Annotated in this window: 50 protein-coding genes, 1 tRNA gene and 2 pseudogenes (2 of these 53 cut by a window edge); 25 read left to right on the top strand and 28 right to left on the bottom strand. The window is 64.1% G+C overall.

The window, feature by feature from the left end; genetic code table 11:
* On the bottom strand, positions 1–973 hold the 5' portion of the coding sequence (recQ, locus tag ABMA46_RS02455; RefSeq protein ID WP_348997687.1) for a DNA helicase RecQ. It extends 827 nt beyond the left edge of the window; 973 of the gene's 1800 nt are visible here — the first part of the coding sequence; its start codon is at positions 971–973; its stop codon lies off the left edge, out of view.
* Positions 974–1231: 258 nt separating this feature from the next.
* On the opposite strand from recQ, the gene ABMA46_RS02460 reads away from it, so the two are divergent.
* From ABMA46_RS02460 to ABMA46_RS02485, 6 genes are all read left to right on the top strand, one after another.
* A complete protein-coding gene (locus ABMA46_RS02460) occupies positions 1232–2116 on the top strand; it encodes a dihydrodipicolinate synthase family protein (protein ID WP_348997688.1) in 885 nt (294 codons plus the stop codon).
* 14 nt (positions 2117–2130) lie between these two features.
* A complete protein-coding gene (locus tag ABMA46_RS02465; protein WP_348997689.1) occupies positions 2131–2793 on the top strand; it encodes a GntR family transcriptional regulator in 663 nt (220 codons plus the stop codon).
* A gap of 78 nt (positions 2794–2871) precedes the next feature.
* A complete protein-coding gene (locus ABMA46_RS02470; protein ID WP_348997690.1) occupies positions 2872–4203 on the top strand; it encodes an ABC transporter substrate-binding protein in 1332 nt (443 codons plus the stop codon).
* Positions 4203–5129, top strand: coding sequence for a carbohydrate ABC transporter permease (locus ABMA46_RS02475; protein ID WP_348997691.1), 927 nt, complete (start codon positions 4203–4205; stop codon positions 5127–5129). Before ABMA46_RS02470 ends, ABMA46_RS02475 begins: the two co-directional genes overlap by 1 nt.
* Positions 5126–5947: a carbohydrate ABC transporter permease gene (locus tag ABMA46_RS02480; protein ID WP_348997692.1), complete on the top strand. Its 822-nt coding sequence runs from the start codon at positions 5126–5128 to the stop codon at positions 5945–5947. The genes ABMA46_RS02475 and ABMA46_RS02480 overlap by 4 nt, the downstream gene beginning before the upstream one ends.
* Before the next feature lie 2 nt (positions 5948–5949).
* Positions 5950–7011 carry an ABC transporter ATP-binding protein gene (locus ABMA46_RS02485; protein WP_348997693.1) on the top strand — a complete coding sequence of 354 codons (1062 nt, stop codon included), beginning with the start codon at positions 5950–5952 and terminating at the stop codon, positions 7009–7011.
* 39 nt (positions 7012–7050) lie between these two features.
* Here the strand turns inward: ABMA46_RS02485 and ABMA46_RS02490 are convergent, their stop codons facing one another.
* The 5 genes and pseudogenes from ABMA46_RS02490 to dctP form a co-directional block, all read right to left on the bottom strand.
* The gene (locus ABMA46_RS02490) at positions 7051–8574 is read right to left on the bottom strand and encodes a malonate--CoA ligase (RefSeq protein ID WP_348997694.1); all 1524 of its coding nucleotides are present in this window, start codon (positions 8572–8574) and stop codon (positions 7051–7053) included.
* Complete coding sequence (locus ABMA46_RS02495; protein ID WP_348997695.1) at positions 8571–9971, bottom strand: malonyl-CoA decarboxylase; 1401 nt, start codon at positions 9969–9971, stop codon at positions 8571–8573. The genes ABMA46_RS02490 and ABMA46_RS02495 overlap by 4 nt, the downstream gene beginning before the upstream one ends.
* A 58-nt stretch (positions 9972–10029) precedes the next feature.
* On the bottom strand, positions 10030–11322 hold the full coding sequence (locus tag ABMA46_RS02500) for a TRAP transporter large permease (RefSeq protein ID WP_348997927.1): 1293 nt from the start codon (positions 11320–11322) through the stop codon (positions 10030–10032).
* Positions 11323–11478: 156 nt separating this feature from the next.
* Positions 11479–11985 (bottom strand): annotated as a pseudogene (locus ABMA46_RS02505) (TRAP transporter small permease); the annotation flags it as partial.
* A gap of 4 nt (positions 11986–11989) precedes the next feature.
* The gene (gene dctP / locus ABMA46_RS02510) at positions 11990–13006 is read right to left on the bottom strand and encodes a TRAP transporter substrate-binding protein DctP (protein WP_348997696.1); all 1017 of its coding nucleotides are present in this window, start codon (positions 13004–13006) and stop codon (positions 11990–11992) included.
* Between the two features lie 146 nt (positions 13007–13152).
* Here dctP and ABMA46_RS02515 point away from each other — a divergent pair, with 146 nt between their 5' ends.
* Together ABMA46_RS02515 and ABMA46_RS02520 are read left to right on the top strand one after the other, a co-directional pair.
* Positions 13153–13812: a GntR family transcriptional regulator gene (locus ABMA46_RS02515; RefSeq protein ID WP_348997697.1), complete on the top strand. Its 660-nt coding sequence runs from the start codon at positions 13153–13155 to the stop codon at positions 13810–13812.
* A gap of 548 nt (positions 13813–14360) precedes the next feature.
* A tRNA-Arg gene (locus ABMA46_RS02520) sits at positions 14361–14437 on the top strand.
* A 486-nt stretch (positions 14438–14923) separates the two neighbouring features.
* Here ABMA46_RS02520 and ABMA46_RS02525 read toward each other — a convergent pair.
* The 3 genes from ABMA46_RS02525 to istA form a co-directional block, all read right to left on the bottom strand.
* A complete protein-coding gene (locus ABMA46_RS02525; RefSeq protein WP_348997698.1) occupies positions 14924–16105 on the bottom strand; it encodes a Fic family protein in 1182 nt (393 codons plus the stop codon).
* A gap of 301 nt (positions 16106–16406) precedes the next feature.
* Positions 16407–17201: an IS21-like element helper ATPase IstB gene (gene istB, locus ABMA46_RS02530; RefSeq protein ID WP_348997699.1), complete on the bottom strand. Its 795-nt coding sequence runs from the start codon at positions 17199–17201 to the stop codon at positions 16407–16409.
* Positions 17191–18714, bottom strand: a complete 1524-nt coding sequence (gene istA / locus ABMA46_RS02535; protein WP_348997700.1) for an IS21 family transposase — start codon at positions 18712–18714, stop codon at positions 17191–17193. The genes istB and istA overlap by 11 nt, the downstream gene beginning before the upstream one ends.
* Before the next feature lie 113 nt (positions 18715–18827).
* Here istA and ABMA46_RS02540 point away from each other — a divergent pair.
* Positions 18828–19097 (top strand): annotated as a pseudogene (locus ABMA46_RS02540) (transposase); the annotation flags it as partial.
* A gap of 379 nt (positions 19098–19476) precedes the next feature.
* Here ABMA46_RS02540 and ABMA46_RS02545 read toward each other — a convergent pair.
* From ABMA46_RS02545 to ABMA46_RS02570, 6 genes are all read right to left on the bottom strand, one after another.
* Positions 19477–20556 (bottom strand): ABC transporter ATP-binding protein, encoded by a 1080-nt coding sequence (locus tag ABMA46_RS02545; protein ID WP_348997701.1) that lies wholly within the window; start codon positions 20554–20556, stop codon positions 19477–19479.
* Positions 20556–22232: an ABC transporter permease gene (locus ABMA46_RS02550; protein ID WP_348997702.1), complete on the bottom strand. Its 1677-nt coding sequence runs from the start codon at positions 22230–22232 to the stop codon at positions 20556–20558. Before ABMA46_RS02550 ends, ABMA46_RS02545 begins: the two co-directional genes overlap by 1 nt.
* 10 nt (positions 22233–22242) lie before the next feature.
* Positions 22243–23238 (bottom strand): ABC transporter substrate-binding protein, encoded by a 996-nt coding sequence (locus ABMA46_RS02555; RefSeq protein ID WP_348997703.1) that lies wholly within the window; start codon positions 23236–23238, stop codon positions 22243–22245.
* Between the two features lie 108 nt (positions 23239–23346).
* Positions 23347–24111 (bottom strand): DeoR/GlpR family DNA-binding transcription regulator, encoded by a 765-nt coding sequence (locus ABMA46_RS02560; protein ID WP_348997704.1) that lies wholly within the window; start codon positions 24109–24111, stop codon positions 23347–23349.
* The gene (locus ABMA46_RS02565) at positions 24108–25130 is read right to left on the bottom strand and encodes a hypothetical protein (protein ID WP_348997705.1); all 1023 of its coding nucleotides are present in this window, start codon (positions 25128–25130) and stop codon (positions 24108–24110) included. The genes ABMA46_RS02560 and ABMA46_RS02565 overlap by 4 nt, the downstream gene beginning before the upstream one ends.
* Before the next feature lie 131 nt (positions 25131–25261).
* On the bottom strand, positions 25262–26251 hold the full coding sequence (locus tag ABMA46_RS02570) for an extracellular solute-binding protein (protein WP_348997706.1): 990 nt from the start codon (positions 26249–26251) through the stop codon (positions 25262–25264).
* A gap of 115 nt (positions 26252–26366) precedes the next feature.
* Here ABMA46_RS02570 and ABMA46_RS02575 point away from each other — a divergent pair, with 115 nt between their 5' ends.
* From ABMA46_RS02575 to ABMA46_RS02585, 3 genes are read left to right on the top strand one after another with little or no spacing between them, the layout of a single operon-like run.
* On the top strand, positions 26367–27428 hold the full coding sequence (locus tag ABMA46_RS02575; RefSeq protein ID WP_348997707.1) for an ABC transporter ATP-binding protein: 1062 nt from the start codon (positions 26367–26369) through the stop codon (positions 27426–27428).
* A gap of 4 nt (positions 27429–27432) precedes the next feature.
* Positions 27433–29073 carry an ABC transporter permease gene (locus ABMA46_RS02580; protein WP_348997708.1) on the top strand — a complete coding sequence of 547 codons (1641 nt, stop codon included), beginning with the start codon at positions 27433–27435 and terminating at the stop codon, positions 29071–29073.
* The gene (locus ABMA46_RS02585; RefSeq protein WP_348997709.1) at positions 29070–29843 is read left to right on the top strand and encodes an aldo/keto reductase; all 774 of its coding nucleotides are present in this window, start codon (positions 29070–29072) and stop codon (positions 29841–29843) included. Before ABMA46_RS02580 ends, ABMA46_RS02585 begins: the two co-directional genes overlap by 4 nt.
* A gap of 96 nt (positions 29844–29939) precedes the next feature.
* On the opposite strand, the gene ABMA46_RS02590 is transcribed toward ABMA46_RS02585, so the two are convergent.
* Positions 29940–30377 (bottom strand): tellurite resistance TerB family protein, encoded by a 438-nt coding sequence (locus ABMA46_RS02590; protein WP_348997710.1) that lies wholly within the window; start codon positions 30375–30377, stop codon positions 29940–29942.
* A gap of 106 nt (positions 30378–30483) precedes the next feature.
* Between ABMA46_RS02590 and ABMA46_RS02595 the strand changes: the two genes are divergently transcribed.
* Entirely contained in the window at positions 30484–31269 is a 786-nt protein-coding gene (locus tag ABMA46_RS02595; RefSeq protein WP_348997711.1) for a TSUP family transporter, read from the top strand.
* Positions 31270–31321: 52 nt separating this feature from the next.
* On the top strand, positions 31322–31492 hold the full coding sequence (locus ABMA46_RS02600) for a hypothetical protein (RefSeq protein ID WP_348997712.1): 171 nt from the start codon (positions 31322–31324) through the stop codon (positions 31490–31492).
* Between the two features lie 46 nt (positions 31493–31538).
* Here ABMA46_RS02600 and ABMA46_RS02605 read toward each other — a convergent pair whose 3' ends face one another.
* Positions 31539–33005 carry a cobyric acid synthase gene (locus tag ABMA46_RS02605; protein ID WP_348997713.1) on the bottom strand — a complete coding sequence of 489 codons (1467 nt, stop codon included), beginning with the start codon at positions 33003–33005 and terminating at the stop codon, positions 31539–31541.
* Between the two features lie 183 nt (positions 33006–33188).
* Between ABMA46_RS02605 and ABMA46_RS02610 the strand changes: the two genes are divergently transcribed.
* A complete protein-coding gene (locus tag ABMA46_RS02610) occupies positions 33189–34358 on the top strand; it encodes an isobutyryl-CoA dehydrogenase (RefSeq protein ID WP_348997714.1) in 1170 nt (389 codons plus the stop codon).
* Positions 34359–34432: 74 nt separating this feature from the next.
* Entirely contained in the window at positions 34433–35317 is an 885-nt protein-coding gene (mmsB, locus tag ABMA46_RS02615) for a 3-hydroxyisobutyrate dehydrogenase (RefSeq protein ID WP_348997715.1), read from the top strand.
* A 260-nt stretch (positions 35318–35577) separates the two neighbouring features.
* Here mmsB and ABMA46_RS02620 read toward each other — a convergent pair whose 3' ends face one another.
* From ABMA46_RS02620 to ABMA46_RS02645, 6 genes are all read right to left on the bottom strand, one after another.
* Positions 35578–36237 (bottom strand): class I SAM-dependent methyltransferase, encoded by a 660-nt coding sequence (locus ABMA46_RS02620; RefSeq protein WP_348997716.1) that lies wholly within the window; start codon positions 36235–36237, stop codon positions 35578–35580.
* On the bottom strand, positions 36234–37496 hold the full coding sequence (locus tag ABMA46_RS02625; RefSeq protein ID WP_425475676.1) for a BtaA family protein: 1263 nt from the start codon (positions 37494–37496) through the stop codon (positions 36234–36236). The genes ABMA46_RS02620 and ABMA46_RS02625 overlap by 4 nt, the downstream gene beginning before the upstream one ends.
* Positions 37497–37542: 46 nt before the next feature.
* Complete coding sequence (locus tag ABMA46_RS02630) at positions 37543–38607, bottom strand: glycosyltransferase family 4 protein (RefSeq protein WP_348997717.1); 1065 nt, start codon at positions 38605–38607, stop codon at positions 37543–37545.
* Positions 38604–39428, bottom strand: coding sequence for a UDP-2,3-diacylglucosamine diphosphatase (locus ABMA46_RS02635; protein WP_348997718.1), 825 nt, complete (start codon positions 39426–39428; stop codon positions 38604–38606). The genes ABMA46_RS02630 and ABMA46_RS02635 overlap by 4 nt, the downstream gene beginning before the upstream one ends.
* Before the next feature lie 105 nt (positions 39429–39533).
* Entirely contained in the window at positions 39534–40913 is a 1380-nt protein-coding gene (locus ABMA46_RS02640) for an aspartate aminotransferase family protein (protein ID WP_348997719.1), read from the bottom strand.
* A 48-nt stretch (positions 40914–40961) separates the two neighbouring features.
* The gene (locus tag ABMA46_RS02645; RefSeq protein WP_348997720.1) at positions 40962–41081 is read right to left on the bottom strand and encodes a capsid protein; all 120 of its coding nucleotides are present in this window, start codon (positions 41079–41081) and stop codon (positions 40962–40964) included.
* Positions 41082–41305: 224 nt separating this feature from the next.
* On the opposite strand from ABMA46_RS02645, the gene ABMA46_RS02650 reads away from it, so the two are divergent.
* The 6 genes from ABMA46_RS02650 to ABMA46_RS02675 all read left to right on the top strand — a co-directional run bounded on the left by ABMA46_RS02650 (position 41306) and on the right by ABMA46_RS02675 (position 49364).
* The gene (locus ABMA46_RS02650) at positions 41306–42877 is read left to right on the top strand and encodes a trimethylamine methyltransferase family protein (RefSeq protein WP_348997721.1); all 1572 of its coding nucleotides are present in this window, start codon (positions 41306–41308) and stop codon (positions 42875–42877) included.
* Between the two features lie 237 nt (positions 42878–43114).
* The gene (locus ABMA46_RS02655) at positions 43115–43504 is read left to right on the top strand and encodes an endonuclease domain-containing protein (protein WP_348997722.1); all 390 of its coding nucleotides are present in this window, start codon (positions 43115–43117) and stop codon (positions 43502–43504) included.
* Positions 43501–46086: a GcvT family protein gene (locus tag ABMA46_RS02660; protein WP_348997723.1), complete on the top strand. Its 2586-nt coding sequence runs from the start codon at positions 43501–43503 to the stop codon at positions 46084–46086. The genes ABMA46_RS02655 and ABMA46_RS02660 overlap by 4 nt, the downstream gene beginning before the upstream one ends.
* A gap of 62 nt (positions 46087–46148) precedes the next feature.
* The gene (locus tag ABMA46_RS02665) at positions 46149–47675 is read left to right on the top strand and encodes an ArnT family glycosyltransferase (RefSeq protein ID WP_348997724.1); all 1527 of its coding nucleotides are present in this window, start codon (positions 46149–46151) and stop codon (positions 47673–47675) included.
* A gap of 47 nt (positions 47676–47722) precedes the next feature.
* Positions 47723–47863: a hypothetical protein gene (locus ABMA46_RS02670; protein ID WP_348997725.1), complete on the top strand. Its 141-nt coding sequence runs from the start codon at positions 47723–47725 to the stop codon at positions 47861–47863.
* A 16-nt stretch (positions 47864–47879) separates the two neighbouring features.
* The gene (locus ABMA46_RS02675; RefSeq protein WP_348997726.1) at positions 47880–49364 is read left to right on the top strand and encodes an ArnT family glycosyltransferase; all 1485 of its coding nucleotides are present in this window, start codon (positions 47880–47882) and stop codon (positions 49362–49364) included.
* Here ABMA46_RS02675 and ABMA46_RS02680 read toward each other — a convergent pair.
* Together ABMA46_RS02680 and ABMA46_RS02685 are read right to left on the bottom strand one after the other, a co-directional pair.
* Positions 49346–50188: a phosphate/phosphite/phosphonate ABC transporter substrate-binding protein gene (locus ABMA46_RS02680; protein ID WP_348997727.1), complete on the bottom strand. Its 843-nt coding sequence runs from the start codon at positions 50186–50188 to the stop codon at positions 49346–49348. The two genes, ABMA46_RS02675 and ABMA46_RS02680, sit on opposite strands and share 19 nt — an antisense overlap.
* Before the next feature lie 114 nt (positions 50189–50302).
* Positions 50303–51310 carry a fatty acid desaturase gene (locus ABMA46_RS02685; protein ID WP_348997728.1) on the bottom strand — a complete coding sequence of 336 codons (1008 nt, stop codon included), beginning with the start codon at positions 51308–51310 and terminating at the stop codon, positions 50303–50305.
* A gap of 219 nt (positions 51311–51529) precedes the next feature.
* Between ABMA46_RS02685 and ABMA46_RS02690 the strand changes: the two genes are divergently transcribed.
* Genes ABMA46_RS02690 through bmt form a run of 3 tightly spaced genes read left to right on the top strand, consistent with a single transcriptional unit; the run spans position 51530 to position 54132 of the window.
* Positions 51530–52387, top strand: coding sequence for a helix-turn-helix domain-containing protein (locus ABMA46_RS02690; RefSeq protein WP_348997729.1), 858 nt, complete (start codon positions 51530–51532; stop codon positions 52385–52387).
* Positions 52388–52421: 34 nt separating this feature from the next.
* Positions 52422–53069, top strand: a complete 648-nt coding sequence (locus ABMA46_RS02695; RefSeq protein ID WP_348997730.1) for a DUF1989 domain-containing protein — start codon at positions 52422–52424, stop codon at positions 53067–53069.
* 46 nt (positions 53070–53115) lie between these two features.
* Positions 53116–54132, top strand: a complete 1017-nt coding sequence (bmt, locus tag ABMA46_RS02700; RefSeq protein ID WP_348997731.1) for a betaine--homocysteine S-methyltransferase — start codon at positions 53116–53118, stop codon at positions 54130–54132.
* A gap of 29 nt (positions 54133–54161) precedes the next feature.
* Here bmt and ABMA46_RS02705 read toward each other — a convergent pair whose 3' ends face one another.
* The 3 genes from ABMA46_RS02705 to ABMA46_RS02715 all read right to left on the bottom strand — a co-directional run.
* Positions 54162–54617, bottom strand: coding sequence for a hypothetical protein (locus ABMA46_RS02705; RefSeq protein WP_348997732.1), 456 nt, complete (start codon positions 54615–54617; stop codon positions 54162–54164).
* A 159-nt stretch (positions 54618–54776) separates the two neighbouring features.
* A complete protein-coding gene (locus ABMA46_RS02710) occupies positions 54777–55220 on the bottom strand; it encodes a hypothetical protein (protein ID WP_348997733.1) in 444 nt (147 codons plus the stop codon).
* A gap of 67 nt (positions 55221–55287) precedes the next feature.
* Positions 55288–56823 carry the 3' portion of a vWA domain-containing protein gene (locus ABMA46_RS02715; protein ID WP_425475677.1) on the bottom strand. Its footprint extends 552 nt past the window's final position, so 1536 of the gene's 2088 nt are visible here — the last part of the coding sequence; the start codon falls outside the window, past its right edge; its stop codon occupies positions 55288–55290.

Consider the following 56823-nt stretch of genomic DNA (forward strand, 5'->3'; position numbering starts at 1 on the left):
GCAGGCCGTCGCGCCCGGCGCGGCCGGTCTCCTGGTAGTACGCCTCGATGCTGCCTGGCAGATCGATATGGGCGACGAAGCGCACGTCCGGCTTGTCGATGCCCATGCCGAAGGCGATGGTGGCGACCATGACGACCGCCTCGCCGTGCTGGAAGCGCTTCTGGTTGGCCTCGCGCGCGGCCTTGTCCATGCCGGCATGGTAGGCGAGCGCATCGTAGCCCTGGTCGCGCAGCCAGGCGGCCGTCTCTTCGGTCTTTCTTTTCGACAGGCAGTAGACGATGCCGCTCTCGCCTTCGTGGCGCTTGAGGAAATCCTTCAGCTGCGCGCGCGGATTGTCCTTCTCCTCGATGGCGTAGCGGATGTTGGGACGGTCGAAGCCGGCGACGAAGGCGTCTGCCTCGTCGATGGCGAGATGCGACAGGATCTCTGCGCGCGTCGGCTCGTCGGCCGTTGCGGTCAGTGCGATGCGCGGCGTAGCGGGGAAACGCGCGGCCAGCGCATCGAGCTCCCGATAGGACGGGCGGAAGTCGTGCCCCCATTGCGACAGGCAATGCGCCTCGTCGATGGCGATCAGCGACAGCGTCACGCCATCCAGACGCTCCAGCACGCCCGGCCGCAGCAGGGTCTCGGGGGCGACATAGAGAAGATCGAGCCGGCCGGCGTGGACGTCGCCCCACAAGGCGCGCCGCTCGTCGCCCGCGAGATCGGAGTTGAGCGCGGCGGCGCGCACGCCGGCCTGCCTGAGCGCCGCCACCTGGTCCGCCATCAGCGCCAGCAGCGGCGAGACGACCAGGCCCATGCCCGGTCGGGCGATGGCCGGAATCTGGTAGCAGAGCGATTTGCCGCCGCCCGTCGGCATCAGCACGAAGGCGTTGTTGCCGGCGATCACATGCTCGACGATATCCCCTTGCGCCCCTCTGAACGCTGCATAGCCATAGACGGTCTTGAGGATTTCCAACGCACGGGCAGTCATGGGCAAAACATCGAGAATCAGGGGAAAGCCCTTCATAGCAGTTTGTCGGCCGTGGCGAGCGCTTCCATGCCGCATTTGCGACGGGCACTCCGAAGCGGGCATTCTCGCGCGGTCTGCTTCAGTCTGACGGTCGCGCGCGTCGTCTACCGGCACAACGGCGCGAGACCGCGTCGAAGTGCCCAAATAGTTTTGATTCCTTGGCTTGACACACGTTGACATCTGGCTAACATGTTAGTGATTGAATTGGTTCTCCTCCCTATGGCATCCGATCGGATATTCGGTCTTTCCGCGGCGTTGGTCACGCCTTTCGCAGAGGACGGCAGCGTCGATACGGCGCGCCTCGTCCTGCATGCGAAGACGGTCCTCGCCGGGGGCTGCGATTCCTTTACGCTGTTCGGCACCACCGGAGAGGGCTATGTGCTCAGCCTCGGCGACCGCGAGGCGATCCTGGCGGCAGTCGCCGGGTCCGGCATCGAGATGCGCGACAGCGTCTATGCGGGCGTTGCCGCCGTCTCCATCGACGACGCGGTGGCGCAGTCCCGGCTTGCGCTCGACGCGGGCGCCAGGGGCCTGCTCGTTGCCCCGCCTTTCTATCTCAAGGGCGTGGAGGATGAAGGGCTCTACGCCTGGTTCTCGCGTGTCATCGAGCGGACCGGCGAAACGGCGCGCGGCGTTATCCTCTACCATATCCCCGGCCAGACGGCGGTGCCGATCTCGGTCTCTCTGGTCTCGCGCCTGAAAAAGGCGTTTCCCGGCGTCATCGCGGGCGTGAAGGATTCTTCCGGCCGCTGGGAGGATGCCAGCGCCTTCCTTGCCGAGCACGGTGAACTGGCGATCCTGGTCGGCGACGAGCGGCTGCTGGCGCGTGCCATGCGGGCCGGCGCGCAAGGGTCGATCTGCGGCCTCGCCAACCTAGCACCCGGCTTGCTGCGTCCCGTCATCCACGAAGGCAGGGACAGCGACAAGGTGGTGCGGTTGGTGGACATGATCTGCAGTCTGCCGGTGCTGCCGGCGGTCAAGGCGCTGACGGCGCATGTCCACAACGACAACGGCTTCGTCAGGACGCGGCCGCCGCTGACCGATCTCGATCCGGCACTCGCCCGACGGGCAGCCGCACAGTTCGACGCGATCCTGGCAGCATGAGCGACGGAGGCGGAATGAACAAGTCCGTCAACGAAAGCCAGAACCTGCGCGACCAGGCCTATCTCGGCTATACGAAAAGCCTTCTGGACCAGCAGATCAGGCCTGGCCAGTTCATCACCCAGCGCGAACTGGTGGCGATCACCGGCTTTCCGCTCGGCTCGATCCGCGAGCTCGTGCCGAGGCTGGAGGCGGAAGGGCTGATCAAAACGGTGCCGCAGCGCGGCATGCAGGTGCCGCAGGTGGATCTCGCGCTGGTGCGCAACGCCTTTCAGTTCCGCGCCTTTCTGGAGGAGCCTGCGGCGCGCCTGTTTGCCCGGGACGCGCCCGACGACGCGATCGCGGCCTTGCGAGAGCGCCATGAACGCATCCTGTCGCGGCATCGGTCGGGTGACGATCCGACCCTGATGGAGGATGCCGAGACCGTCGATCTGAGCCTCCATTCGGCCGTCATCGACCTGCAGGAGAATGAGATTCTCGGCAATGCCTACCGCGTCAACTGGATCAAGATAAAGCTGATCCGTCTTGCGGAAACCCGATTATACGTGAACATGATCCCCTCGGTGATGGGAGAGCATCTGAAGATCATCGAGGCGTTCGAACGGCGCGACGAGGATGAGGCGGCGCGAGCCATGACGAGCCACATAGAGACCGCGCGGCGCAGGGCCGTACGACTGTAAGGCATCATCCCTTCCGGGCGCTCGCGGCCCGGCGGGACGGGAGGAACCAAAGCGAGCAATCCGAAGGAGGAGACGATCATGACGCATTTCTTGACGCCGACGAGGCGCCAGTTCCTGGCCGGTACGGCCGGTCTCGGCGCAGCCGCGATGCTGGGGGGCCGACCGGCCTTCTCCGCCGACGTGGACTGGAAGAAGTTTTCCGGCCAGACGCTCGAGGTCAACCTCATCAAGAGTCCGCGCAGCGACACGCTGCTCAAATACCTCTCCGAATTCGAGGACATGACCGGGATCAAGGTCAATGCGGAGGCGACGCCGGAACAGCAGCAACGCCAGAAGACCGTGATCGAGCTCAGCTCCGGCAAGCCCAGCTTCGACGTCATCCATCTTTCCTATCACGTCCAGAAGCGGCAGTTCGAAAAGGCCGGCTGGCTGGCCGACATCGGCGGCTATCTGAAGGACCCGACGCTTACCGATCCGGGCCTGACCGAGGCCGATTTCGCCGAAGCCGGGCTCGACTTCGCCAAGGATAGCGACGGCTCGCTGCATTCCCTGCCGTTTTCCGTCGATTATTGGATCATCTACTGGAACAAGGACCTGTTCGAGGCCAAGGGCATCGAATACCCGGCGACCTTCGACGACATGGTCAAGGCGGCCGAGACGCTCACCGACGCGGACAAGGGCACGTTCGGCTTCGTGGCGCGCGGCATCAAGAACGCCAACACGCCCGTGTGGACGTCGCTGATGCTCGGCTACGACAAATATTCGGTCGAGGACGGCAAGTTGCAGACCGATACACCCGAGGCGATCGAGGCCGCGAAGCTCTATCAGCGGCTGATGTCGAAGTCGGCGCCGCCTGGCGTATCCGGCTTCAACTGGGCCGAATCGCAGTCCGCCTTCCTGCAGGGCAAAATCGGCATGTGGTTCGACGGCGTTGGTTTCGCGCCGCCGCTCGAAGACCCGAACAAGTCGCGCGTGGTGGGCCGGGTCGGCTACGGCGTCATGCCAAAGGGGCCGAAGGTCCAGGCATCCGGTACGTTCGGCGACGGCATCGGCGTGACCGCCGCGAGCCAGAAGAAGGAAGCCGGCTATCTATTCTGCCAGTGGGCTGTCTCGCCGATCATGGGCGCGCGGCTTCTGCAGGCGGGCGCCGGCGTGCCTTTCCGCAAGTCGATCCTCACCGATCCGAAGGTCCGTGAAGGCGTGACCATGCCGGGCGAATGGGTGGATACGGTAGCCGCCTGCGGCGACATCAGCCGCCTGGCGCTCCCGGTCATCATTCCTGTGACCGAGTTCCGCGACGTCTTCGGCGTAGCTCTCACCAACATGATCTCCGGCGCCGATCCGGCCGACGAACTCAAGAAGGCGACCGAGGCCTTCAAGCCGGTGCTCGAGAAGAGCGAAAAGGCCTGATGGCCCAGCGGCCGAAAGAACCGACGGCCGAGGAATTGGCGGGCCAGCACATCAGGCTGGCCCCCAATTACTGGCCTTTCGTGATGCCGGCGCTGGCGGTGGTGCTGGCCGTCATCGTGTTTCCCTGGGTCTTCACCATCTGGATGAGCGTCAACGAATGGACGCTCGGCCAGGACCGCACCTTTGTTGGCATGGCCAACTACGCCCGGCTGTGGGGCGACGCGCGCTTCTGGGAGTCGCTTGCCCATACGCTGTCCTACACGGTGATGTCGGTGGTCGCACCGGTCGTGCTGGGCACGCTGTCGGCCCTCGTCTTCAACGCGCGGTTTCCGCTACGCGGCTTCCTGCGCGGCATTTTCGTCATGCCGATGATGGCGACGCCGGTGGCGGTGGCGCTGGTGTGGACGATGATGTTCCATCCGCAGCTCGGCGTTTTGAACTATCTTTTGTCGCTGGTCGGCATCCCGGCGCAGGAATGGATATTCAATCCCGATACCGTCATTCCCTCCCTGGTCGCGGTCGAGACCTGGCAATGGACGCCGCTGGTCATGCTCATCGTCCTCGGCGGCCTGGCCTCGGTGCCGCGCGAGCCGTTCGAAAGCGCCGAGATCGATGGCGCCAACGCCTGGCAGCAATTCCGCTACCTGACGCTGCCGATGATCGCCCCCTTCATCATGGTCGCGACCATCATCCGCTCCATCGACGCGGTGAAGAGCTTCGACATCATCTACGCGATGACGCAGGGCGGGCCTGGCACGGCGTCCGAGACCATCAACATCTACCTCTACAACACCGCCTTCGCCTACTACGACATCGGCTATTCGTCGGCGATGGTGATCGTCTTCTTCGCGCTCATCATCCTGTTGTCGATGGTCCTCCTCATGGTCAGGCAGCGTATGCAGTGGTCGGAGGCCAAAACGCGATGAACTCCAGCTTGTGGAACCGGGTCGCGCTGTTCTTCGTGGCGCTGGTTATCGTATCGCCGGTCGTGCTGTTCTTCCTGTGGATGCTGTCGCTTTCGCTGAAATTCGAGATCGACAACGGCGCCTATCCGCCGATCCTCATCCCCGACCGCTTCGCCTGGCAGAACTACGTGCAGGTGTTCCGCGAGAACGATTTCCTGCTCTATTTCTGGAATTCCGTTTTGGTGACAGGCTCGGCGACGCTGCTGGCGCTGGCGATCGGCGTTCCGGCGGGCTATGGCATCGCCAGGCTCAAGGCCGACCGTTCGGCGATCGTGGTGATGATCGCGCGCATGACGCCCGGCCTGTCCTATCTCATCCCGCTCTTCCTTTTGTTCCAGTGGGTCGGGCTGGTCGGCACCATCTGGCCGCAGGTCATCATCCATCTGGTCGTCACCGTGCCGATCGTCGTGTGGGTGATGATCGGCTATTTCGAGACGACGCCGATCGAGCTGGAGGAGGCCGCCTCGATCGACGGGGCCAGTTCCTGGCAGGTGTTCCACATGGTGGCGCTGCCGATCGCCCGGCCCGGAATCGTCGTGGCGCTGATCCTGTCCGTCATCTTCTCGTGGAACAATTTCGTCTTCGGCATCGTGCTCGCCAACCGTGAAACGCGGACGCTGCCGGTCGCCGTCTACAACATGCTTTCCTATGAACAGGTGAGCTGGGGGCCGCTGGCCGCCGCCGCGCTGGTGGTGACGCTGCCGGTGCTGGTGCTTACCCTCTTCGCGCAAAGACAGATCGTGGCGGGCCTCACGGCCGGCGCCGTCAAGGGTGGGTGAGAATGGCGTCCGTCGAAATCAGCAATGTCCGCAAGTCCTTCGGCTCGGTCGACATCATCCACGGCGTCTCCGTCGACATCGAAGATGGGGAGTTCGTCATCCTCGTCGGCCCTTCGGGCTGCGGCAAGTCGACACTCCTGCGCATGATCGCCGGGCTGGAGACCATCAGCGGCGGCACCATCAGCATCGGCGGCCGGGTCGTCAACGCGCTGCGCGCCCGCGACCGCGACATCGCCATGGTGTTCCAGAACTACGCGCTCTATCCGCACATGACGGTCGCCGACAATATGAGCTTCGCGCTGCGCATCAAGAAGGCGGACGCTGCCGACACCGCCGCGCGGGTGAAGACGGCGGCCGGCATTCTCGGGCTGGAGAAACTGCTCGACCGTTATCCGCGCCAGCTCTCCGGCGGCCAGCGCCAGCGCGTCGCCATGGGCCGCGCCATCGTGCGCGATCCGGCCGTGTTCCTGTTCGACGAGCCGCTGTCCAACCTCGACGCCAAGCTGCGCGTGCAGATGCGCGGCGAGATCAAGGGCCTGCACCAGCGCCTCGGCACCACCACCATCTACGTTACGCACGACCAGATCGAGGCCATGACGATGGCCGACAGGATCGTCGTCATGCAGGACGGATTGGTCGAGCAGGCCGGCGCGCCGCTCGAACTCTACGAGCGCCCGGCCAATCTCTTCGTCGCCGGCTTCATCGGCTCGCCGGCCATGAACTTCATCAAGGGGCGGATCGATAACGGCGCCTTCGTCAGCACAGGCGGGCTTTCGCTTCCGGTAACCGAAGAGCTCGCCGGCAAGGCGGCCGGCCGGGATCTCGTCTACGGTATCAGGCCGGAGCATATCCATGTCGCCGGCGAAGGCATCCGCGGCACGGTCGAACTGGTCGAGCCGACGGGATCGGAACTGTTCGCGCAGCTCGTCTGTTCGGACGAAAGCATCTCATGCCTGTTTCGGGAGCGTGGGCTGATATTGAAGCCCGGCCAGGAGATCGCTGTCCGCATCGACCCCGCCGACGCGCATCTCTTCGACGCCGCCTCCGGCAAACGGATCCGATAGGCCGCCTCCGGTCGAACGCGGTGGCGGGCCCTGCCGGCGTCAGCCTTCCTGAAGCTCAGAATAAAGGTCCGCGAAGCGGTTGCGCAACGCGTTCTTCTGGACCTTGCCCATCGTGTTGCGCGGCAGGTCGGGAATGAAGACGACGCGCTTGGGCTGCTTATAGCGGGCGAGCCGGTCCTTTAGCGCCGCCAGCACCGATTGCTCGTCCACGCCGGCATCGGGCTTGAGCACCACCGCCGCCGTCACCCCTTCGCCGAAGTCGGGATGCGGCACGCCGAAGACCGCGCTCTCGACCACGCCGGGCAGCATGTCGATCTCCATTTCGACTTCCTTGGGATAGATGTTGTAGCCGCCCGAGATGACGAGGTCCTTGCCGCGCCCGACGATATGGACGTAGCCGCGGGCGTCGACCTGTCCCAGGTCGCCGGTGATGAAGAAGCCGTCAGGGCGGAATTCGGCCTGCGTCTTTTCGGGCATACGCCAGTAGCCCTTGAAGACATTCGGTCCCTTGACCTCGATCATGCCGGTCTCGCCGCCGGCGAGTTCCCTGCCGCTTTCGGGATCGACGACGCGCAACGAGACGCCCGGCAGCGGGAAACCGACCGTTCCGGGGATGCGGTCGCCGTCATAGGGGTTAGAGGTGTTCATGTTGGTTTCGGTCATGCCGTAGCGCTCGAGGATGGCGTGGCCGGTCGCGGACTGGAACCGGCGGTGCGTCTCGGCGAGCAGCGGCGCCGAGCCGGAGACGAACAGACGCATGTTGGCCGTCGCCTCCCGGGTCAGCTTCGGCGATTGCAGCAGTCGCACATAGAAGGTCGGCACGCCCATCAGGACGGTGGCGCCGGGCATCAGCGAAATGGCTTCCTCGGCGTCGAACTTCGGCAGGAAGATCATCGACGCGCCAGCCAGGAGGATGATGTTGGAGGCGACGAAAAGCCCGTGCGTATGGAAGATGGGCAGCGCATGGATCAGCCTGTCCGCTGCCGTGAAGCGCCAAGTGTCCACCAGCGTCGATGCGTTCGACAGCAGATTGTCATGGGTCAGCATCGCGCCCTTCGAGCGCCCAGTCGTGCCGGACGTGTAGAGGATGGCGGCAAGGTCTCCCGGGCCGCGCGCCACGTCGGCGAAGTCGCCGTCGGCTTCCATGGCGAGAGCGGCCAGCGATCCGTCGCCATGCTCGCCGAGCGTCTCGATCCTGGCGCCCCGGGCGGTGGCGACCGGCTCGAGGCCGGCTCTGGTCTTCGGCGCACACACGACGAGCGCGGGTTCGGCATCGCCTATGAAATAATCGAGCTCGGCCAGCGTGTAACCGGTGTTGAGCGGCAGATAGACGGCGCCGGCGCGCACACAGGCGAGATAGAGCATCAGCGCCTCGGGGCTTTTCTCCACCTGCACGGCGACACGGTCCCCCGGCTTTACGCCGAGCTCCATCAGGACATTGGCGAACCGTGCCGAGGTCACCAGCATGTCGCCATAGGTCCATGACCGGCCGTCGGTCGTTTCCACGAAAGGCGCGTCGGCCACGATGCCGGTTCTGATGGCATCGAACAGGTGGTTGCTCATGCACTCAACTCCTTGCGGCTCGGCCGCGTCTGTTCCTTTGGCGGTACGGCCCTCGGTGCGGTCACGACCGGCAGCAGGCGCCGGACCGGCTGGGAGGCGACCACCTCGCCCCGGCCGGCGAAGGCTTCATGGTTCGTTTCGATGTCATCGAGCTTGTAGAGATAATTCACCATCAGGCCGTGCGACTGGCGCAGCGCACGCGCCGACCTGTCGCCGAGGAAATTGATCCGCTCCAGCCGCGCTCCGTTCCCCAGATGAAAGCGCGCCACGGGATCGACCGGCTTGCCGTGACGGTTGCGCGCCTTGAGGAAGTACCAGGCGGCAGCGCCTGTCAGGACCGGCTGCACGCTGGCGGCGGTCGCCGTGTCCTGCGACCAATCGGACCTGTTCAGCGGCTCCAGCGTGGTCTTGTCGGCAGGCGAGAGGAAGGGGGAGGCCGGCTCTTCACGTTGAGCGGCGAGCCAGGTGGCAAAACCGGGAACCGGCGACAGGGTGACGAAGGTGGTCAGGCGCGGCAACTCGCGCCGCAAATCCTCGACCACCTGCTTGATAAGGAAATTGCCGAAGGAGATTCCGCGCAGGCCGTCCTGGCAGTTCGAGATCGAGTAGAAGACCGCGGTCGTCGCCTCGTCTGCCCTGATCGGCGAGCGGTCCTCGCGCAGCACGTCGCCGATCCCCGCCGGCATCTCGCGGGTCAGGGCGACCTCGACGAAAATAAGCGGATCATCGCTCAACTGCGGATGGAAGAAGGCGAAGCAGCGGCGGTCCTCGGGCACCAGCCTGCGGCGCAGTTCGTCCCAGTTGCCGATGTCGTGGACCGCCTCGTAGCGGATGATCTTTTCCAGGATATCGGCGGGCGTTGACCAGTTGATCGACCGCAGGTTGAGGAAGCCCCGATTGAACCACGATCCGAACAGATGCGCGAAATCGGCGTCGACCGCCTCGAAGTCGAGGTTGTCCGGTTTCATCCGCAACAGCGCCTCACGCATCCTGACCAGCGTGGCGATGCCGTCCGGCGCGAGGTTCAGCCGGCGGATCAGTTCCTGCCGGCGCGGTTCGGCGGCCTCATGCAGTTCGAGCAGCGTCTTCGTGGTCGGGTCCCTGCCGTAGGATTCGATGGCGCGCTCCAGCCGCGCCGTGTCCGGTCCGAACCGCGAGACAAGGACGCTGATGAAGTCGCGCTGGCCGCCTTCGTCGAGGTGCCGCCAGCGATCCAGGACATCCCTGGCCAACGCCATGCCGGAAGCCTCGCCTCTGCTTGAAAGCAGGGTTTCGCACAGAGCTTCCATGCCGGCCACGGAGCCTGCCGCATTCGCCTTCTCGTCGATGGCGAGGAACCGGCGGCCGCGTTCCGCTATCGTCTGCAGCATGTCGCCGAAGAAAGATGTCGTGCTCATCCTTGATCTCTCCCCGGTGTTAAGATCGAAAATCTCTGCGCCACTTCAAGCTCGCCGCTCAGTTCATCGTCGCGTCCGGCAGCCATGTCACGATGCCGGGAACCAGGCACACGATCACCACTGCCAAGGCGATCAGAAGAACGAAGGGGAATGTGCCCCACATGATCTCCGACAATTTCAGGTCGGGCGCGATGTTCTTGATGACGAAGATGTTGAGCCCGACCGGTGGATGGATCAAGCCCATCTCCATCACGATCGTCATCACCACGCCGAACCAGATCAGGTCGAAGCCTGCGGCCTTGAGCGGCGGCAGGATGATGGGCGCCGTCATCAGGATGATGGACACCGGCGGCAGGAAGAAGCCGAGCATCACCACGAAAACCAGGATCGCCGCCAGCAGCACCCATTTCGACAGGCCGAGGCCGATGATCCAGGTCGCCGTCGACTGCGAGATGTTGAGATAGCTCATCACGTAGGAATAGATCAGCGACATGCCGATGATCATCAGAAGCATGGTTGATTCACGCAGCGTGCCGGCGACGATCGGGCCGATCTTCGACGGTCGCCACAGGCGATACATCAACCCGATGACCAGGAAGGCCAGCACCGCGCCGACGCCCGCCGTCTCGGACGGCGAGGCCCACCCCGCATAGAGAACGATCATGACGCCGGCCAGGATGGTGACGAAAGGCGCTACCCAGGCGATCATCCTGATCTTTTCGCCCAGCGTATAATGCTCTTCCGCCAGCAGCGCCGAGCGCGCGCCGGAGACCTCCGCTTCGGCGCGGGCGATGCGCTTCTCCTTGTTGTAGCGCAGCATGGAATAGCTGGCGAACAGCACGACCAGCAGGACTCCGGGTCCGATGCCGGCGAGGAACAGCCGGCCGAGCGAGACTTCTGCGGCGACGGCATAGAGCAGCATGGTGACGGAGGGCGGCAGCAGGATGCCCAGCGTGCCGCCGGCGGCGATGATGCCGTTGGCGAACCCGCCCGAATAGCCGCGCGCCCGCATTTCGGGAATGCCGGCCGAGCCGATGGCCGAGCAGGTGGCCGGCGACGAGCCCGCCATCGCCGCGAACAGCGCACAGGCGACGGTGTTGGCGATGCCGAGGCCGCCCGGAATCCTGTAGAGCCAGGCATGCAGGGCGGAATAGAGATCCTTGCCGGCGTTCGACCTGCCGATGGCCGCGCCCTTCAGGATGAAGAGAGGCAGCGCCAGGATGATGACGTTGGACAGTTCCTCGTAGAAGTTCTGCGCGATCGTGCCCACCGAGGACGCCGGCATGAACAGGATCATGAACCCGAGCGCGACGACGCCGAGCGCGAAGGCGATCGGCATGCCCGAGAACATGACGACGAGCGTCGCCACGCAATAGGCGATGCCGATGGCCCATTGCGGCTCGCGCGGAAGCAGCGGTAGCGGCGAGCGCTGCCACAGCAGGAAGGCGACCACGGCGAGCGCCGCGAGGCCAAGGGCGACGTAGGATTTTTCCGCTGTCTGCAGTCCCACCTGTACCGCCAGGAGCGTCATGCCTACGGCTAGCAGGAGGTAGGGGATCCACAGCGGCGGTCCCCAGATGGATTCCGTGATCTGCCCTTCCTGGATCGCCTCGCGCAGCAGGGTCGCCGATTCCCAGGCGAATATGGCGCAGAAGGCAAACACCACGGCATCGACGACGATGCGCAAGGGGATCGCGCCGTCCGGAAACATGTGCTGGACGATCTCGATGCCGACATGTCCCCTCGCCGACTGTACCGCTGCCGCCGACAGGAACATGGCGCCGGAAACGAGGAAGATCATCACCTCGTCCTGCCAGATGACCGACCGGCCGGTGAGATGGCCGGCCAGCACGCCGAAGGTCAGCACCAGCGCCGCCGCCAGCAGCGCCAGTCCGGATACGTTGAAGGCGACGCGGTTGAGCGCGGCGACGGCGCGTGCCAGTCCGGTGGCGGGATGGCCGGCCTCCTGGAGGCTCCCACCGAGGATTGCATCGTGACCGAGGCCGCCGCTCACCGGCCTAGACCTTCATCGCGAGCTTGAGGAGGTCTGCATCCTCGCTCGAATGGGAAGCGAAGTCCTTCCACGCGCTGCCTTCGGCGATCTTGCGCCAGGCATCGAGGTCGGACGAGCTCATGTCGGAGACCTTCACGCCTTTCGCTCCATAGACGTCGGCGACGTTCTGGTCGTCCTTCTGGGCTTCCTTGGTGCCCCAAGGCTCCATTTCCGCGCCGACGTCGAGAATAACCTTCTGCTGGTCGGCCGGCAGGGCGTCGAAAATGTCCTTCGAGATGAGCAGCGGTTCTAGCATGAACCAGAACGAGCCGCCTCGCGCCGAGGTGAGGGACTTGGCCAGCTCCTCCAGATGGAAGGAAATGAGGCTGGTGGAGGAGGTCACGGCCGCGTCCAGCGCGCCCGTCTGCATGCCGACATAGATCTCGTTCGAGGGCATGGTGGAAACCTGGGCGCCCGCGTTCGAGAACATGACGTCCATGTCGCGGCTGCCGCCCCTGATCTTGAGGCCCTTGACGCTTTCGGGAGAACTGACGGCGGCCTCGCGCGAGGCGACCCCGCCGGCCTGCCAGACCCATGAGACGAACTTGACGCCCTTGCTTTCCAGCGCGCTGGAAAGCGCCTTGCCGATCTCCGCATTTTTCCAGGCCGCGCCCTGCTCATAGGACGTCACCAGGCAGGGCATCAGGCCGATGTTCAGCGCGTGGATCTCGCCGCCGGCATAGGCCAGCGGATAGAGCGACATGTCGAGCGCGGCCTTGCGCAGCGCCGAGAACTGGGCCTTCGTCTTCATCAGCGACGAGCCGGGATAGATTTCGAACTTGAGTTCGCCGTTGGTCCGCTTCTCGACCTCCTGCGCGAATGTGCGCACCAGGCGGTCGCGGAAATCGCCCTGTTCGATCGATCCGCCCGGAAACTGGTGCGATATCTTCAACGTGGTGGCGGCTCTGGCGCCGCTCAGCGAGCGAATGACGGCCGGCATGGTCAAAGCGCCGATCAAGGCGCTTCTGCGGGTAAGCTTCATCGATTTGTCCTCCCTTTGTCCGGAGACGCGCCCCGAATGTTTGTATTGACGCCAGATATTGTTTGAAAAGTCAATCAACTTGCATACAAGATATGATGGGACTGGACAGGCTTTGCCAAATCCGGTCTGATCCGACGGGGCTTGCCATGACTGCCAATCAATCGAACCGCTTGCGAAGCCAGATCGAGGAAGAGATCGCCACCGGCGTGTTGCGTCCGGGCGAGCGGCTCGACGAAACGACGCTGGCCGAGCGGTTCGGCGTCTCGCGCTCGCCGGTCCGCGAGGCCCTGCAGCAGCTCGCCGCAGCGGGTCTCGTCGAACAGCGCCGGCATCGCGGCGTGATCGTCTCGTCGCCGGACCCGAAGCAGCTTCTGGAAATGTTCGAGATGATGGCCGAGCTGGAGGCGATCTGCGCGCGGCTGGCGGCCCGGCGAATCCTGATATCCGACGAGTCCGACCTCAGGCAGGCGCTGAAAGCCTGCGAGGCCGCGGCCACAGGAAGCGACACCGACGCTTACTATTACGAGAACGAACGCTTCCACCGCGCGATCTACGCCGCGAGCGGCAACTCCTTCATCGCCGAGCAGGCGATGGCGCTGCACCGAAGGCTCGCGCCGTTCCGGCGCCTGCAATTGCGCGTGCGCAACAGGATGAAGGCCTCCTACCGGGAACATGCCGACATCACCGAGGCACTCATGGAAGGCGACGGCAACCTCGCCGCCGCGCGCGCCTATGCGCATGTCGCGATCCAGGGCGAGCGTTTTTCCGACCTGATGGCATTCATCAACCGCGCCGCTGCCGAATAGAGCTTTGCGCCGCCTGCCCGCAGGACTGCCAACACAGGCAAGCGCGGTTTCCGGCTCTGGCTGCCGTTGTCACAGGTCGCCAAAGGCTTGCCCTATCTTCCGAATTCGGATTTGCCCCTTACGCCTAGGAATTCGTTTTCCCGCATGCCTCCGCCCGGAACTGCCGCCCGCTTTCGGGAGACGGATTTCGGACCCGGTGCGAGACGGCAAAAGCGCCGCTGACCAAGTCTGCTTGAAGCAGATTATGCAGCCGCCCCCGCAGCGTCGCCACAATGCGGATATTTCCACATTGAAGCGCCGCCCCGCTTCCGCTAAGAAGCCGGAACCGGACGGCTGGCTGATCGTCCGCATCGACGCCGCGCACCTCGAAAGCACCCGTAGCTCAGCTGGATAGAGCGCTGCCCTCCGAAGGCTGATGTCAAGGGGCTGGGCGACAAAGAGGAGACGAAAAAAGGTAGTAAGAACAAGGATTTGCGAGGCCCTCGTTCTTGTCTTTCAACTCGCGAAAAGTTCACGTAAGCACTACGTAAGCAGTTGCGACACGGTAAGCACCCATAGCTCAGCTGGATAGAGCGTCGCCCTCCGAAGGCGAAGGTCTCAGGTTCGAATCCTGATGGGTGCGCCATTTTCTCATTGAAACCCAATGATTTGTGCCGTCGCCTGCTGGCGTATCAGCATGCGACGAGCCCGAAAAATAAAATGTCGATAGTCGGGATCGTGATCGGCGCTAATTGGCCGCCTACTTCGGCGTATCTCTCGGATTCGCGCACCATCTGCCTTCAGAAAGCACAACGTCGATCGACCGCTGGAACGCGCCTGAAACTGCAGGCAGGTTCAAATCAGGAGGGCGCATCCATCATAGCTTGCCGCCGGGCGGCCGACCCATGGGGCCGGCCAATGTTGGCGAAGTTGCCAAGCAAGTAAAGGTGGTTGCGGGGAGGTACAGCCATCTTTACTTGCGGTCGAACTTGCCCCGTCATTCCCTGCCGCTCCAAACGGATACAGCGTTGCTTGGCGAGCTATTTCGCAGGACTGCGTAGGAAACGGAGCGTGGCTCATTTCCTGGTGCGATAGCTGCCGACAACGAGCTGTGGCGGCCGACCGAGAACTTTCAGCTGCCGGCAGGCAAAGGATCGGTCCCCTCACTGAGGATCGCAAGATAACGCTGGTAGCTGAACACTCGCCCCCGCTTGCGCCCAGTGATCTCCTCGACGATGCCCATCTTCTCCAGATCAGCCAATGCCGCATTGACTGTTGGCGCCGACAAGCCCGTTTTCTGGACAAGCTGGTTGGAGGTCAGGAACGGGTTCTGCTGGAAGAGATCGTGGATGCGCAGCGCCGAGCCCGCGCGGTCGCTTTCGTTCGTGATCCGCTCGCGATCCTCCTTGAAGAGGTCGACAATCCGTGTAGCGGCCTCGAAAGCCTGATTTGCGGTCTCGGCCACTCCGGCGAGGAAGAAATCGAGCCAAGCCTCCCATTTACCGTGCTCCCGTACTTCCTGCAGCAGCCGATAGTAGTCGGCCCGATGCATCTTCAGATAGAGGCTGAGATAGAGCAACGGCTTGCGGAGCACGCCGTTGACGCAAAGATACAGTGTCACCAGCAGGCGGCCAATGCGACCGTTGCCATCAAGGAACGGGTGGATGGTCTCGAACTGGACATGCAGCAGCCCGGCCTTGATCAGCGCCGGCAATCGCGAGCCATCCTCGTGTATGAAACGCTCCAGCGCATCGAGGCAGGCATCGAGTTCGGTGACGGGCGGAGGCACAAAGAGTGCATTGCCGGGGCGCGATCCGCCGATCCAGTTCTGCGAGCGGCGGAACTCACCCGGGCTTTTCGTGCCGCCGCGTCCGCTTTGCAGCAGCCGGGCATGCATCTCGCGGATCAGGCGCAGCGACAATGGAAGCTCTTCCAGCCGCTCCAGACCGTACATCATCGCATCCACGTAGTTCGACACTTCGCGGATGTCGTCGATCGGCTCTCCGGTTTGGGCCTGGTTCTCGAAGCGTAGAAGATCGGTCAGTGTGGATTGCGTCCCCTCGATCTGGGACGAAAGCACCGCCTCCTTGCGCACATACATGTAGAGGAAAAGTTCCTGGCGCGGCAGCAGCATGGTAATTCCGTCCAGCCGCCCGAGGGCACGTTCGGCGAGGCTCAGCCGGTCCAGAAGCGCCAGCACGTCGATCTGCGGCTTCGGCGGCAGAGGCGGCGGAACGAAGGCGCGCACGATCTCGCCCGCGACAGGGGTTTCGACGTATCGGCCAAGGCGCTGATCTAGCTTGGAATCGGTCATCGGGCAATGATGTCAGCCCAGCGCTATTTAAACAATACCCTACATGCTTAAATAACGGAGATGCCAAAGTAAGCGAGCTTAAATAGGCTCGTCGCTCTCGGCCTACTCCAACAGAAGGATAAAATCCGTCCGATCGGCAGTGGATGGGGCATCTGGTGCGACGAATCGGATAGGACCGCAGCCTTCGTCAATCGCCGCAGAGAATCTTCATAGCCTACACATGCCTGAGTGTTGATTTCCGTTGAGAGCTGACCCGAGATTTTCGCCGAGAAGTGACCCGCCTTCATGTATGGTTTGGGTCTTAGGTTTTGGTCAAGGTGGGTGCTTTCTCCTTCTTTGTTGGTGTGGTCTGGGCGGAGCTGTTCTTGAAGCGGAAGCTGTCGTTTCCGGTCTCCAGGATGTGGCAGTGATGGGTGAGGCGATCGAGCAGCGCCGTCGTCATCTTGGCATCACCGAAGACGGTCGCCCATTCGCTGAAGCTGAGGTTGGTGGTGATGACGACGCTGGTGCGCTCGTAGAGCGTGCTCAGCAGGTGGAAGAGCAGTGCCCCGCCTGACGCGCTGAAGGGCAGATATCCGAGTTCGTCGAGGATGACGAGATCGGAATGAGCGAGCCGGTTGGCGATCTGGCCGGCCTTGCCCTGGGCCTTCTCCTGCTCGAGCGTGTTGACGAGCTCGACGGTGGAGAAGAAGCGCACACGCTTGCGATGATGCTCGACCGCCTGCACGCCAAGGGCGGTAGCGATATGGGTCTTGCCGGTGCCCGGGCCGCCGACAAGCACGACATTGTTGGCATCGTCCATGAACTCGCATCGGTGGAGCAGTCGCACGAGGGCCTCGTTGATCTCGCTGCTGGCGAAGTCGAAGCCGGCCAGATCGCGATAGACCGGGAAGCGGGCTGCCTTGAGCTGATAGGCTACGGACCTGACCTCCCGCTCGGCCATCTCGGCCTTCAGGAGTTGCGACAGGATGGGGATGGCGGCCTCGAAGGCGGGTGAAGCCTGCTCGGTGAGTTCGGCGACGGCCTGCGCCATGCCGTGCATCTTCAGGCTCCTGAGCATGATGACGATGGCGCCGCTGGCGGGATCATGACGCATGGCGCACCTCCCGAGCCCGGCGCAGCGCGTCGTAGCGCTCGACGTTGGCCTGTGGTTCCTTGGCCAGGCTCAGCGCCTGCGGCGCATCCACGACCGACGCCGCGCTCGGCTTGCCGTCGACCAGCCTGTGCAGGAGATTGAGGATGTGGACCTTGGTCGGCACGCCGGCCTGCAACGCCATCTCCACGGCCGTCAGCACGATCTGCTCGTCATGCTGCAGGACGAGGATCTCGACCATCTCGCGGTCGCCGCCGGGCTTCCTGAGCAGATGCTGCTGCAGCCGTTTGAAGGCTTCGGGGAGTTCAGTGAAGGGAGCGCCGTTGCGCAAGGCTCCGGGCTTGCGCTGGATGACCGCCAGATAGGGACGCCAGTCGTAGACGGTGCGACCGGGGCCGTCATGCGATCGCTCGATGATGCGGCAGTGCTCGCATACGATCTGCCCCTCCGCGGCAACCACAATCCGTTCCGGATAGACCCGGAGGCTGACCGGCCGGTTGGCGAAGGAAGCCGGCACGCTGTAGCGGTTGCGCTCCAGATGGACCAGGCAGGTCGGAGAGACTCGCTTGGTGTATTCGACGAAGCCGTCGAAGAGGCGTGGCATGGGCATTAGGAACCGTGCTTCCTCGGCCCGGATGTCTTCGATCGTTCCCGGCCTGAGGCCATGGGGAATCTGTTGCCACAGCGCCCGACACCGCCGCTCCAGCCAGTCGTTCAAGGCCTCCAGCGATGGAAAGCGCGGCATCGGCTGCCATAGCCGGTGGCGGGCGTCCTGGACGTTCTTCTCGACCTGACCCTTCTCCCAGCCCGAGGCCGGATTGCAGAACTCGGCCTCGAACAGATAATGGCTGGCCATGGCCGAGAAGCGGGCATTGACCTGACGCTCCTTGCCGCGGCCGATCCTGTCGACCGCCGTGCGCATGTTGTCGTAGATCCCGCGCCGGGGAACGCCGCCTAGAACCCGGAAGGCGTGGTTGTGGGCGTCGAACAGCATCTCGTGCGTCTGTAGCGGATAGGCCCGCACGATGAAGGCACGGCTATAGCTGAGCTTGAAGTGCGCGACCTGAAGCTTGGTGCGCTCGCCGCCGATGACCGCCCAGTCTTCCGACCAGTCGAACTGGAACGCTTCGCCGGGCTCGAACGCCAGCGGCACGAAGGTGCCGCGCCCGCTCGTTTGCATCTGACGCTGGCGCTCTTCCTTCCAGGTCCGCGCAAAGGCGGCGACACGACCATATGAGCCCTCATAGCCGAGGCTCATCAGATCGGCGTGCAACTGCTTGATCGTGCGCTTCTGCTTGCGCGGCCTGTTTGCTTCCGTCCTCAGCCAGGCAGACAGCCGCTCGGCATAGGCATCAAGCTTGCTCGGCCGCTCCGGCGCCTTGAAGCGGGGCTCGACCTCACCTGATCGCAGGTATTTGCGGATCGTATTCCGCGACAGTCCCGTGCGCCGCGCAATCTCCCGGATCGAATGTCCATCTCGCAGATGCCAGCGTCGGATAACGCTCAGTAACGCCATGTCTATCACTCCAATGTCCCCTGCAATCAGCCAGCAGGGGTGGGTTCAAACATGGGTCACTTCTCAATGGAAAAATCCCTCAATCCCGGGTCAGTTCTCGGCGGAAATCAACAGACAAGGGCTACGATGCCAACGCGCTACGCACTGCAGTCAAGGATCGCAGGGCGTGGGCCAACATCCCGCCCAAGTCGAATCGGAAAGACGCGATCTGTTTCAGCCCCTTCCTCTACAAGGCGCGCAACCTCATCGAGCGCTTCTTCAACAGGGCTAAGCAGTTCCGTCGTGTAGCCACACGCTACGACAAGCTGGCCGAAAACTATCTCGCCGCGCTTAAACTCGTCGCAGTTCGCATCTGGTTACGCGATAATGAGTCTACATCCTAATCTGGGTCAGGACGTCAAAAATACTTGCACACAAACCGCACGCAAATTCTGATAAGTCATTGATTTTAAATGATTATATGCCCCATCCATCATGGGTGCGACGGAGAATAACTTCTCTTTTTTTCCAATATCTTATCGTACATATCGATCGGATCGGTTCGCCATCCTGCGATCAAGCCGGATGTGTCTTACCTCTTTTGATCTCTCCACGCACGGGGTTGCACACCAGCGCCGACCCGTAACAATCATTGTTCGAACCGGGCAAGACAGGCGGCGGGCGCAAGCCCTGCTCGGGACGCCTGTGCCACAGGCGCGTCAAAACCCCCGAATTGAGACTGTCGATCAGCCTGCCGGTCAGGTCTGGACGACGGCAGGCGGCTCACCTCTGTTCTCGATCCGGAAGGATATGGACCGATGACGGTGACGGCGTGAGAACGACTTTCGCACCCATGTCGACCATGTGCCGTTCGGCGGGATTGGCGACGTCGACCAACCATTCGCCGATCCCTTCGATCTCCACCAGATATTCGGCGACATTGCCCAGGAACATGGCGCGCCGCACCGTGCCCTGGAATGCGCCTTGCCCCGTCTCGGCCATCCGCACGGCTTCCGGCCGCACGACGACCTCCGCCTTCGCGCCGGCTTCCAGGCCCGGCATATCAGGCACGGCGACCTCGACGCCGCCGATCCGCAGCGTGCCGCCGTCCACGACCGTGACTGTCGCGAAATTGGCCTTGCCGATGAAATCGGCGACGAAGCGGCTGGCCGGCCTGGCATAGATTTCGTGCGGCGTACCGCGCTGCTCGATGCGGCCGGCATTCATCACCACGATCTCGTCGGAAATGCTCATCGCCTCGACCTGGTCGTGGGTGACATAGACCGAGGTGATGCCGACACGCTGCTGCAACTCGCGGATCTCGATGCGCATCTGCTCGCGCAGCTTGGCGTCGAGATTGGAGAGCGGCTCGTCGAACAAAAGCACCTTCGGCTCCATGACGATGCAGCGCGCCAGCGCCACGCGCTGCTGCTGGCCGCCGGACAACTGGCTGGGCGAGCGCTTCGCGTAGCCGCCAAGGCCGGTCTGCTCGAGCACACGATTGACGCGCTCATCGATCTCGGCGGTCGGCAGCTTGCGCAACCTGAGGCCGAAGGCGACATTCTCGAACACGTCGAGATGCGGGAAGATGGCGTAGGATTGGAACACCATCGCGGTGTCGCGCCTGTTGGGCGGATCGTCATTCACGCGCCGATCGCCGAAAAAGATGTCACCGGAGGTCGGCTCCTCGAAACCGGCGATCATGCGAAGCAGCGTGGTCTTGCCGCAGCCAGACGGCCCTAGCAGCGTGACCAGCTTCCCGGCTGCAATGTCGAGGTCGATATCCTTGACCGCCGCGACGGTGCCGCCGTCGGGTGAAGCGAAGAGCTTGTTCAGGCCGGAAATCCGGATCGCGTCTGTCATCAGAACCTCACCATGGATGTGTGCCGGCTCCAGCGGCCGATCGCGAACGAGATGACGGCGATGGCGATCAGCACGATGACGATGACGACCACGCTGAACGCGGCGGACACGCCGAGGCGGCCGGAACCAACCTGGTTGAGAATCTGCACCGTCATCAGGTTCCAGTTGGCCGAGACCAGGAAGATGGCGGCGCTGATCGCCGTCATGGCGCGCACGAAGGCGTAGACGAGGCCGGAGAAGAAGGCCGGCGCGATCAGCGGCAGCGTCACCTTGCGGAAGGTGGTCAGCGTGGTTGCGCCGAGGTTCTGCGCAGCCTCCTCGATCGACGGGTCGATCTGGCGCAGCACTGCGATGCCGGACTGGATGCCCACCGGCATATAGCGGAAGACGAAGCACAGGACGAGAATGGCGAAGGTACCGGTCAGCACCAGCGGCGGCGCGTTGAAGGCGAGAATGTAGCCGATGCCGACCACGGTGCCCGGCACCGCGAAGGACAGGATCGAGCCGAACTCCAGCGCCGTGCGTCCGGGAAAGGCGCGCCGCACGACCAAAAAGGCGACGATCATGCCGAGCAGGCCGCTGACCGGCGTCGAGACGATGGCGACCAGCAGCGTGTCCTTCACCGAATCCAGCCCGACATCGAAGACATAGGCGAAATGGGCGAGCGTCGGCGTGTAGTTGAAGCCCCAGACCTTGGTGAAAGCGCCGACCAGGATGACGGCGTAGAATGCGGTCACGAGCAGCGCGAACAGCACGAGCACGGCATAGAGCAGCCATTTCACCGGCCGGCTGACGATCTTCGAGGTCGAGGCGGTCGGCTTGCCGGTGACGGTGATGTATTGCCGCTTCGACAGATAATAGCGCTGGATGGCGAAAGCCGTCATCGAGGGGATCAGGAGCACGATGGCGAGCGTGGCACCGCGCGACAGGTTGAAGGAACCGGTGATCTCCAGATAGGCCTGCGGCGCCAGCATCGGGAAGGCCGCGCCCGCCAGCACCAGCGGATTGCCGAAATCGGCCATCGATTCGATGAAGACGACGAGGAAGGCGCTGGCGATGCCGGGCAGCGACAGCGGCAGGCTGACCTTCCAGAAGGTCTGCCAGCGGGTCGCGCCGATGTTGAGTGCCGCGTCCTCCAGCGTCGGGCTGAGCGAGGCGAGCACGCCGCGCAGCGACAGGTAGGCGATCGGCGCGAAGGTGAAGATCTGCGACAGCACGACGCCGTGGAAACCGTAAATGGAGAAGTCCGTCAGGCCGAATAGCTGCTTGGTAACCAGCCCGCTGAAGCCGAAGAGAAAAATGATCGAGACAGCGCTGACGAAGGGCGGCGAGACGATCGGCAGGATCGTCACATAATGCAGCAGGCGCTTGCCCGGCACGTCGAGCCGCGTCAGCACGAAGGCGGCCAGATAGCCGAGCGCAACCGAAAGCACGCCGACGACGACGCCGACGCTCAGGCTGTTGAAGAGCGCGTTGCGGTATAGTTTTCGGCCAGCGAGCTCGCCATAGCCTGAAAGCGTCCAGCCGCCGTCGTCGCCCTGGAAGCTGGCGAGCAGCACGCGCACCAGCGGATAGACGACGAAGACGGCGATCGACAGGGCGATCGCCGCCAGCAGGACCAGGAGAACCGGGTCCCGCGCCAGCACGCGCAATTGCGAGCGAGCCTTGCCGGTCACGGGACGCGCCTCACTGGCCGAGCACGTCCTTGGTCCAGCGCTCCACCAGCCGCTTCTTGTTCTCGGCGGCGAATTTCGGGTCGGCGGAGACCAGCTTGATCTTGTCGAGCGCCGGCACGCCGGAACCGCCGGAGACGTCGCTGCGGATCGGCAGGAAGTAGGTCTTGGTGGCACTGAGCGCACCCTGCCCGTCCTTCGAGGTCATCCAGTCGACCAGCTTCTTGGCCTCGTCCATGTGCTGCGCGCCCTTGAGGATCGACATCGAGGCGACCTCATAGCCGACGCCTTCGGACGGGAATACCACCTTCACCGGATAGCCCTCGTCGGCGAGCTTCAAAAAGCCCGGCGTGAACTGGATCGCCAGCGGAGTCTCGCCGACGCCGAGCGCACCGGAGGGCGCGGTGCCGGACTGCGTATAGGTCTGGACGTTCGGATTGATCGCCTTGAGATATTCGAAGGCGCCGTCCTCTCCGCGTTCCTGGATCAACGTCAGGATGACGGCATAGGCGGTGCCGGACGACTGCGGCGACGGCATCTGGATCAGCCCCTTGTAGGCAGGGTTCTTCAGGTCCTCCCACGACGCCGGCACCGGTGCCTTGCGGCTTTCCAGTATGTCGGTGCGCACGCCGAAGGCGAGCGGATTGGTATAGATGGCGTGCCAGTAGCCGTCCTTGTCCTTGAAGTCGTCCGAAAGCGCCGAGGCATTGGCGGAAACGTAAGGCTCGGTCAGGCCGCGCTCTTTGGCCAGGATATGGTTCTCACTCGGGGCGCCGAACCAGACATCGGCCTGCGGATTGGCTTTCTCCGCCTCGATGCGCGACAGCGCCGGTCCGGACGACAGGAACACCATCTGCGTTTCGACGCCGGTCGCCTTGGTGAAAGCGTCGAGCAGCTTCTTGGCATTCTCCTCATCTACACTGGAATAGACAGTCAGCGCATGCGCGGAACTCATGCCGAGCAGCGACGCCAGCGCCGCGGCGGCGACGGTCTTGAGCGAAAATTTCATGGTTTTCTCCCTGGGTTTTTATTGTGAAATAATAAGCCGGCAAATCACCGGCGCAATCCGTCACGTTCGAATTTCCGGAATACTTCTCTTCGATGCGCTTTCGATGGTTCAATCGACATTGATCACCCTGACGCCGTCCAGCATGTCCGCCGACCGAAGGCGTTGCGCGGCGTTCCCGTTCGTCACAAGCACGTCAAGCTCGCGGACATGCGCGATCCGATGCGGTGCGCGGCGCCCGAATTTCTCGTGATGAACGACGAGCACGACCTTGCGGGCCTGCTTCAGGATCGACTTGGTCAGGTCGACCTCCATCGGATCGAATTCCAGCACGGTTCCGTCCTCATCGACAGCGTTCGCCCCGATCAGCGCCACATCGAACTTGAACCGGGTTCGGCTCTCGTCCGAAACGGTCAGGATCGCCGGATCCTTGTTTCGCACGTAGCCGCCGTAGATGTAGACGGTCGCGTCGGTGTTGATCGCGCAGGTGTAGGCGACATCCAGATTCGGCGTGGCGATCAGGCATCCGGGATGACGGGCGACGATCTCGTGCAGGGAGGCGAAGGTCGTCCCGAGGCCGACGAAGACCGTGGCGTTGTCGGTGAAGAACTCCTCGAGCGCCATGACCAGCTTCTTCTTGACGCCGGCCTGCTCGCTCTGCCGTTCCTGATAGCCGTACAGGACCCGGCCGGGCGCTGCGAAAGCCCCGCCGAAGCCTTTCTGGATCAGCCCGTTGCTGTCGAGTATGTGCAGGTCGCGCCGGATCGTCTGCTGCGTGACCGAGAACCGTGCCGCAAGCTCGGCCACCGACACGGCGCCGTTGCTGCGAACGGCCTCCAGGATGGCGGCGCGGCGCCCGGTCAGAACGCCGCTCATCTCAGCTTCACTCCAAGGTAGGACCGGTCGTCGGTGAGCGCCGCCGCCGTCGTTCCCTTGGTGCTGAGGAAATCACCGATTTTGTTCGGATCACGCTCCTCGACATATCGGAACGACTTCTCCCAGGAAGCGACGCCGAAGTCCTCGCCAGGCAGGAAATACCCGTCGGAAAACAGTTCGATGCTCTCGATATCCGCAAGGCGGTAGCTGCGCGTCTCGATGTATTTGTCCGGTACGCCGAAACCGTCGAGCCCGCCGTAACCGAGCACCCTGTCGGTGACGTTCTGGAAATCCCCCTGCCCGTGCGCGATGCCCTTGTGGAACAGTTCGAGCAGTTCCCATTCGGGAACATGCGGCAGCCGCGCGCGGCAGGCGGCGAGCGCCCGCGCTTCGATCTGCGCTAAAGCATCCGCATCGGCGGTTGGCGATCCCTCCTGCTGGTATCGGGTGCCCTGCCAGGTCAGCGCAGCGGAAAAGCGGTCGCAAGCCGCTTCGTCATGACCCAATCCGGCGAAATGGCGCCAGGCTTCGCGGCGAAGGATCGACGTCACGTCGTCCAGCGGCTTCAGCACCTGGAACAGGTCGGTTCCGTTGAAGCGCGCGCCGCTGTCGCCCACGGCCACCACTTCGAGCCTGTCCCCGAAGCAGAAAGCCAGCATGACCGTACAGCCGCCGCGAAGCTTCCAGTCGTCTTTCGCACGCTCCAGAGCGCCGTTGGCCTCGTAGCCGGCACGGATCGCGCCGTCGAGATAGGCGATGAGCTCGGCAGGTCCGCGATAGTGCAGATGCTCGGCGTCCGCACGCCCTTGGGCGAGCAGGAAGGTCTCGACGGCACGGCGCACCGTGCGCGAGGCGAACCGGCCTGACAGCATGCCGTCATAGGTCGTGCCGTTGCGGTCGGTGACGCCGTCGATAACGGCGTAGCCCAAGTCCGGCATGATGACGAGGCTGTCCTCGTTCATCTCGGGATGCCCGAATTTCTTGCCGAGCGTGAATGCTTCGAGGTGCTTCATGGTCACGGGGAAAGAGCGCGCCGAAGCCGCTCCGAACCTTTCATCTGAAGGCAAATGTCAACTATCGGGAGCGCCGCCCGGCGCAGCATACCCGTCGGACGGGCGGCGCCCCGATAGGAGCGCCGCCCGCCATGATCTTACTGGCCGGTCGCAGCCCGCCACTTCTCCAGGATCGCCTCGGTGCCGCCGAGCTCGGCGAGCGACTTCAGCTTCACCAGCTTGAGACTGGTCAGATCGGGCATGCCTTCCGGACCGCCGACGTCGGTGCGCGCCGAGCGGCGGCCGATTTCCTTGACGAGCGTCTCCTGCGTCGACTTGGACAGGGCCCAGTCGATGAACTTCTTGCCGCCGTCCGGGTTGGGGCCTCCCTTGACCAGGGCGACGCCGTCAGGCGTGGCGATCGTGCCGTCGGTCAGGTGCACGATCGACATCGGCGAGCCGCCCTTCACATAGAGGAGCGCGTTGTCTTCCAGCGTCAGGCCCATCGACGTCTCGCCGTCGGCGACATAGCGCGGCACCGCGCCCGAGGAATCGCTCAGGACGAAGTTCTTGGCGATCTTGTCGTATTCGTCCCAGCCCTTGTCGCCGAAGATGGTGAGCACGCCCTGCAACTGCTGCAAGGCGGAGCCCGAATTGTCGGCGCGAGCCGAAGTGATCTGCCCCTTCCACTTCGGATCGGCCAGTTCGGCCCAGCTCTTGGGCGCCTGGTCGAGCGGCAGGATGCTGGTATTGACCGCGAGCACGTAGACCACGCCGGTATAAGGCGTCCACGCGTCGTTCTGGATCAGGCTGGTGTTGATCTTGTCGTAGTCGGCGGGCTTGTAGGGCTCCAGAATATCGGCAAGCTCGGTCAGCGCGCTGCCGGAGATGGACCAGATCACGTCGGCGGCCGGGTTTGCCGCCTCCGCCTTGGCGCGCCTGGCGACATCGCCCGAACCCATCTTGACCACTTCGGCCTTGAGCCCCGTGTCCTTCTCGAAAATCGGCAGCAGCTTGTCGACGATGGACGAGTTATGGGCCGTATAGACGACCACCGGCTTGTCCTGCGCCAATGCCGGTCCGGCCAGGGCGGTCGACGCAACGAGCGCGGCAGCCATCGCCAAAAATGTACGTTTGCGAATATTCATCAGGTCCTCCCTTTTCATTTTCGACCATATTTTGTCGGTTTTGATACTGGTATGAATTCGCGGTTGTTGCAATCCGAAAATTATGCCTTACTGCCCCGAAAAGGGGAGGAGACGAATGGCGTATCTGGCCGTCACCGGAGCGACCAAGCAGTTCGGTGATTTCCGGGCGCTCGATGATGTCTCGATCGCAGTCGAGCGTGGCGAATTCTTCACGCTTCTGGGGCCGTCCGGCTGCGGCAAGACCACCCTGCTCCGCTCGATCGCCGGCTTCAACGACCTGACCTCCGGGTCGATCACCCTCGACGGCTCGGATCTGCGCAAGATACCGCCGCACAAGCGCGACATCGGCATGGTGTTCCAGGACTATGCGGTGTTTCCGCATCTCAGCGTCTTCGACAACGTCGCCTTCGGCCTGAAACCGCGCAAGGTCGCGGCGCCGGAGGTCAAGAAACGCGTCGGCGAGGCCTTGGCCGCCGTCCGGCTGACGGCCCTGGCCGAGCGCATGCCGGCGGCCATGTCGGGCGGCCAGCAGCAGCGCATCGGCATCGCGCGCGCCATGGTCATCAACCCGCGCCTGCTTTTGATGGACGAGCCGCTGTCCAACCTGGACGCCAAGCTGCGCATCGAGCTGCGCGAGGAAATCCGCGATATCCAGAAGCAGATCGACATCGCCGCCATCTATGTCACGCACGACCAGGAGGAAGCGCTGGCGATCTCCGACCGCATCTGCGTGATGAGCGCCGGCCATGTCGAGCAGATCGGCACGCCGCAGCAGATCTACGGCGATCCGCAAACGATCTTCGTCGCCCGCTTCGTCGGCACCCTTAATACGTTGGCACCGGGGGCTGCACTCGGGAAACTGGTCTCCGACCTCAGGCTGCCCGCCGACGGCATCGAAGCATGGGCCGCCCGCCCCGAGCGGCTGGAACTAGCCGAGCCGGGACAAACGGCGCCGGAAGGCGCGGCCAGCCTGGCCGGCAGCGTCACCAAATACACCTATCTCGGCCGCGAGGCGCATGTGCAGGTGGAGACCGAAGCAGGACCGCTCATCGTGCAGCTTGCCGATCCAGGCATGGGCGGCGGCCTGGGCAGCGGCAGGAAGGTCTCGGTCGTCATACGCCGCGACGCGCTGATGGGCTTCGACGCGGCCGGCAAGCGCGTCGCTACGGAGGCCTGACGCCATGCCGCGGCTCAATTTCTGGACGATCGTCGCGATCCTGACCTGGCTGCTCCTGCTCGGGCTGCTGTTCGTGCCGGTCGGATCGGTCCTCCTGTCCTCGTTCTACGACGAGGCCGGCAATTTCACGCTTGTCAACTATGCCAAATTCCTCAGCGAGCCGCGTTTTCACCAGGCATTCCTCAACACGCTCGTCGTCGGCTTCGGCGGCCTGATCGGGGCGCTGCTGCTCGGCTCCATCATGGCCTTCTGCATCTCGCGCTTCGTCATCGCCGGCGCCCGCTTCGTCTCGCTGCTGGCGATCCTTGCGTTGGTCTCGCCGCCCTTCATCGGCGCCTATTCCTGGATCGTGCTGTTCGGCGGCGGCGGGCTGGTGCGTCAGTGGCTGCGCGCCGTGGGCATCAACATTCCGCCCATCTACGGCCTGACCGGCATCCTGATGGTCTTCGCCTTCAAGTTCTACCCGTACGTCTACCTGATGGTCTCGGGCGCGCTCTCCAACGTCAACCGTTCCTTGGAGGAGGCAGCCGAGGGTCTCGGCCTGACGCCGTTGCAGCGCACCTTCAAGATTTCCTTCCCGATGGTGTTTCCCGCCCTGTCGGCCGGCGGCTTGCTGGCGCTCATCCACGCCATCGCCGACTTCGGCACGCCGCGCCTGCTCGGCCGCGGCTACAACGTGCTGGCGACCGAAGCCTTCGCGCTCTATTCGGCCGAAATCGGTTCCAACATGGCGATGGCCACCACCATCAGCGTCTTCCTCATCGCCGTGTCGATGTTCTTCGTCATGCTGCAGCGCTACATGTCGCGCCGCAACGTCTACCACGGCAACATGATCAACAAGCCGATCAAGATCAAGCTGACAGGCTGGCGCAACGCACTGGCGCATTTCGCTGTCTACGCCATCGGCTTCCTCGGCGCCCTGCCGGTCATCATCTCGATCGTCTATTCCTTCCGCAAGACGAGCGGTCCGGTGTTCCAGCCGGGCGTCAGCCTGCAAAGCTACGAGCGCATCCTGTTCAACCTGGCCGACGTGGTGCGCAATTCGCTCTCCTTCTCGATATCGGCCGTAATCCTCATCGTCATCGTCGGAACGCTGGTCGGCGTGCTGGTGGCGCGGCGCACCAACCTCAACACCTCGCTGCTCGACGGCGCCTTCATGATCCCCTACGTCATGCCGGGCATCGTCATCGGCATCGCCTTCATCGCGGCCTTCAACACCGGTCCGGTGGTGCTGACCGGCACGGCGGCGATCATCGTGCTGTCGATCTTCATCCGCCGCCTGCCCTATTCGGTGCGCACCACCGCCTCATCGCTCAGGCAGATCTCGCCTTCGATGGAGGAGGCAGCCATTTCGCTCGGCTACAGCCCGTTCCGCGCCTTCCTGAAGATCACCGTGCCGCTGATCGTTCCAGGCATCGTCGCCGGCGGCATGCTGAGTTTCGTCACCGCGATCAACGAGCTGTCGTCGTCGCTGGTGCTCTATGTCGGCTCGACCATGACGATGCCCGTGCGCATCTATCTCCTCATCCTAGACGGCGACTTCGGCACGGCCGCGGCCATGTCGTCGATCCTGCTGGTGTTGAGCGGCGTCGCCGTCTACCTCGCCTTCCGCCTGATGGGCCGGAACGAGCAGGCGTTGCTGTGAACTGCAGGCGGCTTGAACTGGGATTGGGGCTCGTCTCGATCGGCAGGAAATGGGGCGTCCGCGACGTGGCCCCGCCGAGCGAAGGCCAGGCGCGCGAACTTCTCTCGACGGCCCTCGAACTCGGCATCAGGACATTCGACACCGCTCCCGCCTATGCGGCCAGCGAGGCCATCCTCGGCCGCTTCCTCGGCGACCTGCCCGCCGAACAACGCGCCGGGCTTACGATCATGACCAAGGCCGGCGAGCATTGGGACGCGGAGTCGGGCGGCACCGTCGTCGACCACAACTACGACGCGCTGCGGCGCAGCATCGATCGAAGCCTCGAACTGCTGGGTCCGATCGCCGTGCTGCAGATTCACAAGGCCACCGAGGACGTGGTGGGCAACGCGGATGTCCGCAGGGCCATCGACTATGCGCGGAATGCGGGAATCCTCCAGTTCGGCGCGAGCATCAGTACGGTGGAAGCTGGACGGCGGGCAATCGAAACCGAAATCTATTCCTGCCTGCAGTTTCCCCTCAACGAAAGCGACTGGACATTCCTGTCCCTCCTTCCGGACATGGCGGCTTCAAACATCCGTCCCGTCATCAACCGCCCCTTTGCCATGGGCGCGCTTGTCCAGTCTCACGAAGGCCAGGACTTGGGTAAAGCCGCCTTCGCGTTCCTGAAACATCATGTCGGCGATGGTATCGTGCTGACGGGAACGGGAAAGCCGACGCATCTCCGGGAAAATGTCGCGTCCTTCAACGCGGCGGTTTCGGCGCAGGTCTGATCTCGACAGATCCGATTTCGACTGGCCCGATTTCGACTGGGCAGTCACCGGCGGTGGTCCGTTGGCCACGGTCCCAGGCCACGGGCCGATCCGATCTCATCTGGTCTTGTGATCGGGGATCAGGTCCACCGGGCTGATTTCGAGGATTTCCAGCGTTCGCCGCAAGAGCCGCACCTCGTTTTCCGCAAGATGCCTGTCGGCCTTGGCGATATCGGCCATGTGCTTCGCCAGTTCCTTGCGCCGGTCCACGTCGAGGCCACGGAACATCGCCATCGCCTGGGAGCCGGTGGTCTCGTAGCCGAAATCGTTGAGATAATCGATGACGCCGTCCAGACTGGATTCAGGGATCGCGAACGATTCCACGCAGATGCGGCGAAAGACCTCCATCTCGCTTTCGCTGACAGTGCCATCGGCCAGGATCATGCGAAACAGCAGAAGGAGTTCGGCCGACAGCACGGGATCGTCGGCCACCTTGCGCACGCCCGGATCGCCATCGAGAAGCGCCAGGAACTGATCCAGCAATGCAACGACCATGACGCCCTCTGCCTGACCACCGGTTGCCGTGGAATCCGCTTGCGCAAACCGGCGCGTCGTGATGGATGGCTCGCGTCCACGATCGCGCCAGCCTCCTTATATCACAATGTTCGATCTCGCCATCACCACCATTGCGATGCTTGCCGCCGCCGCTTTCGCCGCCGGTTTTGTCGATTCCATCGCCGGCGGCGGCGGATTGATTTCGGTGCCGGCATTGCTTCTGGCAGGCTTCACGCCGGTGGAGAGCCTCGGCACCAACAAGCTTCAGGGCCTGTTCGGCACCAGTTCCGCGACACTGGCCTATGCCGCCAGCGGTCAGGTCGATCCGCGCCGGCAATGGCGCGCCGCGGTCCTGTCTTTCTTCGGCGCCGCGCTCGGCGCACTGGCCGCCACACGGGTGCCGGACGACATATTGCGCGCCGCGCTTCCGATCGTGCTGATCGCGATCGCGCTCTATTTCGCCCTGAAACCCAATCTCGCCGATGTCGACCGCGCCGAACGGCTGTCGCCGCTGCAATTCTCGACGACGCTGGTGCCTTTGATCGGCTTCTACGACGGCGTTTTCGGCCCCGGCGCGGGATCCTTCTTCATGCTGGCTTTCGTGGCACTCGCCGGCTACGGCGTTCTCAAGGCGACCGCCCATACCAAGCTGCTGAACTTCGCCTCCAATATCGGCGGCTTCGCGGTTTTCGCCATCGCCGGCGTGATCCATTGGAAGATCGGCGTCCTGATGGGAGCGTGCCAGTTCCTAGGTGCCCGCGTCGGCGCGCTCTTGGCGGTGCGCATCGGCGCTCGGTTGATCAAGCCGCTGCTCGTCGTGGTGTGCGTGGCCCTGGCCTTCAAGCTGCTCGCCGATCCGCAGAACCCGCTTCGGACGCTGATTGGTGTCTGAGCGGAGCGGTGATAGTCTTGCCTTGCACGAATCATCTTGTGAGGAGGCAAGCATGAATTTGAGCGCACCAACCCAGATCGTCTTCATCATAACCGTCATCATCGCCATCATCGGCCTGCTGATGGCTTTCAGCGTCTTCAGCCTCGGGTCGATATCGGCCTTCTGGGTGATGACGATCGCCTATGTCGTCCTGGCAATCGCCTGTCTGATGCGCGGCGCCTGACGCCGTCGTTTCTCCCATTGAAAGCGCCGGCCTGTCCGGCGCTTTTTTATCGCGCGAGCGAAAAAAGCGCGTCGCAGTCGAGATGACGCTCGAGGGCGGCGGCGATGTCGTCCAGCGCCGCCTCGACCTGCCCGCGATAGTCGGACGTGCCGCTCCTCACGCCGAGGCTTTCAAGGAAGCGCGCCCGGAACGTATCCGCCGTGAAGAAGCCGTGCAGGTACGTCCCCGTCACCCTGCCGTCCGGCGATACGGCCCCGTCGGCGACATTGTCGATGATGGCCGACGGACGCGCGCAATCGGGTCCGGTGGTCCCCCCGAGATGGATTTCGTAGCCCTCCAGCGGCGTGTCGAAGACCGTGGAGCGGGCGGAACTGTTGCGGACCGTCTTTTCGGGCTCCATGACCGTCTCGACATCCAGCAGGCCAAGGCCTTCCGTCTCGCGTACGTCGCCCTCGACGCCGTCAGGATCGCGCACCACGCGGCCCAGCATCTGGTAGCCGCCGCAAATGCCAACGACATGCCCACCGCCTCGAACATGCCGTTGGAGGTCGCGATCCCACCCCTGCTCCCGCAGGAAGAGAAGATCGCCTATGGTGGACTTGGAGCCCGGCAGGATCACAAGGCCCGCATCCTCCGGCAATGACCGGCCGGGCGGTACGAACACGACCTCGACCGACGGCTCGGCCCTGAGCGGATCGAGGTCGTCGAAATTGGCGATGCGCGACAGCATCGGCACGGCGACCTTGAGCGCGCGGCTCTCACCCGATACCAGCCTCTCCAGCACCACCGAATCCTCGGCCGGCAGCCGGCTGGCAGCCGTCAGCCACGGCACCACGCCGAAACAACGCCAGCCGGTGAAGCCGTCGATCGCGGCGATGCCGTCGTCGAACAGGGAAACGTCGCCACGGAATTTGTTGATGAGATAACCCGCGACCATGTCGCGGTCCCCGTCCGGCAGGATGCGGTGGGTGCCCACGATAGAGGCGATGACGCCGCCGCGGTCGATGTCGCCGACCAGCACCACCGGCACGCCGGCGCGCGTCGCGAAGCCCATATTGGCGATGTCGTTGGCGCGCAGGTTGATTTCGGCCGGCGACCCCGCCCCCTCCACGATGACGAGGTCGGCGCCCTCGCCCACCTTCGCCCACGAGTCCAGCACCGCGTCCATCAGTTTCGGCTTGAGCGACTGATAGTCGCGCGCCCTCGCCTCGCCCGCCATGCGGCCCTGCACGATGACTTGTGAGCCCACGTCTGTCTGCGGCTTCAAGAGAACGGGATTCATGTGAACGGAAGGCGGCACACCACAGGCCAGCGCCTGTAGCCATTGCCCGCGCCCGATCTCGCCGCCGCCTGCGTCGCCATCCTGGGCGACGGCGGCGTTGTTGGACATGTTCTGCGGCTTGAACGGCCGTACCTTCAGGCCGCGATTGCGCGCCGCGCGGCAGAGGCCGGCGACCAGGACCGTCTTGCCGACATCGGAGCCGGTGCCTTGCAGCATGAGCGCACGCGCCATCGGTCAGGTACCGCCCGGGCAACTATTGAAAATTGTCGTCACATCCTGCCCCGAACACGATTTTCCGCACAGCCGCTGCGCCCAAAGCGCAGGTTGCACGATGGCATCATTGGTCTAGATTGACCCGTGCGCATAGCCGAAAACGTCGGGCCAGACCAGCGGCCCGCAGGCAGGGAGGATGCCGTGGACAGCGCCGTTCAACCGACAGGCGGACAGTTCGAACTGACCGAGGACCAGCGCGCCATCCAGGCCATGGCCGAAGCATTCGCCGCCGAACGCGTCGCGCCCGACGCGCTCGACTGGGACCGCGAGCGGCGGTTTCCGTCCGATGTGATCCGCGAGACCGGACCGCTCGGTCTCGGCGGCATCTATGTTCGCGACGACGTCGGCGGTTCCGCGCTCGGACGCCTCGACGCCGTTCTCGTGTTCGAGGCGCTGGCGCGCGCCTGCCCGGCCTTTTCGTCCTTCATCTCGATCCACAACATGGCGGCCTCGATGATCGACCGCTTCGGATCGCAGGAGCAGCGCGAGCGTTTCCTGCCGAAGCTGACCTCGATGGAGTGGCTGGCCAGCTATTGCCTGACCGAGCCGGGCTCCGGCTCGGACGCCGCGGCGCTGAAAACCAGGGCTGTGCGCGACGGCGGCGACTATGTGCTGAACGGCGCCAAGCAGTTCATCTCCGGCGCAGGCGACAGCGACATCTATGTGGTGATGGCGCGGACCGGGCAGGACGGCCCGAAAGGCATCTCGACGCTGGTCGTGCCCAAGGATGCGCCCGGCCTCTCCTTCGGCGCGGTCGAGAACAAGATGGGCTGGCACATGCAATCGACCCGCCAGGTCGTCTTCGAAGACTGCCGGGTGCCTGCCGACAACCTGCTGTCGAACGAAGGCGCGGGCTTTTCGATCGCCATGGCCGGCCTCGACGGCGGCCGGCTCAACATCGCCGCCTGCTCGCTCGGCGGGGCGCAATCGGCGCTCGACAAGGCGCTGTCCTACACAGCCGAGCGCAAGGCGTTCGGCCGGACGATCAACGAGTTCCAGGCGCTTCAATTTCGGCTCGCCGACATGGAGACGACTTTGCAGGCGTCCCGCGTCTTTCTCTACGCCGCGGCTTCGAAGCTGGACGCCAAGGCACACGACGCCTCGAAATGGTCGGCCATGGCCAAACGCTTCGTCACCGACGCGGGCTTCGACGTGGCCAACAACGCCCTGCAATTGCTGGGCGGCTACGGCTATCTGCATGACTACGGTATCGAGAAGCTGGTCCGGGACCTGCGCGTCCACCAGATCCTCGAGGGCACCAACGAGATCATGCGCGTGATCGTGGCGCGGCATATGATTGGACGGCAGTAAGGCAGTCGCCAGATCGGCAATCGAAACCCGACTGCCAACTGCCGATTGCCGATTGCCCTTACTGGAGGAAACCAATGACCACCATCGCCTTCATCGGCCTCGGCAACATGGGCAATCCCATGGCCGCGAACCTCGTCAAGGCCGGCCACACCGTCCTCGGCTTCGACCTTGTCCCGGACAATCTGAAAGTGGCGAAGGACAACGAGGTCACCGTCATGGCGAGCGCCCCGGAAGCGGTGAAGGATGCTGACGTGGTCATCACCATGCTGCCGGCCGGCAAGCACGTCCTTTCGGTCTACGAGGACATCGCGCCGAAAGCGAAAGCCGGCGCCCTGTTCATCGATTCCTCCACCATCGATGTCGACTCGGCGCGGAAAGCCCATGCGATCGCCCAGAAGCACGGCCATGTCTCGATCGATGCGCCGGTCTCCGGCGGCACGGGCGGCGCACTCGCGGGCACGCTGACCTTCATGGCCGGCGGTTCCAAAGAGGCCTTCGCCCGCGCCGAACCCATCCTCAAGCCAATGGCCGGCCGCATCGTCCATTGCGGCGAGGACGGCGCCGGCCAGGCCGCCAAGATCTGCAACAACATGATCCTCGGCATTTCCATGATCGGCGTTTCGGAAGCCTTCGTGCTGGCCGAAAAGCTCGGCCTGTCGCATCAGGCGCTGTTCGACGTCGCCTCGACCTCGTCGGGCCAATGCTGGTCGCTGACCACCTACTGCCCGGTGCCGGGACCGGTGCCGGCCTCCCCTGCCAACAAGGATTACAAGCCGGGCTTCGCCGCCGCACTGATGCTGAAGGACCTGAAACTCGCGCAGGAAGCCGCCCAGGCAGCGGGCGCGGCAACCCCGCTCGGCGCGGAAGCGGCCCAGCTCTATGCCCTGTTCAACGCACGGGGCGGCGCCGGCTCGGATTTTTCCGGCATCATCAATTTCCTGCGCGGTGACGCAACGTAAGCCCCGAAGTTTATTCGACTTTCCTAAAATGTGCGGGCAAAAAAATCGCAAATTTAGGTTTGCTTAAGGTCTCGATAACCCCCCGGTAACGATGTGCCTGTAGAACGGTTCGCGAGGCGGACATCACGCACCGCCAACGCTCCGGATCAGGTCTCGCGTACCGGAGCCAATGCCTTCGCAGCGTAGTGTAAGCGTCGGCCATGCGTATCTGGCAAAACCGCGTTCCCTCGGGGCGCGGTTTTTGCGTTGCGGCGATCGCCTCAATGCGCGGCCGGCCTGCCCATGACCGCGAGCCAGGCGAAATCCCGGTAAAGCCGCCGCTCAGAGGTGAGCCCACCGCCAGCCTGCGCCAAGCGTGCCGCCACGTCGAACAGGTCGCTGCGCGGCGTGACGTGATACCAGCCAAGCCATGTGCGCAGGCCGCCCCGGAACCATCGCGGCAGCCCGGACTGATCGCCGAAATCGACGACATGAAGTTCGCCCCCCGGCGCAAGGTTGGCGAACGCCTGCGCCATCACTGCCTGCCAGCCGGGGATCATCGACACGGCATAGGAAATGAAGATACGGTCGAAACCCTGCCGGCCGAACACGCGTTGCGGGTCGAAACCGGCGGCATCGGCGAAGGCCAGCCTGACCCTGTCCGTCAGCCCCGCGCCCGAGATGGAGCGCCCGGCCGTCTCCAGCATCTCGCGCGAAATATCGATCCCGTAGAACGAGGCCCGCGGGTAGCGGCGCGCCGCCTTGACCAGATTGCGCCCGGTGCCGCAGCCGATCTCCAGCACGCTGGCGCCGGGCGGCGGGTTGAGGCCGGCGATCATCGGATCGCGGCCGAGCAGATAATACTTGCGCGTCGTATCGTAGATGTGGCGCTGGTGGCGATAGACCCGGTCCATCAGGCCGCCGTGATCGACGACGGTCATGCGCGCGGCTCCGCCAGCACGTAGAGATGGAAACCGCCATAGATGGACGAGCGGTCGCGCCGGTGTAGCGCCTTCGATTCGGCATCCCGGTATTCCCACAGGTCGAGCAGCGACTGGTCGAGACGGCCGGGAAGCAGGCTTTCCTCGGCGGCGGTGCGGAAGACGACGCGCGCGCCAGGGGTAGCCGTGCGCGTGATCTCGCGCCACAGATGGTTGAGCTGGTCGTCCGACATCCAGTCCTGCGCATCCAGAAGCACGAAGCGGTCGACCGAAGCTGCGGGCTTCGCGGCCAGGAATTCCGCATAGGAGGCGTTGGTGATCGTCACGCGATCGGCGCGGGCGCGCACGGTCTCGAAATTGGCGCGCGACAGGTACGGGGGCAGCGGCCCACTTCCGGTCGGGTCATAGGCGCGGCCGAAGGCCTGCCAGGCGAAATAGTTCTCGGCGAGCGGGAAATCGCAGGCCAGCTTTTCCAGCCGCGCCCTGAGCACGGCGGCCATGTCGCCGCCGCCGGCCAGCGCGTCGTATTGCTGCGGCGGAATGCCGAGGCCGAACAACGACGACTTGCGCTTCAGCGCCCAGCGGACCGCCCGTTTCTCGAACAGCGGCGCGATCGACTGGTCGAAGAACCGGCGCTGGTCGTCCATGCTGGCGGCGGCGAGCAGGCCGCGCGGGTCGATGCCGTAGAGGCGCGCCACGCGATGTCCCATGCCGATGAAATTGCCGAGCAGCCCGTGCCGGTAGAGGCTGCGCGAGAAGATCGAGATGCGGCGGCGCCCCGAAAGCTTGCGCTTCTCCCAATAGGCACGCGTCTCGCTATCCAGATGCGGCCTGAGGAACTGCCGGTAGTCGGCGATATTGGCGGGCGCGTCGGCACGCCCGAAGAAGCGATAGAAGCTGTCGTAGCTCGGCAGCCGCCCGAGCGCGGCAAGCTTCAGCCGGTTGAAGGCGACGTGGGCGCGATTGAGATCGACGGCTTCCACCGACGCCGGATCGGCGAGCAGGTAGGACAGCGCATTGCAGCCGCCAGAGGCGATGGTCACCAGCCGATCGCCCGGCCTGATGGCGAGCGCGACCATGTCCACGTCCGGGTCTTCCCAGATTTGCGGATAGACAAGCCCCGAGAACAGTTGTGCGAACAGCCGCTCGGACAGGCCGGCGCGCGAGAGCATGCGGTTGCGCCGCACCGCGCCATGCAACCGCCGCCGCGCGAGCTTCCGCTGTGAACCGTCCTTACCGCCCGTTTCCAACGCCGACATCGGAAAATCCCTTGCTGAAGAGTTGTTGGACGAGGCCGTTCCAGCGTCAGGAAAGGGCTGCGGCCGCCTCGCCCAAGCCTGCCCTGCTGGTCTGCTTGCCCGCCGGCCGCAAATGGCTGAGAAACTGTCTCGTGCAGGCCGGCCAGCTGTATTCGAGCGCGTTGGCGCGCGCCGCCTCGCGCGGGATTTCGAGCGCGCCGAGCGCGGCCTCCCGCAAATCCTCGGCGACCACGCCGCCGGGACCGACGATGTCGATCGGGCCGGTGACCGGATAGGCCGCGACGGGACATCCGCTGGCCATCGCCTCAAGCAGCACGTTGCCGAACGTGTCGGTGCGGCTGGGAAACACGAAGACGTCGGATGCGGCGTAGACGCCGGCGAGTTCCTCGTTCGAGAGCGCGCCGAAGAAATGCGCCTGCGGATACCGCTTCTTCAGCGGCGCCAGTTCCGGCCCATCGCCGACCACCACCTTGCTGCCTGGCAGATCGAGATCGAGGAACGCCGGCAGGTTCTTTTCGACCGCGACGCGGCCGACGCAGAGGAAGATCGGACGCGGCAGGTCGATGGTGCCGCGGCGGGCAGGATTGAACAGTTCCGCATCGACGCCGCGCGTCCACATGCGGATGTTGCGGAAGCCGCGCCGGGCAAGATCCTCGCCCAACGAGGGCGTCGCCACCATGACGCCCTGCCCGGAATTGTGAAAATCGCGCAGACGGGCATAGGTCCAGCTTTCCGGGACCGGCAGCCGCGCGCTGAGATATTCGGGGAACTTGGTGTGGTAGCTCGTCGTAAAGGCCAGCCCCTGCTTCAGGCAGGCGCGGCGCGCCAGTTGGCCGAGCGGCCCCTCGGTGGCGAGATGGATGAAATCCGGAGAGAAATCCGAGATGGAACGCGCGACCTGCCGCGGCGTGGCCAGCGCCAGCCGGATGTCCGGATAGAGCGGCATAGGGAACGACCGAAAGCCCTGCGGCGTAAGAAAATGCCTCTCGATGTGCATTTCGGCGAGGATTTCCGCCAGCTTGAACAAGGTCCGCACGACGCCGTTCACTTGCGGATGCCAGGCATCGCTGACGATCAGCAGGCGGCTGCCGGGCGTCATAGCGTCCGTCATGCCGCCCTCCTGCGCCATGGGACCATGACCGGGCGCAAATTGAGCGTCTCGCTCTGCTCGGCCCAGTGGATCAGCTCCATGCGGCCATCCTGGTGCTCGACGACCGCCGTGCAGCTTTCGACCCAGTCGCCGGTGTTGATGTAGTCGAGCCCGTCCATCTCGCGCTGGGCGGCGGAGTGGATGTGACCGCAGATGACGCCGTCGGCGCCCTGCCGCCGTGCTTCCGCGGCCAGAGTCTCTTCGAAGCGACCGATGAAATTGACGGCGTTCTTGACCTTGTGCTTCGCCCAGGCCGACAGCGACCAGTAGGTGAGGCCGAAGAAGCGGCGCACCATGTTGATGCGCCGCGACAGCGCGAGCGCGGCGACGTAGGCCCAGTCTCCGAAGAAGGCCAGCCATTTGGCGTGCCGCACCACCACGTCGAAAACGTCGCCGTGGATGACCAGATAGCGCCGGCCGTCGGCGGCGACATGGACCGCCGTCTCGCACACTTCGATGCCACCGAAATGCGTGCCGTAGAATTCGCGCAGGAATTCGTCGTGGTTGCCCGGCACATAGACGATCCGGGCGCCCTTGCGGCCCTGGCGCAGAAACTTCTGGACCACGTCGTTGTGGGACTGCGGCCAGAACCAGCCGGATTTCAGCCGCCACCCGTCGACGATGTCGCCGACGAGGTAGATCGTGTCCGCCTCGTGATGCTTGAGGAATTCGAGCAGCGCCTCCGCCTGGCATCCCTTCGTGCCCAGATGCACGTCCGAGATGAAGAGGGTGCGGTAGCGGCGCTCTGCGCCGTGCGACTCGTTTTGTGCCGTGCCTGTCATGGCACGGCTTTCCATCACGGTTGCGTGACAGGCCGATGATGGCAGCGTGACGGATGGATGACGAAAGCCGTGCGGCGGGCCTCCCCGCCGCACGATTGCCGGAAATCAGGCGCGCCGCAGGTCGACCAGGGCCTGGTCCAGCGCCCTGCCGATCCGCTCGCAGGCCATGTCGATGGTCTCACGCGTCCAGATCAGCGGCGGCGACAGGATCATGGTGTCGCCGGTGGCGCGCATCATCAGCCCGTTCTCGATCGCATGGTCCCGCACGATCACGGCGGCGCTGCCGCCAGGCGCAAATCGCTCCTTCGTGTCCTTGTCCTTGACGATCTCGATGGCGCCCATCAGGCCGAAGGAGCGGACCTCGCCGACCAGGGGATGATCGGCGATGCGCTCGCGCAGTGCCTCGGCGAAGTACGGCCCGGTATCGCTCTTCACCCGCTCCACCAGCCCTTCGCGCTCGATGATGTCGAGATTGGCCAGCGCCACCGCGCAGGCGACCGGGTGGCCCGAATAAGTGTAGCCGTGATGGAACTCGCCCCCCTTCTCCACCAGCGTGTTGGCCACGCGGTCGCCCACCAGCAGCGCCGACAGGGGCTGGTAGCCCGAGGTCAGCGCCTTGGCCGTGGTGATCGTGTCCGGCGAGATGCCGAAGGCCTGCGAGGCGAACCACTCGCCGGTGCGGCCATAGCCGGTGATGACCTCGTCGACCATCAGGAGAACGTCGTATTTGCGGCAGATGCGCTCGACCTCCGGCCAGTAGCTCATCGGCGGGATCTTGACGCCGCCCGCGCCCATGATCGGTTCGCCGATGAAGGCCGCCACCTGGTCGGCGCCGGCTTCGAGAATGGCGTCCTCCACCGCCTTCGCCGCGCGCAGGCCGAAATCGTGGTCGCTCTCGCCCGGCAGCGCCAGTTCGTAGGCATAGGGCATCATGACATGCACGATGTTCGGCACCGCGCCGTGAAGCTGCTTGTGCATGGATTCCATCCCGCCCAGCGACGTGCCGGCGATGGTCGAGCCGTGATAGGCGTTTTTGCGCGAGATGATGCGGTTCTTCTCGGGCTTGCCTTCCAACGCCCAATACTGGCGCACCAGCCTGACGGCCGTATCGTTGGCCTCGGAGCCAGAGGAACCGAAGAACACCTGGTTGATGCCGTCCGGCGCGATCTCGGCCAGCCGCTTCGTCAACAGCACCGGCGTCGGCGTCGAGCATTTGAAGAAGGAATTGTAATAAGGCAGTTCCTTCATCTGCTCATAGGCGGCTCTGGCCAGCTCCTCGCGGCCGTAGCCGACATTGACGCACCACAGGCCCGCCATACCGTCCAGAAGTTCATTGCCCTCCGAATCGTAGATGAACGGTCCGTCGGCGCGCGTGATGATGCGCGACCCCGAGCCGCGAATCTCCTTGTGGTCGGTGAACGGATGCAGATGGTGCGACGCGTCGATCTGCTGAAGCTGCTTCAGAGAATAGTTCTGATAGGTCATGGACTTGTCCCTTCCTGTTGAATCGATCCGGCAATTGCCGGCGGATTTTCAGGACGGGATGGGCGGCGAATAGCCGATACGCGCGCACAGCCTGAGCAGCTCCGCATGGCGCGTCCGCCGCGAGCAGGTCAAAAGTGCGATGCCCGCGATGGCTCCTTTCGTCTGCATGGCGAAAATCATGCCCTGACCGCGAGAGTGCCGCAAGAGGCCAGCAACGCCCCGCACACGGCGCAGCGAAGCTTATCATGCATGCTGCGTCCGATCGGCCCGCCCTGATGCCGCCATGCGGCGGCAATGTCGCTTCCCTCGCCCTAGTGGTCGCCGCAAACGCAATGAGGTGCGGGTGCGCGGTCCATTATCCGGCGCATTGAAAGTCCACAATGAGGCCTGCCATGACTGCCGCGCTGCAACCTGCCGAACCGGCAACCGACCGCGCCCGCCGCGGCGGAAGGGCCGGCAAGCGCTCCAGCGCCGCGGCCGCGTTCGAGCAGCCGGCGTTCCGGCAGTTGAAGAACCCGCTCCAGCCGACGAGTCTGATTTCCGACGACGAGCTCGAAAGCATCCACCTCGCCTCGCTGCAGGTACTGAAGGAGATCGGCGTCGACGTGCTGCACGAGGATGCGCGGCGCATCATGAAAGAACACGGCGCCGACGTGCGCGAGGGTTCCGAGCGTGTGCGCTTTGACGGCGACATGATCCTCGAGATGATCGCGCACTGCCCGCCCGAATTCACCATCCACGCCCGCAACCCGGCGCATAATGTGCGGTTCGGCGGCAACAACGTCGTCTTTGCCCAGGTTGCGTCGGCGCCCAATTGCTCCGACCTCGATCGCGGGCGGCGGCCCGGCAACCAGGCCGACTATCGCAACTTCCTCAGGCTGGCGCAGATGCACAATGTCATCCAAGCCACCGGCGGCTATCCGGTCGAGCCGATCGACATCCACCCGTCGATCCGCCACCTCGAATGCATCCGCGACCTCGCCACGCTGACCGACAAGGTCTTCCACATCTACTCGCTGGGCAAGGAACGCAATGTCGACGGCATCGAGATCGCCCGCATCGCCCGCGGCATTTCGCGCGAGCAGCTCGAGCGCGAGCCGTCCGTCTTCACCATCATCAACACCAATTCGCCGCTCAAGCTCGATGTGCCGATGATGGAAGGCATCATCCAGATGTCTTCCGCTGGCCAAGTGGTCGTGGTCACCCCCTTCACCCTGTCGGGGGCGATGGCGCCCGTGACCATCGCCGGCGCGCTCGTCCAGCAGAACGCCGAGGCGCTCGCCGGCATCGCTTTCACACAGATGGTGAGGAAGGGCGCCCCGGTCGGCTATGGCGGCTTCACCTCCAATGTCGACATGAAGTCGGGCGCGCCGGCCTTCGGCACACCCGAATATATGAAGGCGCAGCTCGTCGGCGGCCAACTCGCCCGCCGCTACCGCATCCCCTACCGCACCTCCAACACCTGCGCGGCAAACGCTGTCGACGCCCAGGCTGCCTACGAGAGCGTGTTCTCGCTGTGGGGTGCGATCCAGGGCGGCGGCAACTTCCTCATGCACGGCGCCGGCTGGCTGGAGGGTGGCCTGCGTGCCTCCTACGAGAAATTCATCCTCGACGTGGACCTTTTGCAGATGGTGCAGGAATTCTTGACGCCGCTCGACCTCTCCGAGGACGCGCTGGCCATCGACGCCATCCGCGACGTCGGACCGGGCGGCCATTTCTTCGGAACGCCCCACACCCAGAACCGCTACAAGACAGCCTTCTATTCCCCCGTCATCTCCGACTGGCGCAATTTCGAGACCTGGTCTGAAGCGGGCGCCCCGACGGCAGTGGAAAAGGCGAACCGCGTCTGGAAGGAGCGGCTTGCAAGTTACGAGGAGCCATACATGGACCCCGCCATCCGCGAGGAGCTCAATGAATTCGTCGAACGCCGCATCGCCGAAGGCGGCGCACCGACGGATTTTTGAGGGGTTGCGGTGGTAAAGAAGCCGCCCCCTCCGTCACGGGCTGACGCCCGCGACACCTCCCCCCCGCTGCGCGGGGTGGAGGATAAGCCGTCCGCAAGCCTAGCGCCCATCCTCTCCCCTCACGAAGTGGGGGAGAGGTGGCTCGGCGAAGCCGAGACGGAGAGGGGGAATCCAGTCAAGCCGACCCGAAGCCGCCGAAAATCAGGGACGACAGAGCGAGCACGAGCCCTCAGATGGGTGGCGAATAGCGCGGAAGGTCAGCTTTGGCAGGAGCTCAAAAGGCGGCAACTAGGCGGTTATCATTTCACCCGTCAATATCCTATCGGCCGGTACTTCGCTGATTTCTGCTGCCGTAAGAAGAAACTCGTCGTCGAAATCGACGGCTCTCAACACGCCGACAGCGTCTATGACCGCCGACGTGACGCATTCATGCGCGCTCAAGGCTATTCCATCCTCCGCTTCTGGAGCCACGACGTCCTAAAGCATCGAACTTCCGTTTGCGAAACGATCCTCGCCGTAATCGACGGCCAGCTTTCTGAAAGCGCGGCAGCAAGCGATCTCCGTTTCGTCCCCGCATCGCGGACGAATTCGAACACAACTTCCGAACTCAAGAGAACAACTCCATGAAATCCCACGTAAAAGCAGTTGTCATCGGCGGCGGCGTCGTCGGCTGTTCGGTGCTCTATCACCTGGCCCGCGCCGGCTGGACCGACGTCATGCTGATCGAGCGCTCGGAATTGACGTCCGGTTCGTCCTGGCACGCGGCAGGCGGCTTCCACACACTGAACGGCGACCCCAACGTCGCCAAGCTGCAGGCCTACACGGTGCAGCTCTACAAGGAACTGGAGGAGCTTTCCGGCCAGTCCTGCGGGCTTCACCTGACAGGCGGCGCGATGGTCGCCGACAGCCCCGAACGCATGGACTTCCTGCGCCTGGCGCATGCCAAGGGCCGCTATCTCGGCATGGATACGGAACTGATTACCCCTTCGGAAGTGAAGGCGATGTTCCCGTTGATGGACGAGAAGAATTTCGTCGGTGCCATGTGGGACCCGGTGGAGGGACACCTCGATCCGTCAGGAACAACGGTCGCTTATTCCAAGGCGGCCAAGAAGCTGGGCGCCGAGATCGTATTGCGCAATCCGGTGAAGGAACTGACGCAGGACGCGGACGGAACGTGGAACGTCGTGACCGAACAGGGCACGGTGAAGGCCGAGCATGTGGTGAATTGCGGCGGCCTGTGGGCCCGTGAAATCGGCCGCATGGTCGGCCTCGAATTGCCGGTGCTTGCCATGGAGCACCACTATCTGCTCACCGAGGACATTCCCGAGGTGATGGAGTTCAACAAGACGACCGGCCGCGAGATGATCGGCGTCATGGACTTCAAGGGCGAGATCTACACCCGCCAGGAGCGCAACGGTGTTCTGCTCGGCACCTACGAGAAGGCCTGCAAGCCTTGGTCGCCGGTGAACACTCCATGGGATTTCGGGCACGAACTGCTCGCGCCCGATCTCGACCGGATCGCCCCTTCGCTGGAAGTCGGTTTCCGCCACTTCCCCGGCATCGAGAAGGCCGGCATCAAGCAGATGATAAACGGCCCCTTCACCTTCGCGCCGGACGGCAACCCGCTGGTCGGCCCGGTGCAGGGCCTGACCAATTTCTGGTGCGCCTGCGCCGTCATGGCGGGCTTCTCGCAGGGCGGCGGCGTCGGCCTGGCGCTCTCGAACTGGATGGTCAACGGCGATCCGGGCTTCGACGTCTGGGGCATGGACGTGGCGCGCTGGGGCGAATGGGCCACATTGCGCTACACCAACGCCAAGGTCCGCGAGAACTATTCCCGCCGCTTTTCGATACGCTTCCCGAACGAGGAACTGCCGGCCGCTCGCCCGGCGCAGACCACGCCGCTTTACGACATCATGGTCCGCGACAACAACGCCGTCATGGGTGACAGCTGGGGGCTCGAGACGCCGCTGTGGTTCGCGCCCAAGGGCAGCGAGGCGAAGGACATCGTCTCCTTCCATCGCTCCAACGATTTCGAGCCCATCGGCGAAGAGGTCCGCGCCACCCGCGAGCGCGTCGGCGTCACCGAGATCGCCAACTTCGCGAAATACGAATTCACCGGGCCAGGCGCGGAAGCCTTTCTCAACCGCATCCTCACCAACCGCATGCCGAAGAAAGGACGCATCGTGCTGTCGCCGATGCTCAACGAGTTCGGCAAGCTGATCGGCGATTTCACCATCGCGCACGCCGGAGACGACCGTTTCATGGTGTGGGGCTCCTCGGCCGCCGCCAAATACCACATGCGCTGGTTCGAGAAGCACCTGCCGAAGGACGGCCCGAGAGGGTCAGAGGTGCGCATCCACCGTTTCGACCAGACGCTGGTCGGCCTCTCCATCGCCGGGCCTAAAAGTCAGGAACTGCTGCAGAAGCTCGTCGATGTCGACGTGTCCTCGAAAGCCTTCCGCTTCATGGACTTCCGCGAGATGGCGGTGGGCGGCGCGCCCTGCATGGTCAACCGCATCACCTACACCGGCGACCTCGGCTATGAAATCTGGATGGCGCCCGCCTATGAACGGCTGGTCTATGCCGCGATCAAGAAAGCCGGCGAAGAGTTCGGCATCGTCGATTTCGGCATGCGCGCCCTGCTCTCGATGAGGCTGGAAAAGAATTTTCCGACCTGGTTCCGCGAACTCCGCCCGATCTATGGGCCGTTCGAAGGCGGCATGGAACGCTTCATCAAGATGGACAAGAACGACTTCATCGGCCGCGACGCGGCGGCGAAGGAACTGGCAGACGGCCCGAATCTGAAACGCGTCTCCTTCGTGGTCGACGCGCTCGACGCCGACGTCATGGGCGACGAGCCCATCTGGGCGAAGGTGTCGACCGACTACGGCACGGTGGAGAAACCGCACGGCTACGGTGCACCACGCTTCGACGCGGCCGGCAAGGAAGTCCGCACGTCTCAGGCCGACGAAGGCGCCTCCTCGATCCGAGGCATTGTCGACGGCGACTGGCGCGTGGTCGGCTGGGTCACGTCCGGCGGCTATGCGCACTATGTCGGAAAATCGATGGCGCAGGGCTACATCCCTGCGGCACTTGCCGAAAATGAGGAAGAAGGTCTGTTCGAGATCGAAATCCTCGGCCGGCGTTGCCCTGCCCGCATCACTGTCGATCCGCCGTTCGATCCGGCCGGCAAAAAGATGCGTGGCTGACAGGCTGGCGCCAGACGCGACCCGTGCTACAACTTCGCCGCGATAAATCGGGCGGCGGACCCTTGGCGACAGATCACCGGGATTGGAAGGCATGGCTGGCGGACGGACGCGTCGGCCCTTTCAGCGCAACGATTGCCTTCGTCGGCCTGTACTGCCTGATGCAGGTCGCGGTGCTCACTCTGCTGGTTCGCTTCGCCGGCACGGGCGTGGGCATCGATGATGCCGAGCAGCTTGTCTATCTGCCCTATCTGTGGGCCGGCTACGGTGGCTCGCAACCGCCGCTCTATACCTGGATCAATCATCTTGCGGCGTCCGTCCTCGGCATCAATGTGCTGACGTTGAAGCTGGTGAAATATGCCTGTCTTTTCGGTGCGGCCTGGTGCGTGCGGGCAGCCATGCGGCAGCTTGGGCTGAAATCAGCGACCGCGGGCACGGCGGCGCTCGGCCTTTTTCTCACTCCGATGATCGTGTGGGAATCGCAGCGGGCGCTGTCCCATTCGGTCGCTGCCCTTTGTTTTTCAGCACTTGCGGTCTTCGCCTTTGCCCGCCTCCATGCCAGACGCACGACCATGGGCTACGTCGTCTTCGGTCTTGCCGTGGCAGCATCCATTCTAGGCAAATACAATGATCTGGTCCTCGTCGGCGCCCTGCTGGCGGCAGCGCTATCATTGCGGGAACTCCGAGGCGTGATCCTCGACCGGCGTTTTGTCCTGACGATAATCGTGACCTGCCTCTCCATCGCGCCGACTTTCGTCTGGAATGTGCGGAACCCTGACGAACTGCTTGCCCGGACCAACAAATTCGGCATCAGCCCGGAGCGGCAATTCTGGCAGGCCGCGCTGGAGGGGGGCCATCAGATCGTCGCCTCGACTTTTTACTTTTCCCTTCTCCCGCTCGCCGTCCTGGCTATCGCCGCTGTCATCACATGGCGGGCGCCCGTAACCGTAAGCGCGCCGACAGCAGCCGAAAAGCTGCTGTGGAGAACGCTTGGCGCGGGGGCCGCGGTGGTGGCCGTGTTCGTCCTTGCAGCCGGAGCGACAGAGGTCCGGGATCGATGGCTTCTGCCTGTCCTCTTTCTGCTTCCCGCAGCAGTCGCCGCCTCGATGGAGCGATTCGGCGAATGGGGTCGGGCGGCGCAACTGGCGACCATCCGTGGTGCCGTCATCGTGTTGGCGGCGGTCACGCCAGCGCTCTGGTACGTGCAGATCTATACCGGAGACGGCTTGGGGCGGATCGCCCGGCTCGACTACGCCGCGCTCCGGCAAGAGATGCTCGCAACCGGACCGGTCGCCACGGTTCTGTCGGACAAACTCTGGATCGGCAATCTACGGCTGATCGATCCGGCCCTGGTACTCCTGGGCGAAGAAGTTCCCGATTATGCCTCTCTCATACGCGAGCCCGCCGTCTTGGCGTGGCTCGACGGCGCGCATCCCAGTCCTGCCTTCATGCAAAGCCTGGCGGCCAAGGGCTATTCAAAGGATGGCGCGGAAACCATGGTCGCCATTCCCGAAAAAGTGGGCAGCGGTACGCGACAGGTCGGCTTCGTGCGCCTCAAGCATATCGCCGGCGGCACTGACGGAAGCTCCTGACATGCCCATGCTCATAGCCACGTCATCGGCCGTCCGGCTTCGCTGGAATGCGCAAGATCCAAGCCGAACATGATGATGCCAAGAAGAGCGACGATCCAGAGGCAGACGGACTGAAGGCGGAAGACTCGACCTGTCTCGACGAATTCGACGGCCGCTGTCTTTTGCGAGAGGCTTTGGAACAAGACTGAGAACGGATCGCCGCTGATGACCTTTTCCGACGAGATGCCGGACACCTTGCCCGGCACGAAGATGACGGCCGCGCTCTGCTTCGTCGCCGCCTATTTCGCTTTCCAGGCCGTGATGATCACGCTCGTCTCCAATGGGGCCGGCCTCGATGACGCCGAGCAACTGGCCTATATCGGGCCGCTGCACCTTGGTTACGGCGGCTCGCAGCTGCCGCTCTACACCTGGATCGCAAGCAGTGTCAGCGACGTGCTGGGAATCCACTTCCTCACGCTTCAGATCGTGAAATTCGGCCTTCTGGCCAGTCTTTTCGTCAGCGTCGATCTCGGCGCCCGCCTTCTCGGCCTCTCCAGGGCGGTTGCAGCGGCGGGCATGCTCGCCATTTTCCTTCTGCCTCCGATCGGCTGGGAATCGCAGCGCGCGCTCACCCATTCGGTCGCCGGCATCGCGGGGTCGAGCTGGGCGTTCCTTGCCTTTGCCTGGCATATGAGGCGCAAATCCTTCGCTTCCGCCGTGCTTTTCGGCCTGGCGGTCGCCGCCGCGCTGCTCGGCAAGCCGAACGCCTCGATCTTTATCGCGGCTCTCGTCCTGACGGCTCTGACCGTCGCCGACTACAGGCGCGTCCTGCTTTCGCGGTATGGCGTCGTTGCTCTTGTCGTCGCGCTCGCGGCGCTGACGCCGACGGCCCTGTGGATGCTCGACCACAAGGGGGCGGTGCTGGCCCGCACCAGCAAGTTCGCGCTGGACAAGATCGGGCCGATCGCAGGCAGGGTGCAGGGCTTGGGCGAACTGATGCAAGGCGCGGTGCTGTTCGCGGCCCCCCTGCTCGTCTTCTTCGCCATCATGTTGTGGCGCCAGCGAAAGGGCAGGAAAATGCCGTCGGAAGCCGAGACGGGCGCGGCTGGATACCGCTTTCTCGTCAGGCTGGTGCCGGTGGCCCTTGCGATGACGATCGCGGGGATCCTTGTCAGCGGAACCAGCCGCGTCGAGGATCGCTGGCTGCAACCCGTTCTCTTCCTCGCGCCGATGGGCCTGGCCGCGGCGTTCGCCCCGCGCCTGTCCAGCGAACAGGGGTTTCGCCGTCTCTCTTTCTGGAGCGCGCTTGTGGCCGTGATCCTGATCCCAGGGCTGGCCTACCACCTGCACTACGGGTCAGCCGGCAAGCCGCCGATCGGACAACTGGACTACGCGTCGCTCTACCGCCAGGCCCGCTCGGATCTCGATTTCCGCGCCGTTCTGTCCGACGGCCCCCAGTTGCCCGGCAACATGCGGCTTTTCGATCCGTCGCTGGTGCCGATCCATTACGAGATGCCGGATTCGCTCCAACGCATCCGAAGGCCCCTTCTGGTCGTCTGGTTCGGCGACAAGGACCCGCCGCCGATCATCCCGGCCATGCTGAAAGCGGCAAATCTGGACCTGGCCGATGCCAGGATCGTGAGGATGCGCCTCCACTTCCTGACGCGGCCGGAGACCACACGGCCCGTTTCCTACGCGCTTCTTCCCTGATCTTCGGCAAGCATCCCTTCGCCGGCCAACGCGCCGCGCAGGATCGCCAGGACATCGGGCGGCGTCACGCGCGACGTGATGAAGGGCAATCCCTTGCGGCGCGCCGTCCATCCGACGACGACAAGATCCCCGGACGCCGGCTCGAACCGGCGGGCCATCGCCCAGCTTCGGCAGTCGATGGCGGCGACGTCCGCCCGCCCCTCCGCAACGGCGACGACAGACGCGCGATGGCCTCCTGTCGCGATACGCTCGGCGAATATGTCGAGTCCCGCTCCCGCAGCGTCGAGATCGCGGCTCAGCGCCAGTAGCCCCGACATCGAATCCTCGCTGTTATAGGCAAGACGCCGGCCGCGAAGCCGTTCCAGCGGAATGCTCCCGCCCGGCTCGGCCTGCGTGACGGGACACTCGCCGGCGGCAGAAATGTCGTCTCTCCGCATCACGATCGCGCTGCGATAGAGCGGCCCCGTCCCGCCCTCGAACGCCGAATAGTCCGGCTGCCCGACGAATTGGACGTGAGGCGCCATGCCGAGTTCCATCGGCCCCCAGCAAGTCTGCGAGAGAAGCAGCGCCGGATGCAGCCATAGCACGCGCATATCGAGACCGTCCGGTGCAAGCACCGCCGGATCGGGCGCAAGGATGTCTCCAGATGCGCCTCGGATGCCTCCGGGCGCCGCCGGCATATCCGCGTTGCGGCGCGCGAGCCTGTCCGGTGCGGCGATGCCGCCTTCGCGCAGAACACCCCGCAGTCGAGTCCATTGGCAATCGACTTCGGAACGCGCCTCGGGCCAGTCGTACATCGGCAGGGCGGCGATGAGGGCAGTCATGAGTGCATTTCAATAACCGGGAGGCGGCTTGCAGGACAAGTCATCTCACCGCGAACCGGCCATGGAGTTCAGGAACCACGGAGGGCGGGCGATGGGCCGGCGGACAGGCAGGCCTCACTCCTTGGGCGGCTCGGCCGGCACCGGCGCGCTGCCCAGGCCGCCGACATGGCGCGCACGCATGCGTGGCTTGAACGCCCTGCCCGGCTCCGGATGCCTGCGAAGCACCGGATGCACCACCGGTTCCTTTGCCCTGAAGGCATACGCCTTCACCAGCGCGAGATAGTTCGGATAGGTGTAGCCATTGTTCGCCTTCAGCCAGTTGTCGCGATCCGCACGGAACAGGCCCGGCAGCCGATACCATGCGACGGCCGGCTTCTTGTGATGCACGAAATGCAGATTGTTGTTGAGGAACAGGAAGGACAGCGGCGAGCGCTCCACGATGATGGTTCGCCCTTCCGGGTTTTCCGACCACTGATGCTCGGCAAAGGTGCGAATGGCGATAATCGACTGGCCGAACCAGGCCGGGATGAGCACGTAGAGCCAGAGCGGCATGCCGAAGCCGAACCGCACCACCGGCAGCACGACCACCAGGCCCAGCAGGTGCAATAGCCATGCCTTGCGAATGTCGCGGTCGCCGGCCAGGGCGCGCTTGCCGTCATCGATGAAGAAGCCGGTCACCGACAGCCACGGCCCGAGGATGAAGCGCCCAGCCATCGTGTTGTTGACGCGCAGCAAGGCCTTCAGCCAGCCCGGCATCGTTTCGTGGCGCCACAACGCCTGGTAATAGCTCTCGGGATCGTCCAGCGGGTCGGTCAGTCGCTCGTCGGCATGGTGGCGCAGGTGCAACGTCTTGAAGCGCCGGAACGGCCAGGCAAGGCCGACGGGCAGGAAGACAAAGGCCTCGTTGACCAGCGCGTTGCGCGTGGGATGGCCGTGCAGCACCTCATGGACCAGCGAGGAATGCAGAGCGACAGTAAGCACCATGACGATCAGGGCAGCGACGGGAAAGGAAGGCCATAGAAACAATCCGGCACCCAGCCAGGCGCCATAACAGCCGATGATGAGTGCGACCGTCGGCCACTCGACGACTGCCCTGCGCTGCGATCTGCTGTCCCTTGTCATTCCCACTTTCCGATGTCGCCGGGAATCGGCGACTACTGACAAGATTGTGTCAGGAGGAAAAACAGGCGACAACGCGACAATGCGCACAAACTGTTGAGATTGCGCACATAATGCCTCAATTGTTGTTTATGATAAACATCGTGCCGGATTCATTTCCTTCCGGAAGGTCATGAATCGGCCATCCAGAGGAATCCGTTCCGAAAATCGCCGGAGATGAAAATGGACAAGCGTGACCTGTCGGGTGTCTTCCGGGAGCGGTTGAGGCTGCTCCTGACACGATCCGACCTCAACCAGTCCGCCTTCGCCGCCGCCGTCGGCGTCGACCGCTCGGCGCTGTCGCAACTGATGTCGGGCGTATCGACCCGGCTGCCGCGCGCCGAGACGCTGCTCAACATCGCCACCGAGTTCAAGGTCTCGCTGGACTGGCTGCTGGGGCTCAGCCACGACGAGGGCGTCACCGGCGAACTGCGCGAAAGCCTCGAGATCGAGGAGGCCGCCGGCGGCTTCGACAGCACGTTGCTCGCCAAATGGCACGCGGAAGCCATCGGAACCAAGATCCGCTATGTCCCCGCCGGCATTCCCGATCTTCTGCGCACCGAGGCGCTGGTGGAATATGAGGCCGGCATCGCCAACAAGAACGTGGAGGCGCAGGCCGTCGAGACGCAATACCGCATCGACTACAACCGCCGGCCCGAGACGGACATGGAAGTCTGCATGCCGCGTCACACGCTCGAGATATTCGCGCGCGGCCTCGGCGTCTGGAGCGGCTTGCCGGTGGAAGCCCGGCGCGAGCAGCTTGTGCACATGGCAAGGTTGCTTGACGACCTTTATCCGACCTTCCGGCTTTTCCTCTATGACGGCCGGATGCGCTATTCCATTCCCTACACCATATTCGGGCCTTATCGGGCCGCTATCTATGTCGGCGACATGTATCTCGTTCTCAACGCCACGGCCACGATCCGGGCACTGACCGGCCATTTCGACAATCTCATCCGAGCGGCCGAGATCAATGCCCACGAGGCGGCGCGTTTCGCGCAGGATCTGGCCGACGGCGCGCTTGCCGCCCCGGCGGATTGACCACCGACATTTCCTTGTTTCCAGGAGTCTTTTCATGCAGGAACCCGCCCGAACCGTCATTCCGCCGCAGTCCGGCCAGGCATTCCGCATCTCGAAAGGCGATCGCATCCGCCTGACCGACCCGAAAGGCGCGCAGGTCGCGGATCTGTGGGCCTTCTCCACCGACGGCGATCTCGACTGGCTAAGCACCTCGCAGACCCGCGACATCACCGAAAAACTGTTTCCGGCGGTCGGCGAAAGTTTCTACGGCCTGTCGGGGGAGAAAATGCTCACCTTGGTCGAGGACGCCTCGCCCGGCCCGCACGACATGCTGTTCCCCGCCTGCAACGCGGCGCTCTACCGCCGCGCCGGATTCGCCGATCACCCGAACTGCGCGGACAATCTGCGCGCGGCGCTGGCGGAGTCGGGCGTCTCCTTTCCCTTCACGCCCGATCCGGTCGACTTCTTCCAGAACTCCCTGCCCGGTCCGGACGGCTCGCTCGTCGTCGCCGCGTCCATCAATCCGCCGGGCGGCAACGTGACACTGGAAGCAGAGCGCGACCTGCTGGTCGTGGTCACCGCCTGTTCGGTCGACCACCACCCGACCAACGGAGAAGCCTGTACCGAGATCGAGGTCGAAATCCTGCCGCCGGTCGCTCTCGAAAGCGCCGTTTCCGACGACGCGGCCATTGACCAGATATAAAGACTTCTTTATATCCTTATCTAAACTGGAAACTGGGTCTCCTTCCATGCCGACGAACAATCCGATCGACACGCTGATCGCGGAAAAGGGCGTGCTGCTGGCCGACGGTGCCACCGGCACGAACCTGTTCGCCATGGGCCTGCCCGCCGGCGAGGCACCGGAACTGCTGAACGAGACCGCGCCCGAGACGATCACGGACCTGCACCGGAATTTCGTCGAGGCAGGCGCCGACATTATCCTCACCAACTCCTTCGGCGGCACCCGCCACCGCCTGAAGCTGCACAACGCGCAGGACCGTGTCTTCGAGCTGAACAAGCGTGCCGCCGAGATCGCCCGCGCCGTCGCCGACAAGGCCGGCCGCAAGGTGATCGTGGCCGGCTCGGTCGGACCGACCGGCGAGTTGCTGGTACCGCTCGGCGCGCTGACCTACGACGAAGCCGTCAATGCCTTCGCCGAGCAGATCGAGGGCCTGAAGGCCGGCGGCGCCGAAGTCGCCTGGATCGAGACCATGTCCGCCCCGGACGAGATCCGGGCCGCCGCCGAAGCAGCCATCCGGGTCGGCCTGCCCTACACCTATACCGGCTCCTTCGACACCGCCGGGCGCACCATGATGGGCCTGCTGCCGAAGGACATCCACGCCGTTGCCGATGGACTGGCCGAGGCGCCGCTCGGCGTCGGCGCCAATTGCGGCGTCGGCGCGTCCGACATCCTCGCCTCGCTGCTCGACATGACCGCCGCGAAGCCCGAGGCCACCGTCATCGTCAAGGGCAATTGCGGCATTCCCGAATTCAAGGGCTCGGAAATCCACTATTCGGGCACGCCGGAACTGATGGCCGATTACGTCCGGCTCGCGGTAGACGGCGGCGCGAAGATCATCGGTGGCTGCTGCGGCACGTCGTTTGCTCATCTTGCCGCGATGCGGCAGGCGCTCGATGCCCATCAGAAGGCGGATCGCCCGACGATCGAGACGATCGTTGAACGGATCGGCCCAATGCGCAACAAGGCCGCCAGCAACGATGCCGGCGGCGAAGGCCGCCGCGAGCGCCGGCGCTCGCGCGGCTGATCACCCGGTTCGGTCGCCCCTTCCTCCGGTCATGCTTTTCCGGTCCCGGAGGCAAGCTCGCTCAGGACGCCGTAGTAGAGCTCTTCCCGCTCTGTCAGCCACCTATAGGCCTGCGGCCAGCTTTGCGGATCGGTGATCGCCGTCGGTCGATCGGTGAGATGGCAACAGCCCTCATAGGCTTTCAGACCGGCGCCGAGCGCTTCTCCGAGGGCAGGTTCGTAGACCGATAGTCGATTGAGCGTCGTGCGATAGCGCTCTCCGCGCCGCCCCCTGACGAACAGGCCGACGCTACGGTTCGTCAGGTAGAGCGAGATCACCAGATCGTCCGACACAAGCCGCCAGCGCGAATAGAGGCTGCCATGCTCGATCAGAACGGGCCGGCGCCGGGCGATGTAACCATCCCAAAACGCCTTGATCTCGGGCGAGGAGATGGACCGCAATCCGCGGCGCGCTATGTCCCATTCGTCGAGCTCGCCGTTGGACATCCGCTTCCCTTGTGCCGTTCCACCGATCCGCAGAAAAAAGCTTCTGCCACCCCCAATCGACCACAAAGTCGTCGCGCTGTCGCGACAAAGCCGCAGACGCCATTCCCGTACGTTGAAGATCGGCCCAGGAGCGCCAGTGCGTGCGCCCGTTCCGCAGGTCTAGTCGGCGCTTTGCGAATAGGCGGCGAAAACGGAACCGTGATCGGCACTGGCGCCGTCGCTCTGCCGCATGTCGACCAGGGCAGCCGAAGCGCGCGGATCGCCGATCTTTTCAAGCATCGTGCCGAAGCGCTCGTTGCGAAGGGCGGAAAACGCCGTGCTGAGCGTGGCATCGCCGGCTTGGCCGTTGCGCGACGCCAGCGAGGCGTCGGCCGGATGCGAACCGACCTTGTTCGCGCTGTCATAGGTGGATTTTTGTTCCCATTGCGAACGATCGATCGCCCTGGGCGTGGAACCGTGAACTTGCACCGACTGCTCCCTCAAACAAGCCCCGGTGACCATAGGCGGCAAGTGATTTCGGAGGGGTGCCGGAAATACGCGGCATTTTAGCCAATCGCGCATTCGCAGGAAAAAAAGGCCGGCAAGGTTGCGCCTGCCGGCCATGTTTCGCGTCCCTCGAATTCTGTCTTGCAACGATTTCGTCCGGCAACAGACCCGGCCACCGCCGTGCTTAACGGTTCCGCTCAAGCGCCGAGGCAAGACGCACCAGCGAGAGGAACTCAGACCTGTAGCCGAACGGGTCGGCGCCCCGGGCAGCGGCGGCAATCTGCTCGATCCTGTCGAAGCCGAATGTCGCGGTGGCATCCTCGTCGCGCAGTTTCTGGCCGAACGCCGCGACCGCGACGGAGAAGCGCTGGTCCGTACCGGCCGCGTCGAAGGACGACACCTCGTTGGCACCCGTCACCGGCGTGGTGATGAGCTTCGAGGTCTCCTCGTTGGGCAGCTTGTAGCGGATTTTCACGAAGGCATATTCGTCCGCATTGGCCACGCCGCCATTGTCTGTCGAGGCCTCGCCGTAGCGCAGATCGTCGATCTGGCTGGGCGCCCCCTTCGGCGTGATCTCGTAGATCGCCGTCACCGAATGGCCCGAGCCGATGTCGCCGGCGTCGACGCGGTCGTTGTTGAAGTCCTCACGGGAGAGCGCCCGCGTCTCGTAGCCGATCAGCCGGTATTCCGAGACTTTTTGCGGATTGAACTCGACCTGGATCTTCACGTCCTTGGCGATCGGGAAGATCGTCGAGGCCGCATCCTCGACCAGCACCTTCTCGGCCTCCTGCAGCGTGTCGATATAGGCCGCCGTGCCGTTGCCGTTCTGGGCGATGGTCTGCATCATCCGGTCATTCAGGTTGCCGCGACCGAAGCCGAACACCGAGAGATAGACGCCGGTCTTGCGCTCCTGTTCGACCAGGCGCTTGAGGTCCCCGTCGTCGGTCTGGCCGACGTTGAAGTCGCCGTCGGTCGCCAGCATGACGCGGTTGACACCGTCCTTGACGAAGCTTTTCTCGGCCAACCGATAGGCTTGCTTGATGCCTGCCTCGCCGGCCGTGCTGCCGCCCGGCTGGAGACTGTCGATCGCGCCGAGTATCTTGTCCTTCTCGGCCACCTTCGTCGGCTCCAGCACCGTTCCGGCATCGCCCGCGTAAGTGACGATCGAGATGGTGTCGTCGGGTTTGAGCTTGCTCACCAGCAGCCGGAACGCCGACTTCAGCAGCGGCAGCTTATCCGGCTCGTTCATCGAACCCGACACGTCGATCAGGAAGACCAGATTGGCTTTCGGCTGCGTCGCCGGCTGCAAATCATAGCCCTTGATGGCGACATGCATCAGTTTGTGTTGGGCGTTCCAGGGCGCCGGCATCACCGTGACCGTGGAATTGAACGGCGTTTCGGCCGAGCCCGGTCCCTTCCAGTCATAGGGGAAATAGTTGACCATCTCCTCCACGCGCACCGTGTCGGGTTGCGGCAGCGAACCTTCCTTCAGCGAGCGCCGCACGAAAGAATAGGAAGCGGTGTCGACATCGATGGAGAAGGTCGAGACGGGGTCGTCCTTGGCCGAATGCACCGGATTGGTCCTGAAATCCTCGATGCGGTCGCGGTTTTCCGCCTGCGGCGGCATCGTGTCGATAGGTGCCGGCAGGACGCTGACCGAGGGCTGGACGAAAAGCCTGGTTTTTGCGAGGTCGCGCGAGCGAACCCCGTTCGGCGCCGC

The organism is Mesorhizobium hunchu (assembly GCF_040081975.1).
Lineage (GTDB): Bacteria > Pseudomonadota > Alphaproteobacteria > Rhizobiales > Rhizobiaceae > Mesorhizobium > Mesorhizobium hunchu.

Excerpts from the sequence above, each read along its gene's own strand:
- ABMA46_RS02460 (WP_348997688.1), top strand. The coding sequence starts at position 1,232 with ATGGCATCCGATCGGATATTCGGTCTTTCCGCGGCGTTGGTCACGCCT.
- ABMA46_RS02465 (WP_348997689.1), top strand. The coding sequence starts at position 2,131 with ATGAACAAGTCCGTCAACGAAAGCCAGAACCTGCGCGACCAGGCCTAT.
- ABMA46_RS02470 (WP_348997690.1), top strand. The coding sequence starts at position 2,872 with ATGACGCATTTCTTGACGCCGACGAGGCGCCAGTTCCTGGCCGGTACG.
- ABMA46_RS02475 (WP_348997691.1), top strand. The coding sequence starts at position 4,203 with ATGGCCCAGCGGCCGAAAGAACCGACGGCCGAGGAATTGGCGGGCCAG.
- ABMA46_RS02480 (WP_348997692.1), top strand. The coding sequence starts at position 5,126 with ATGAACTCCAGCTTGTGGAACCGGGTCGCGCTGTTCTTCGTGGCGCTG.
- ABMA46_RS02485 (WP_348997693.1), top strand. The coding sequence starts at position 5,950 with ATGGCGTCCGTCGAAATCAGCAATGTCCGCAAGTCCTTCGGCTCGGTC.
- ABMA46_RS02490 (WP_348997694.1), bottom strand. The coding sequence starts at position 8,574 with ATGAGCAACCACCTGTTCGATGCCATCAGAACCGGCATCGTGGCCGAC.
- ABMA46_RS02495 (WP_348997695.1), bottom strand. The coding sequence starts at position 9,971 with ATGAGCACGACATCTTTCTTCGGCGACATGCTGCAGACGATAGCGGAA.
- ABMA46_RS02500 (WP_348997927.1), bottom strand. The coding sequence starts at position 11,322 with ATGTTCTCGGGCATGCCGATCGCCTTCGCGCTCGGCGTCGTCGCGCTC.
- dctP (WP_348997696.1), bottom strand. The coding sequence starts at position 13,006 with ATGAAGCTTACCCGCAGAAGCGCCTTGATCGGCGCTTTGACCATGCCG.
- ABMA46_RS02515 (WP_348997697.1), top strand. The coding sequence starts at position 13,153 with ATGACTGCCAATCAATCGAACCGCTTGCGAAGCCAGATCGAGGAAGAG.
- ABMA46_RS02525 (WP_348997698.1), bottom strand. The coding sequence starts at position 16,105 with ATGACCGATTCCAAGCTAGATCAGCGCCTTGGCCGATACGTCGAAACC.
- istB (WP_348997699.1), bottom strand. The coding sequence starts at position 17,201 with ATGCGTCATGATCCCGCCAGCGGCGCCATCGTCATCATGCTCAGGAGC.
- istA (WP_348997700.1), bottom strand. The coding sequence starts at position 18,714 with ATGGCGTTACTGAGCGTTATCCGACGCTGGCATCTGCGAGATGGACAT.
- ABMA46_RS02545 (WP_348997701.1), bottom strand. The coding sequence starts at position 20,556 with ATGACAGACGCGATCCGGATTTCCGGCCTGAACAAGCTCTTCGCTTCA.
- ABMA46_RS02555 (WP_348997703.1), bottom strand. The coding sequence starts at position 23,238 with ATGAAATTTTCGCTCAAGACCGTCGCCGCCGCGGCGCTGGCGTCGCTG.
- ABMA46_RS02560 (WP_348997704.1), bottom strand. The coding sequence starts at position 24,111 with ATGAGCGGCGTTCTGACCGGGCGCCGCGCCGCCATCCTGGAGGCCGTT.
- ABMA46_RS02570 (WP_348997706.1), bottom strand. The coding sequence starts at position 26,251 with ATGAATATTCGCAAACGTACATTTTTGGCGATGGCTGCCGCGCTCGTT.
- ABMA46_RS02575 (WP_348997707.1), top strand. The coding sequence starts at position 26,367 with ATGGCGTATCTGGCCGTCACCGGAGCGACCAAGCAGTTCGGTGATTTC.
- ABMA46_RS02580 (WP_348997708.1), top strand. The coding sequence starts at position 27,433 with ATGCCGCGGCTCAATTTCTGGACGATCGTCGCGATCCTGACCTGGCTG.
- ABMA46_RS02590 (WP_348997710.1), bottom strand. The coding sequence starts at position 30,377 with ATGGTCGTTGCATTGCTGGATCAGTTCCTGGCGCTTCTCGATGGCGAT.
- ABMA46_RS02595 (WP_348997711.1), top strand. The coding sequence starts at position 30,484 with ATGTTCGATCTCGCCATCACCACCATTGCGATGCTTGCCGCCGCCGCT.
- ABMA46_RS02600 (WP_348997712.1), top strand. The coding sequence starts at position 31,322 with ATGAATTTGAGCGCACCAACCCAGATCGTCTTCATCATAACCGTCATC.
- ABMA46_RS02605 (WP_348997713.1), bottom strand. The coding sequence starts at position 33,005 with ATGGCGCGTGCGCTCATGCTGCAAGGCACCGGCTCCGATGTCGGCAAG.
- mmsB (WP_348997715.1), top strand. The coding sequence starts at position 34,433 with ATGACCACCATCGCCTTCATCGGCCTCGGCAACATGGGCAATCCCATG.
- ABMA46_RS02620 (WP_348997716.1), bottom strand. The coding sequence starts at position 36,237 with ATGACCGTCGTCGATCACGGCGGCCTGATGGACCGGGTCTATCGCCAC.
- ABMA46_RS02625 (WP_425475676.1), bottom strand. The coding sequence starts at position 37,496 with ATGTCGGCGTTGGAAACGGGCGGTAAGGACGGTTCACAGCGGAAGCTC.
- ABMA46_RS02630 (WP_348997717.1), bottom strand. The coding sequence starts at position 38,607 with ATGACGGACGCTATGACGCCCGGCAGCCGCCTGCTGATCGTCAGCGAT.
- ABMA46_RS02635 (WP_348997718.1), bottom strand. The coding sequence starts at position 39,428 with ATGACAGGCACGGCACAAAACGAGTCGCACGGCGCAGAGCGCCGCTAC.
- ABMA46_RS02640 (WP_348997719.1), bottom strand. The coding sequence starts at position 40,913 with ATGACCTATCAGAACTATTCTCTGAAGCAGCTTCAGCAGATCGACGCG.
- ABMA46_RS02645 (WP_348997720.1), bottom strand. The coding sequence starts at position 41,081 with ATGCAGACGAAAGGAGCCATCGCGGGCATCGCACTTTTGACCTGCTCG.
- ABMA46_RS02650 (WP_348997721.1), top strand. The coding sequence starts at position 41,306 with ATGACTGCCGCGCTGCAACCTGCCGAACCGGCAACCGACCGCGCCCGC.
- ABMA46_RS02660 (WP_348997723.1), top strand. The coding sequence starts at position 43,501 with ATGAAATCCCACGTAAAAGCAGTTGTCATCGGCGGCGGCGTCGTCGGC.
- ABMA46_RS02670 (WP_348997725.1), top strand. The coding sequence starts at position 47,723 with ATGCGCAAGATCCAAGCCGAACATGATGATGCCAAGAAGAGCGACGAT.
- ABMA46_RS02675 (WP_348997726.1), top strand. The coding sequence starts at position 47,880 with ATGACCTTTTCCGACGAGATGCCGGACACCTTGCCCGGCACGAAGATG.
- ABMA46_RS02680 (WP_348997727.1), bottom strand. The coding sequence starts at position 50,188 with ATGACTGCCCTCATCGCCGCCCTGCCGATGTACGACTGGCCCGAGGCG.
- ABMA46_RS02685 (WP_348997728.1), bottom strand. The coding sequence starts at position 51,310 with ATGACAAGGGACAGCAGATCGCAGCGCAGGGCAGTCGTCGAGTGGCCG.
- ABMA46_RS02690 (WP_348997729.1), top strand. The coding sequence starts at position 51,530 with ATGGACAAGCGTGACCTGTCGGGTGTCTTCCGGGAGCGGTTGAGGCTG.
- ABMA46_RS02695 (WP_348997730.1), top strand. The coding sequence starts at position 52,422 with ATGCAGGAACCCGCCCGAACCGTCATTCCGCCGCAGTCCGGCCAGGCA.
- bmt (WP_348997731.1), top strand. The coding sequence starts at position 53,116 with ATGCCGACGAACAATCCGATCGACACGCTGATCGCGGAAAAGGGCGTG.
- ABMA46_RS02705 (WP_348997732.1), bottom strand. The coding sequence starts at position 54,617 with ATGTCCAACGGCGAGCTCGACGAATGGGACATAGCGCGCCGCGGATTG.
- ABMA46_RS02710 (WP_348997733.1), bottom strand. The coding sequence starts at position 55,220 with ATGGCCGGCAGGCGCAACCTTGCCGGCCTTTTTTTCCTGCGAATGCGC.